Consider the following 56,228-nt stretch of genomic DNA (forward strand, 5'->3'; position numbering starts at 1 on the left):
CAGGGCAGCAGCAGGCAAGCAACGATGAAACGAAGCAGGGAGAAGGTCATGCGCGCGCGCTCGTTATGTCGGGCGCGCGCAAGCTATAGCATTTTGCGGCCAAGAGGAAACACCTGGCGTTGCCTCACTATGTTGGTTTGGCTTGGCTCGCCAGGGTCTGCTGGAAAACCGCCACCAGCTGATCCATGGCGGCTGCGAGCCACGTGCCGAGTTCGTCGGGCAGAGTATCGTGAATCCAGACCAGGCGGCTCCGGCCCTCGCCCTCGGCAAAGACCTGCATGGAGGTGTTATCGTGAGTGACCTCGTCGCCGAGCCATCCCCACACGATCCGCCGGCCCTGCTCGTCGCGGGCGATGAGCCGCTCTCGCACGATCTTGCCGTCGGCGAAAGTAAGGACCCGTACGTCGCCCTCATCCACCCGGCAGTCGACGAAAACGCCTGGGGCTATCCGTTGGGCGCCGCCGGCGAAGTCGCCCACCGTCGCCTATACGCTTTCCGGTGAAGCATCTACGATGATTTCCCTGACTATCGAAGCCATGTTTCGCCTTCCCTTCGTTAACAGGTAGACCTGTCTGTCTACATGTGGATGTATACAGACCTGTCTGCTATACGGTCAAGGCATGTCCGCAGCCCGAATCAACGATCGTCCCGAAAGTCTTGCGCGCCGCCGCATCCTCGATACGGCGACCGCGCTGTTTTCTCTGGAGGGGGTGCGCACAGTCGGCATCGACCGCATCATCGCCGAGGCCGGCGTTGCCAAGGCGACGTTCTATCATCACTTCGCGGCCAAGGACGATCTCGTCCGCGCCTACATCGAGGAGCTCAGCAAGGAAAGACGGGCGGCAATAGCGAGCCTTGGCCGGCGGCCACCTCGCCAGATGATCCTTGCCATATTCGATCTCATTGCCGACGCGGCGGATCAGCCGGGCTACCGCGGCTGCCCGTTCCAGAACGCCGCTGCCGAATACCCCGACGCGAGGAGCCCGGTTCGCCAGGCAATCGATAAGCATCGTCACTGGAAGTGGGGCATCCTCAGGGATCTGCTGATCGCTGACGCAAATCCCGATCCGGACCGCACCGCAGACGCGCTAACAGTGGCGGCCGACGGCCTGCTTGTCGTCAGTCATCTCGACAGGCCGGCCAATCTGCGCAGTCTGATACGCGACACGGTCGACCGACTACTTGGGGCGCCGCGCCCGGTCTGAGATCGGGCGCGCATGCAGCTTGCGCAAAGGCGATCAGTGGATTGGCACCAGCCCGGCCAGTTTACGCATGTCGTCGAACAGGATGCCGCCGGCTTCGATCAGCCCGTCGCGGTCGGAAAGCGGGTCGCCGTGGTAGGAATAGACGCGCATGCCAGCGGCGATGCCGGCTGCCGTGCCGGCGACGCTGTCCTCAATGACGATGCAGTCGGCGGGCGCGAAGCCCATCGTCGCTGCCGCATGCAGGAAGAGGTCGGGGAACGGCTTGCCGTGCGCGACCATGGTCGAGCTGAACAGCGCATGCTCGAACAGCGGCAGCAGTCCGGTCTGGCCGAGCGTGATGTGCATTTTGGACACCCGTGCCGACGAGGCGACACAGGTGGCGATGCCGGCGGCGTGCACGGTTTCGATGAACTCGCGAACGTAGGGGATGGCCTCGACGCCATGCGCGAACAGGTCCGGCAGGCCGGCGTTCCAACGCTCGACGAAATCGGCGCCGAGGCTGACGCCGGTCGCCTCGACTTCCTTCTGCACCGAGACCATGCTGCGGCCGGAGAAATTCTTGCGGCAATATTCGAAGCTGGCCGGAAAGCCGGCCGCGGTCAGCCACTCGGCGAGGCGCCGATTGGCCAAGTTCTCGGTGTCGACCAGAACCCCGTCGCAATCGAAGATGACGAGCTTGGGTATTTTCATCAGGCCGTGCCGGTCGATCCGAAGCCGCCCGAGCCGCGCGTTGTGCCGCCAGCCAATGTGCGCTCCTCGACGGTCGCCTGCGTCACCGGGGCGAAGACGATCTGGGCGATCCGCATGCCGCGCGTCACCGCGAAATCCTCGTCGCCGAGATTGATCAGCAGCACCTTGACCTCGCCGCGATAGTCGCTGTCGATGGTGCCCGGCGTGTTGAGGCAGGTGAGCCCGTGCTTGAAGGCGAGGCCGGAACGCGGCCGGACCTGGCCCTCGACGCCCTCCGGAATTTCCAGGATCAGCCCGGTCGGCACCAGCGCGCGCTTTCCCGGCAGAATCAAGAGCGGCCTGTCGTCCGGGACGGCGGCGCGCAGGTCCATGCCGGCGGCGCCCGAGCTCTCATAGGCAGGAAGCGGCAATCCCTCGCCATGCGGCAGCCTGACGAAGCCGACAGCCGGACCGATGACGGAGGTGGGATAAAGTGCTGCGCGCATGAGGCTGATCCTATCGTCGCGAACGCCGGTTCAGTCAACTCGGCGGCAATGCTATCAACGGCTTTCTTTCAGCACAGTTCCGCTTCAGCGCAGTTCCATCGGAACGACCGTGGTCTCCTTGATCTCCTCCATGACGAAGGAGGCCGAAACGTCCGATAGTGCCACCTTGGCGATCAGCCGTTGATAGAGCCGGTCATAGGCCTTCACATCGGCGACGCGGGCGCGCAGGACATAGTCGAGATCGCCGGACATGCGGTAAGCGCCGGTGATCTCGGCAAAGCCGGTCACCGCCGCTCGGAATCTTTGCAGCCAGTCCGGATCGTGGTTGGAGGTGCGGATCAGGATGAACACCGAAAGGCCGAGCCCAAGCTTGTCGGCGTCGACCAGCGCCACCCGGCCGGTGATGACGCCGTCTTCCTCCAGCCGCTTGACCCGGCGCCAGCAAGCATTGCGCGACAGCGATATTCTTGCCGAGAGCTGGTCGACGGACAGCGTGCCGTCGCGTTGCAGCTCGGCCAGCAATCTCCGGTCTATTTCGTCGATTTCCGGCGCCATGTGGGATGTTTGTCCCAAAATTCAGCCTTTCACAAGGACAATTTGAGACCGATGAACCGAACACCCATGCCAGTATACTCATCGCCGGCTCTTCATGCCGGCAGGAGGGATCGACATGACGGCACGGCTCGCAAGACTTTTCACCTCTCATCCGGCCACGGTCGGCGAGAGCTATTTCGGCCATATGGCTTTCGCCGCATGGTTCTCGTCGAGATTGTTCATGGCGGCCTTTGCCGCGCTCATTCATGCTTTCTTGCCGTTTCTGTTCGAGACCACGGCAAGCGGCATCATCCGTGAGCTCTATGAGCGGACGCATAACAGAGGACGGTAGGCCGTAGAGGTACCGAGCGCGGCGAGGCCGCTGGACGGCGCCAACGCTCAACGGATCCCGGCAGCGCAATCCCGATCAAGCGCCGCCATCGTCGAAATGTCGAGCCAGGCTTGAAGCCGCGCCGCAATCCGCCATTTTGAGGAGCGCGGCGCGATAGCCCGGAGCATCCACGATGGATATCGTCTTTTCCCCGACGACAGAACTGGCTGCCGCCATTCGCGACCGCAAGATTTCCGCTGTGGAAGCGCTGGACGCGCATCTGACGCAAATTGACAGGCACAATGAGGCGGTCAACGCAGTCGTAACCCTCGATCGGGACGGTGCGCGGCAACGCGCTGGCAAGGCCGACGAAGCCCAGGCGCGCGGCGAGGCCCTTGGGCCGCTACACGGCGTGCCGTTCACATTGAAGGACACGCATGAAACCGCGGGCATGAGAACCACTGTCGGCTTCCCGGCTTTCGCCGACTATGCCCCGAGGGCAGACAGTCCGGTCGTTGCCTGGCTGAAGGCGGCAGGCGGCATACTGGTGGGCAAGACGAACGTGGCGACAATGCTCGGTGACTGGCAGTCGAGCAATCCGCTGTTTGGCCGCACCGGCAATCCCTGGAATCTCCAGCGCACCGCCGGCGGCTCCAGTGGCGGTGCGGCGGCGGCGCTCGGCACCGGAATGACGCCGTTCGAGGTCGGCACCGACATGCAGGATTCGATCCGGCTGCCCGCATTCTTTTGCGGCGTCTACGGCCTCAAGCCGACCGAGCACCGCGTCTCGCTCGCCGGCGCCTTCCCCGATCCAGGCGGGGCGCCGCGCAGCGTGAGGCTGATCTCCTGCCTCGGACCGATGGCGCGCAGCGTCGAGGACCTGGCACTGATCTACGGCCTCATTGCCGGGCCGGATGGAAGCGATACCGACCTTGCGCCGGTACCGGTCGAAACCATGCCGGAGCTGGATCTCAGAAATTTGCGGATTGCCGTCGCGCCGTCCTTTCCGGGCTTTCCGGTGGCCGGCGAGATCAGCGCGGCGGTCGAAAGTCTGGCAAAAGAGCTTCAGGCTGCGGGCGCCATCGTCGAGGCCGAATTGCCGAAGCTCGACCTGCACGACGACCTGGAGCAAGGCGGTGCGCTGATCGGCATGATGCTGGAGGCGGCGCAGCCCGAACCACCGGAGAAGCCGACGCCGGTCTCGCGCTGGTTCGAGGTGCTCGCCCGCCGCGACCGCTCCATCCTGGCATGGGAACGGTTCTTCGACGGCTGCGACGCCTTGCTGTGCCCGGTCGCCATGGTCACCGCCTTCCCGCATTGCGAGCCGGGAACGCCGATCGAGGTCGACGGCGAGAAGCAAAGCTACTGGATGCTGCCGGCCTATGGCGCGGTGTTCAACTACAGCGGCCATCCGGCACTGTCGCTGCCCTGCGGACAGGACAGCAATGGCCTGCCCATCGGACTACAGCTTGTTGGCAAACGCTGGTCGGAGTCGCGCCTGCTCGGGATCGCCAGGGCAATCGACCCGCTGGCCGGCGGCTTTCGCCGCCCGCCCGGTTATTGAGTAAACCGCGCCAGCCCGTAGGGATCAAGCAGCGGATCGCGCTCGCCGTCGAGGATTTCGCGGGCGGCGAACAGGCCGACGGCCGGCGCCAGCGTGATGCCGGAATGCATGACCGCGACGTAGACGTCGCTCGTGCCTTCGGCGCGGCCTATGATCGGAAAGCCATCGACCGGGGTCGGCCGGTAGCCAATGGTGTGGAAATCGAGTTCCAGCCCATCCGCGCCGCGCAGCATCGCCTTCATCGCCGCAAACAGGTCGCGGGCGGTGGCCGCGGCATCCACGCCGGGATCGGCGCCGCCGAAATCCGAGCCGGCGACGACGCGGCCTTCCGCCGTCTGGCGCATATGCAGTCGGTCGCCGATCACCAGGCCGTTGAGCAGCTTTTCGTAGGGGCGCGAATGCACGATCAGGCCGGGCGGCGTCTCGATCGGCAGTTCTATCCCGGCTGTTGCCGCTAGTGCCGGAGAGCCGGCTCCGGCCACGATCACCACCTCGTCGGCAGCAATCCGCCCGCCGGATGTATCGACGCCGGCAATCCTGCCGTTGGCTTGCACCAGAGCGGTGACGGTCGTCCCGGCTACAATTCGCGCGCCGCGCCGTTCGGCGTCGGCCAGCAGTGCTTGCGTGGCGGCGACCGGCTCGGCAACGCCTTCCTCGGCGACATAAAGGGCGAAATCGGGAAGCTCGGTCAGATTTGGCTCGATGCGCGCCGCTCCGGCACGGTCGACACGCTCGATGCCGTAGCCCCATGCGGAGTGCTCGGCCGCATAGGCCTCAAGTTCGGGACGTGGCAGGTCCCAGCATAAGCCACCGCACCATTGCAACGGGATGCCGGGCACCTCGTTCGCCAATCGCGTCCATTCGGCCATCGATCGAGTCCGTAGTCGGAAGTAAGGCTGCGGATTACCCCAGCTGGCATTGATCCAGGCAAAGGAATTCGGTGTCGCGACGCCGCCGACGCCGCAGCCGGCAATGACCGTCACCTTTGCTCCGGCCCTGGTCAGGTGCCAGGCGATGGAGGCGCCGATGATGCCGGCGCCGATGACGATGACTTGTTTCGCCGCTGTCATGCTTCACTCCTCGTTCCAACGCCACCACTGCGATGCCATTGCCCGTGGGTTCTGCCAAGAGCGCGCCGTATCAAATGTGCCTCTTGACTTTAATACGTACGTACGTATTGTACCGGCATGCCTAGACATTCACTTCGCGAAAAACTTCTCGACGCCGGTTTCAAAACCATCTGGAGTTCCGGCTATTCGGCCGCTGGCGTACGCGACATCGTCGCCGCGGCCGATGCCCGTCCGGGGTCCTTCACCAATCATTTTGCATCCAAGGAGGCGTTCACCGGCGAGGTGCTGGACCGCTATTTCGCCTATGTGAGCGGTTTGGCGGAGCAGGCCCTTGCTCGGGACGGCACGCCGGTCGGGCGCTTGCGCCGCTATCTCGAAATCATCACGTCGAAGCTGGAGGCGCATGATTGGGCACGGGGCTGCATGATCGGCAATCTCAGCCTCGAGACGGCGGCTCACAGCGAGGCGCTGAGGCTGCAACTCGTCGCCATTTTCGAACGCTGGCGTAAGCCCTTTGCCGAATGCATCGCCGAGGGCCAGGCGGCTGGCGACATCACCGACGCGTTCGATGCCGAGGACCTCGCCGATTTCCTGTTGAGTTCCTGGCAAGGCGCGATGCTGCGCATGAAGGTGGAGCGCAGTCCCGAACCGCTCGAGCGTTTCAAGAATATCGTCTTCAAAACAGTCTTCGCAAAAAGGAGCTGATCCGATGAACCCGAAACTCGAAAAGCAGCAATCCCGCACAATGTTGCCACGCTCGCAAGTCGCGGTGCTCGATTCCACCATCTCCTATGTCGAGGCAGGCACGGCTGGCCCGACGGTACTCTTCCTGCACGGCAACCCGACGTCGTCCTACATCTGGCGCGACATCATCCCGCATGTGGCGCCGTTCGGCCGCTGCATTGCGCCCGACCTGATCGGCTATGGCCAATCCGGCAAGCCGGACATCGACTATCGCTTCTTCGACCACGTCCGCTATCTCGACGCCTTCATCGAGACGCTTGGCATCACCGACGTGGTGGTCGTCGCGCAGGACTGGGGCACCGCACTCGCCTTCCATCTCGCCGCACGGCGGCCGCAGCGGATCCTCGGCCTCGCCTTCATGGAATTCATCCGCCCCTTCGAGAGTTGGGACGATTTTCACCAGCGTCCGCAGGCGCGCGAATTGTTCAAGGCAATGCGCACGCCTGGCGTCGGTGAGAAGCTTGTCCTGGAAGACAACGTCTTCGTCGAAAAGGTACTGCCGGCTGCGGTGCTGCGCACGATGAGCGATGAGGAAATGGCCTCCTACCGGGCACCATTCCCGACGCCGCAATCGCGCAAGCCGATCCTGCGGCTGCCGCGCGACCTGCCGATTGAAGGCCAGCCCGCCGATGTCGCTGCCATCAGCGAGCACGACCATCGGGCGCTCCGGGCTTCCTCCTACCCGAAGCTGCTTTTCTGCGGTGACCCGGGCGCCCTCGTCTCGCCGCAGGCGGCACGGGAATTCGCGGCCGGCCTGAAGAACTGCCGGTTGATCGATCTCGGACCCGGCTCGCATTATCTGCAGGAGGACCATGCCGACAGGATCGGCGCCGCAATTGCCGAGTGGATTCCGGAGGTGGCCTTCGAGAGCCGAGCGACCGAATCGGCCTGACGTCGGGACGTGAACCGGCGGCTGCGGCAGCCGGAGAGGTCGACAGCTTAGCTCTGCCGGTGCCAAGCGATGGAGGCGCCAATGATGCCGTATCCAATGACGATGATGTTCTTGCTCGCGGCCGTGTACCTTCAAACGCCCAGGACTTTTTGCCCTCATTGCCACCATGCTACAGACTTGCCAAGAGCGTTGCCGGGACCGCTCTCGAAGCGGGTCGATGACGATCGCCTCACTGGAAACGTTCAGCTCAATCACATGAGGGTCATTTGCGCCGCTGGATAAAAGGGCTGGTTTTTGCTGCAGCCGGAGCCGCCATTGTCTATGCCGTCTTCTTCGGCCCGCTGCCGATCGTTCGATCTTGGTGGCAGGACGACAACTGGCTGGATCCTTTGCATAAGCGCCATCGCATTGCTGACGGTTTGGTGCTGACCGGGGCGTTGGTTGGGAAATCGCGGGCAGAAGTTGTTGCCATGCTCGGCGAGCCGCCGAAGACGGACTATTTCGAAGACTGGAGTCTGGTTTATATTCTTGGTTCGGAAAGAGGATTTTTTTCGATCGACTCTGAATGGCTGGTTATACGCCTGGATGACGCTGGCTCGGTCACGCAGGCGGCTATCGTCAGAGACTGAACCTGCTGCCGGGGTATCAGCGGTGTTTCCGTTCGACAGGCCGGAAAAGCGCTGCTAGAAGCCCGCGCCACAGACAGGATTCCATGAAATTGGCTGAAGACATCGAACAAGCGGTATCGCGCCGCCGCACTTTCGCGATCATTGCCCACCCCGACGCCGGCAAGACGACGCTCACCGAAAAACTGCTTTTGTTCGGCGGCGCCATCCAGCTTGCCGGCGAGGTCAAGGCCAAGAAGGACCGCATCCAGACCCGCTCGGACTGGATGAAGATCGAACGCGAGCGCGGCATTTCGGTGGTCACCTCGGTGATGACCTTTGAATACGAGGACACCGTCTTCAACCTGCTCGACACGCCCGGCCACGAGGATTTCGCCGACGACACCTATCGCACGCTGTCGGCGGTCGACAGCGCGGTCATGGTGATCGACGCCGCCAAGGGCATCGAGCCGCGCACGCTGAAACTGTTCGAGGTCTGCCGGCTGCGCGACATCCCGATCATCACCTTCGTCAACAAAATGGACCGCGAAAGCCGAGACCCATTCGACATCCTCGACGAGATCGAGCAGAAGCTGGCACTGGATACAGCGCCGATCACCTGGCCGATCGGCCGCGGCAAGACCTTTTCCGGGACCTACCATCTGGCGCTGAACGCGGTGCGCAAGGGCGACGCCGAAAAGGAGCGCACGCCGGTCAATGGACCCGATTCCAACCGCGTTGCCGGCCTGTTGCCGGAGAACGAGCGGGAGGCCTTCATCGAGGAGCTGGAGCTGGCGCGCGCGGCCTGTCGCCCGCTCGACCTCGATGCCTTCCGCGAGGGCCATTTGACGCCGGTCTATTTCGGTTCGGCGCTGCGCAATTACGGCGTGCGCGACCTGATCGAGGCGCTCGGCGCCTACGGGCCGCCGCCGCGCGCGCAGGAGGCCGACAGCCGCAAGGTCGAGGCGACCGAGGACAAGATGACCTCCTTCGTCTTCAAGATCCAGGCCAATATGGACCCCAACCATCGCGACCGCATCGCTTTCGTCCGCGTCTGCTCCGGCAAGCTCGAGCGCGGCATGAAGGCCAAGCTGGTGCGCACGGGAAAACCGATGAGCCTGTCGGCACCGCAATTCTTCTTCGCCCGCACCCGCGTCACGGCCGACGAGGCGTTCGCCGGCGATGTCGTCGGCATCCCCAACCACGGCACGCTGCGCATCGGCGACACGCTGACCGAAGGCGAGGAGATCCTGTTTCGCGGCGTGCCGAATTTCGCGCCTGAAATCCTGCGCCGCGTTCGCCTCGGCGATGCCATGAAAGCCAAGAAGCTCAAGGAAGCGCTGCACCAGATGGCCGAGGAAGGCGTCGTGCAATTGTTCTCGCCGGAGGACGGCTCGCCAGCCATCGTCGGCGTCGTCGGCGCCCTGCAGCTCGACGTCTTGAAGGAGCGGCTAAACTTCGAATACACACTGCCGGTCGATTTCGAGATGTCGCGCTTTTCCGTCTGCCGCTGGATATCGGCCGACGACAGGGCCGAACTCCAGCGCTTCATCGAGGCGCATCGCGGCGACATCGCGCGCGATCTCGACAACGATCCGGTGTTCCTCGCCCAGCACGCCTTCTCGCTCAACTACGAGGCCGAGCGCTGGAAGGCGATCCGCTTCACGGCGGTCAAGGATTATCAGGTCCGCGACAGAGCGGCTTGACGCGCCCCTTCCCTTCTCCCTTTGTGGGAGAAGGTGTCGCCGAAGGCGACGGATGAGGGGTGTTCCAGGAAACACCAACGTCTCATTCCGTCCAGCACCCCTCAACCGTCTCGGCGCTTCGCGCCGATCCACCTTCTCCCACAGGGGGAGAAGGGAAGATCGCGTTCGTTCACCCTTTCGCTGCCTCTTCGATCTTGGCGATGTCGATCTTGCTCATCTGCATCATCGCCTGCATCACGCGGCCGGCCTTTTCCGTATCGGGGTCCAGCAGCAGCCTGGGCAGCTGCTCGGGAACGACCTGCCAGGAGAGGCCGAATTTGTCCTTCAGCCAGCTGCACTGGCTGGGCTGGCCACCGCCCGCGATGAGCCTGTCCCAGAAATAGTCGACCTCTTCCTGCGTCTTGCAGTCGATGGAGAGCGAGACTGCCTGGGTGAACTTGAATTGCGGGCCGCCGTTGAGTGCCTGGAACTGAACGCCGTCGAGCTCGAATGAGACCATCAGCACCTTGCCCTCATTATCGCCGCTGCCCTTGGGCCAGCGCATCACGCTCAGCACCTTCGAATTCTTGAAGATGGAGATGTAATGGTTCATGGCCTCCTCGGCCTGGTCGTCGAACCACAGGCAGGGGGTGATCTTTTGCATTCTCTTGCTCCTCGGGCTGGTTTTGGCTTGTTTCACTCGCAAAACGGCCGGCTGGCAATTGATGCCCGGTCCCGCCGTCTGCTCAAGGACGCTCGAGCAAAACACGATCCGACAGCACTTCTGACTTTTTTACGGCCTGGGCCGGCTGCGTCTTTGGCTGGCCGCTCGTTCCGCACCCTGGCGCAGCGCAAAATTGTGGCCAGACCAGAGTGTGCCGTCTATAAGGCCTGCGGCTCAATTCCGGTTTTCCGCACCTTTGGGCGCGACGCAGACAGCAAGGACAGTTCAATGCCCGCCTACCGTTCCCGCACCACCACCCATGGCCGCAACATGGCCGGCGCCCGCGGCCTGTGGCGCGCTACCGGCATGAAGGATTCGGATTTCGGCAAGCCGATCATTGCCGTGGTCAATTCCTTCACCCAATTCGTGCCGGGCCATGTCCATTTGAAGGATCTCGGCCAGCTGGTTGCCCGCGAGATCGAAAAAGCCGGCGGCGTCGCCAAGGAGTTCAACACCATTGCCGTCGATGACGGCATCGCCATGGGCCATGACGGCATGCTCTATTCGCTGCCGTCGCGCGAATTGATCGCCGACTCGGTCGAATACATGGTCAACGCGCACTGCGCCGACGCGATGGTCTGCATCTCGAATTGCGACAAGATCACGCCCGGCATGCTGATGGCGTCGCTGCGCCTCAACATCCCGACCGTCTTCGTCTCCGGCGGGCCGATGGAGGCCGGCAAGGTGGTGCTCGCCGACAAGAGCCAGGCGCTTGATCTGGTCGACGCTATGGTCGCGGCCGCCGACGACAAGGTGTCCGACGAGGACGTCAGGACCATCGAACGCTCGGCCTGTCCGACCTGCGGTTCCTGCTCCGGCATGTTCACCGCCAATTCGATGAACTGCCTGACCGAGGCGCTCGGCCTGTCCTTGCCCGGCAATGGTTCGACGCTGGCGACGCATGCCGACCGCAAGCGCCTGTTCGTCGAGGCCGGCCACCTGATCGTCGATCTTGCCCAGCGCTATTACGAGCAGGACGACGACACCGCGCTGCCGCGCAGCATCGCCTCGAAGGGCGCCTTCGAGAACTCCATGACACTCGACATCGCCATGGGCGGTTCGACCAACACCGTGCTGCACATCCTTGCCGCGGCACATGAGGGCGAGGTCGACTTCACCATGGAGGACATCGACCGGCTGTCGCGGCGGGTGCCAGTGCTGTGCAAGGTGGCCCCGGCCAAGGCAGACGTCCATATGGAGGATGTCCACCGCGCCGGCGGCATCATGGCCATCCTCGGCCAGTTGGATAGCGCCGGGCTGATCAACCGCGACCTGCCGACGGTGCACACCGCAAGCCTCGGCGAAGCGCTCGATTATTGGGATATTTCGCGCACCACCAGCCAGAATGTCCGCGATTTCTTCCTGGCGGCACCCGGCGGCGTGCCGACGCAAGTCGCGTTCAGCCAGGACCGCCGCTGGGACGATCTCGATCTCGACCGCGAGAAGGGCGTCATCCGCTCGGCCGAACATCCTTTCTCCAGGGATGGCGGCCTTGCCGTGCTGAAAGGCAATCTGGCACTCGATGGCTGCATCGTGAAGACGGCGGGCGTCGATGAATCGATCCTGAAATTCACCGGTCCGGCAAGAGTGTTCGAAAGCCAGGACGCCAGCGTCAAGGCGATCCTGTCGAACGAGATCAAGGCCGGCGATGTCGTCGTCATCCGCTATGAAGGGCCACGCGGCGGACCCGGCATGCAGGAAATGCTCTACCCGACCAGCTATTTGAAATCGAAAGGCCTCGGCAAAGCCTGCGCACTGATCACCGACGGTCGTTTTTCCGGCGGCACCTCCGGCATGTCGATCGGCCATGTCTCGCCGGAAGCCGCGGAAGGCGGTCTGATCGGGCTGGTCAGGGAAGGCGACACGATCGAGATCGATATCCCCAACCGCACCATCAGGCTTGCTGTCGACGACGCCGAACTCATCGCCCGTCGCGCCGCGATGGAGGCCAGGGGAACGGCTGCCTGGAAGCCCGAAGAAAAGCGCAAGCGCAAGGTGACGACGGCCTTGCGCGCCTATGCGGCGATGGCGACAAGTGCCGCCAAGGGGGCGGTGCGGTACGTGCCGGAATAGAGGCTTTTCCTTCTCCCCTTGTGGGAGAAGGTGGATTGGCGCAGCGCCAGGACGGTTGAGGGGTGCTGGACGGAGTGTCGTCGGCGCCAAGCTGGAACACCCCTCATCCGGCCGCTTCGCGGCTACCTTCTCCCACAAGGGAGAAGGGAAGGGGCGCGCCTGAAGGTTCCGCCTTGCGGCAGCACGCTGCATGGAAAGAAACGGCTTTTTTGAACGAGGTGGCGCTAGATGGATTTTGACCTTGTGGTGCGCGGCGGGACGCTGCCCGACGGCAGGATCGCGGATATCGGCATCGTCGGCGAAACGATCGCAGCGATAGAGCCCGAGCTGAACGTCAGCGCCGGCACGGCGATCGATGCCCATGGCAATCTGGTCTCGCCGCCCTTCGTCGATCCGCATTTCCATATGGACGCCACGCTTTCGCTCGGCATTCCGCGCAACAATGTCTCGGGCACGCTGCTCGAAGGCATCTCGCTTTGGGGCGAGTTGAAGCCGCTTCTGACCCACGAAGCGGTGCGCGACCGTGCGCTCGCCTATTGCGACTGGGCGGTGTCGATGGGCCTGCTCGCCATCCGCACCCATGTCGATGTTTGCGACGACCGCCTGCTGGCGGTCGAGGCGCTGCTCGACGTGAAGAAGACGGTTGGCCCCTATATCGACCTGCAGCTGGTCGCCTTCCCGCAGGACGGGTTTTACCGCTCGCCGACGGCGCGCGACAACACCATCCGGGCGCTCGACACAGGCGTCGATGTCGTCGGCGGCATTCCGCATTTCGAGCGCACAATGGCCGACGGCACCCGCTCCGTCACCGAGCTCTGCGAAATCGCGGCGAAGCGCGGCCTGATGGTCGACTTGCATTGCGACGAGACCGACGATCCGCTGTCGCGCCACATCGAGCAGCTTGCCTATGAGACGCAGCGGCTCGGGTTGCAGGGCAGAGTGGCCGGCTCGCACCTGACATCGATGCATTCGATGGATAATTACTACGTTTCGAAGCTATTGCCGCTGATTGCCGAGGCCGGCGTTTCGGCGATCCCCAATCCGCTGATCAACATCATGCTGCAGGGCCGCCACGACACCTTTCCCAAGCGCCGCGGACTGACGCGGGTCAAGGAGATGCTGGCGCAAGGCATCCGCGTCGGCTGGGGCCAGGATTGCGTGCTCGACCCCTGGTATTCGCTGGGCACCGCAGACATGCTCGACGTCGCCTTCATGGGCCTGCATGTCGCGCAGATGTCGAGCCCGGCCGAGATGGCGCGCTGCTTCGACATGGTCACCAACGTCAATGCCGCCATCATGGGCCTCGACCACCTTGGCCTGGCGGTCGGCAAGCGCGCCAGCCTGGTCGTTCTCGATGCCGGCAACCCAGTCGAGGCGCTGCGGCTGCGCCCAGAGCGTCTCTGCGTCATCGCCAGGGGCAAGGTGGTGGCCGAGCGCAGCCGGCAGGACACGCGGCTTTCGATCGCCGGAAGGCCGGGCACGGTGAACCGGCGCCACGCTTAAAGCGCGTCGCGTTTGAACGGACCCACGCGACGCGCTTTAAGGTCTTGTTTTTAAGCGTGTCGTTATCGCAAAACCGCTGCACACTTTTGCGCGACATGCATCAGTCCAGCCGATTTCCGGCGCTGGTCTTACCGAATTCTCGATTTTCGCCTCGTCATGGCCGCAGCTTGCGACTACGACGCGGGTCACCGTACCCCACGGCGAGGAACCGGTAACGGAATGGCGCGGCCCGCAGCCCAGTACTCAACGATCATGAACGTGCTGCTGGCCGGCATCCTGCTGATGCTCGCCGGCGACTTCCTGTTTGCGCTGAACGACGCGATGGGCAAGTGGCTGGTCGCCAGTTTTTCCGTCGGCCAGGTCGTGCTGATCCGCTCGATCGGCGCGTTTTTCATACTCGGGCCGATGATTGCACATCAGGGTGCGGCCAAGCTGTTTCGCATGGAGCGGCCGGAGCTGCAGCTGCTGCGCGTGGTGATGACGACGCTCGACACGGCGCTGTTCTACGCGGCGGTCGTCTATCTGCCGCTCGCCGATGTGATGAGTTTTTACATGGCCGGGCCGATCTATGTCGCGGCGCTGTCGCACTTCCTGCTCGGCGAAAGGGTCGGCTGGCGCCGCTGGGCGGCTATCCTGGTCGGTTTCTGCGGCGTGCTGATCATGCTGAAGCCGTCGTCGGCCGCGTTCTCCCTGTCGTCGATGTTCGCGCTCGCCGGCAGCATTTCCTTTGCCTTCGCCATCATCCTCAATCGGCGGCTGCGCGGCACCAGCGACACTTCGCTGGTCACCTGGCAGACCATCGGCACGCTGCTGGTCGGCGCTGCGTTGACCATAGGCAGTTGGAAGACGCCGTCATCGCTCGATTTCGGCGCCATGCTGCTTCTCGGCGTCGTCTCCTGCGGCGCGCACCTGATGATCACCCGGGCGTTGAAGCTTGCCCCTGCCTCGACCTTGGCGCCGCTGCATTACAGCCTGCTATTGTGGGCAGTGGTCTTCGGCCTGGCCTTCTTCGGCGATGTGCCTGGGCCGCGCATCCTGGTCGGCTCGGCCATCGTCGTGCTGGCCGGCCTGTTCATCTTCCACCGCCAGAAGGTGGTCGACACGGTACCGCCCGAAAACGTGCCAAAGGGCGTGAACTAAAGCAATTCCAGGACGGTGTGAAAAGGCTTTCCGTCCACGACTGCATCAAAACAAAGCATAGAACGCGTCACATGGTGCCGTTTCGAAGCGGCGCGTTTTAGCGGCGCCTGATTATCGCTCTGAATAGCAGGAGAGTTCGGTCAAAAAATCCGATGTTTACATCGATATTTTGAGGTGTAAGTTGCCTGTCGGGCGTAATCCGAAATTGATTCTTGGTAGGGTAAGCAAGATCAATATTTCCGCGAAACTGCGGTAGAGGGGGGAAAGATGGGGAGTTTTTCTATATGGCATTGGCTGATAGTTTTGGTCCTTATCGGCTTGCCATTGGTGCTCGTTTTAAGAGCACCGCCAGCTGGTAGCAATCGTTTTGGGGACATACCGCATCAGATGAATTTTACTGAAGCTATTTCAAGCTTTTTCGGAAATTATGTGACTTTTTCGGGCAGAGCCGGCCGCTCCGAGTTCTGGTATTCCTATCTCTTCATTTTCATTATCTCTGTCGTTGCGATAATAGCTGATGCTGTTTTAAATAATGAAATTATCTCGTCCCTTTGGAATCTTGCCGTCCTTCTGCCGACACTTGCCATGACCACTCGCCGGCTGCATGACATCAACAGAAGCGGTTGGCATCAGCTCCTTGCGGGATTATTTCCCATCGGCACCATCGCGCTGATCGTCTGGTATTGCAAAAGGTCTGACGATACAGTGACAATGAGTGAATTAGAGAGGGTTTTCAAATAGAGGCCGACGTCCAGCGCTTTGCTCCAAGTCATGTCGCCTGACCCGCTCAATCGCAAAGCGCTTTTAGAGCATTCAAGCTTTTTGCTGGATCGCTGGAACTCTGGCACCGCTCTGATGTGGAATTGCTCTAACCCGTTCGCATCGCCGCAAGATGCCGCGAAAATTCCGGCGTCTCCATCAGTGCCTTGCAGCGCGCAAACCGGCCGTCGGCATAGGCGCGAAAGTCGTCGGCCGGATTTTTGTTGGCAAGCTGGATCAGTCCCCACAGCGTCCACAGCAGGTCGCACATCGCCTTGTAGATGACGATGCGGGCGCGCTCCGCCGGTCTCGGCTCGCCGCCGAAATAGGCCAGCGTCATCTCCTCGTCCTGCGCGGCGTCGAATTGCCCTTCGACGCTGAGGTCGCCGAGATCCCAGAGCGGATCGTTCATGCCGGAATATTCCCAGTCGACGATCCACATCCTGTCGCCCGTATCGAGAAAGTTTTCGCAGAGCGGGTCGCAGTGGCAGGCGACGATCGGCAGAGGTTGAGCCGCAAGTGCTGAGCGCACTGCCTCCGCCTCGCGGACCACATCGTGGTAGCCGGCAGGCAGGGCGACGTCCTTGGTTGACAGCACTTTCAGATAATCGTCGATCATCGCAAACAGCTCGAAGCGGAAGGGGAACACCGCGCCGGATGTGTGCAGTTTGCGAAAGGCCTTGCCGGCGCGTGCCGGGCTGCCCGGCCGAGTCTTGAACTTTTCCGGTGACATCGTCTCGGCACCGGCAACGAAGCGGGTCACCAACACGCCGGTCTCGGCATCGACATGCAGCACTTCGGGACTGACGCCGGCCTTCGCCGCTTCCCGCGCCGCCACTGCCTCGTTGGCGCGGTTGATGTATTCCTCGGTGCCCTTGCCGGGGATACGCAGGCAGAAATCCTTACCCCTGAAGACGAGGTTGGTGAGACCGCCGAGCCGTTCCAGAGGGCCGTCATAGCCGGCCAGCATCGGAATGGCCGCAAGTGCGGCGCGCGCCCGGTCGTCCGCCATGGATTTCGCTCCTTTCCCCGTGTTATTGGGACGACGACGGTTCCACAGTTTTCGCCGTTTGGCTATGATCGCGTTGCGGATCGATACCAGGCGACGGAAAGCGATGACGGACAGCAATCAGCAGAGCGCACTCGCCGCAGCCTATGCGGCGAAGCGGCCGGAAGACGTCGCGGCGCTCTACGACAGTTGGGCAGGCACCTATGACGCCGACATGTCGGCGGCTGGCTATCGCCATCCCACCATCTGCCTTGCCTTGCTGGCCCGCCATCTGCCGCGCGGCGCCGCTCCTCTGCTCGATGCCGGCGCGGGCACCGGGCTCATCGGCGAATGGCTTGCCATTACCGGTTATCCGCAGGTCGAGGCGCTCGACATCTCGGAAGGCATGCTGGCGCAAGCCGCGCGCAAGGGCGTCTATTCGGCGCTTCACTGCCTGGCGCTTGGCGGACCGCTGCCCTTCGTGGACGACGCCTATGCCGGGATCATCTCAGCCGGCGTCTTCACGTCCGGCCATGTCGGGGCCGAGGGTCTGGACGAGCTGATCCGCATCTGCCGGCCGGGCGGGGTGATCGTGCTGACAGTGAAGAACACGCTGTGGGATGCCGGGTTTGCCGCGCGGATCGCCGAGCTCGAGGCGCAAGGCACCGTCACGCGCGCCGAAGAGACGCCGCCCTATGTTTCGATGCCAGGCGAGGCCGATACCGTGCCGAGCCGGGGGCTGGTGCTCATCGTGAACTGAGGCTGAAACCGGAAGGCTCTACGCCTTCACCTTTGCTCCTGCCGGATCGTAAAGCGGCTCGAGGTGTATCTTAGCCGGCGTCCGTTCCATTGCCACCACCAGCTCGTAGTTGCCGGAAGTGAGGAAATCATCGTTGACGCCATCGGCATTGCGCACATAGCCGTAGCCGATGTTCTTGCCGATGGTGTAGCCATAGCCGCCGCTGGTGAGATAACCGACCGCCTCGCCGTTGCGCAGGATGGTCTCGCGCCCGAGCAGCACGACGTCCGGATCATCGACAGTGAAGCCGGCAAAGCGTTTCCCGAGCGCCGCGCCGTTGAGCTTTTCCAGAGCCCGCCGGCCGAGGAAATCGGTGTTCTTCCTGAGCTTCACCGCCCAGCCGAGGCCGGCCTCCTGCGGCGTGTCGTTGGGCGTGATGTCGGCGCCCCAGGCGCGGTAGCCTTTTTCCAGCCGCAGCGATTCCAGCGCCCGGTAGCCGACCGGCCGAATGTCGAATATTTCGCCCGCCGCCATCAGCGCATCGAAGACCTCGCCGGTCGCCGCGATCGGCACATGCAGTTCCCAGCCGAGTTCGCCGACATAGGTGACGCGCAGTGCCCGGATGGCGTGGCCGGCAATGGCGATCTCGCGAACATGGCCGAATGGAAAGGCGGCATTCGAGACGTCGGCATCGGTCACCGCTGACAGCACGTCACGGGCGCGCGGCCCCATCAGCGACAATGTGCCGAAATCCTCCGTGACGTCGGTCAGCATCACGTCGAACTCCCTGCCGATATGATCGGCAATCCAGGAGAAATCATGCGTGCGGAAACCGGTGCCGGTGACCACGTAGAATTTTTCCTCACCGAGCCTCGCCACGGTCAAATCGGCCTCGATGCCGCCGCGCGTATTGAGGAGCTGCGTGTAGGTCAGCCGGCCGACCGGCTTGGCGACGTCGTTGGCGCAGATCCAGTCCAGCGCCTTCAGCGCGTCGGCTCCGGTCATTTCGTATTTGGCGAAAGACGACTGGTCGAAAATACCGATCTTTTCGCGCACGTGGCGGTGCTCGTCGCCAACCGCCGGGAACCAGTTCTGCCGGCCCATCGAATAGACGTCCTTCGGCTCGATGCCTTCCGGCGCGAACCAGTTCGGCCGCTCCCAGCCAAGTTTCGAGCCGAACACGGCGCGATGTTTTTGCAGCCGCTCGTACAAAGGCGAGACGATGCGCGGCCGGCCGCTGACATATTCCTCATGCGGGAAGCCGATCGTGTAGTGCTTGCCATAGGCTTCCAGCGTGCGGTCGCGGACCCATTGCCGGTCGCGGTGGAGATCGGAGAAGCGGCGGATGTCGACCACCCACAGATCGAGCGGCGCCTCGCCGTCGACGACCCATTGCGCCAGCACCCAGCCGGCGCCGCCGCCGGACGCGATGCCGAAGGCATTGAAGCCGACGCCGACGAACATATTGGCGCATTCCGGCGCCACACCGAGGATGAAATTGCCATCCGGCGTAAAGCTCTCCGGCCCGTTGATCATCTGCTTGACGCCGGCATTGGCGAGCGCCGGGACACGCTCGATCGCCTGGCTCATATGCTGCTCGAAATGATCGTAATCATCGTCGAACAGCCGGAACTCCCAATCGTCCGGCACATCGCCGCCCGGCAGACCGGTCGTCCACGCCTGCGGGTTCGGCTCGTAGCCGCCCATCACCAACCCGCCGACCTCCTCCTTGAAATAGGTGCGGCGATCGGGGTCGCGAATTGTCGGCGCGTCGGTCGGCAGGCCATCGATCTTTTCGGTGATGATGTACTGGTGCTTCACCGGCTGCAGCGGCACGTTTATGCCGGCGAGCGCACCCACCTGCCGCGCCCATTGCCCGGCGCAGTTCACCACCTTGTCGCAGGCGATATCGCCCCTGTTCGTCCTAACCTTGACGATCCGGCCGTTGGTCATTTCAAAGCCGGTGACCCGCACCTCCTCGAACAATTTTGCGCCATGCATGCGCGCGCCCTTGGCCAGCGACTGGGTGATGTCGGAAGGGCTTGCCTGACCGTCGGTCGGCAGCCAGGACGCGCCGACGAGGTCGCCGGTTTCCAGCAGCGGCCACATTTCCTTGACCTCGGCCGGCGACAGCAGATGCATGTCCATGCCGAAGCTCTTAGCCGTCGTTGCCAGCCGCTTATACTCGGTCCAGCGGTCGGCATTGGTGGCGAGGCGCAGGCAGCCAGTCATCTTCCAGCCGGTGGCGAGGCCGGTTTCGGCTTCCAGCCCCTTGTAGAGATCGACCGAATATTTGAGCACGCGCGTGATCGACGCCGACGAGCGTAGCTGGCCGACCAGCCCGGCAGCATGCCAGGTCGAACCCGAGGTCAGTTTGCCCTGTTCGAGCAGCACGATTTCGGCCTTGTGGTCGCGCGCCAGATGATAGGCCGTCGAACAGCCGATGATGCCACCGCCGATGACGACGATCCCGGCCTGGGCGGGCAAGGTCATGTCCGCGTCCCGTATTTTGTCCTGTAGTTTTCCAGGGCGGCTTCGAGCCGCGCCAGGTTTTCGTCGGCGTAGGCGGCGTAGTCGACACCAGGCGCGTCGAGGTAAAGCTCGGAAACCATGCCCCACATCGCCTCACGCAGCAGCGACGCGCATTGCATGGCGGCGTGCGAGCGCCGTATCGCCGGGTCCGGCTCCTTCATGAAATAGGCGGTCAGGAAGGCGAAGGACTCCTCGTCGCTCATGCCTGCATTCGACGCCGCGCCGGCAAGGTCGAACATCGCGGTGTTGAAGCCTGCATATTCGAAATCGATGAGCCACAGCCTGTGACCGTCGTCGATTATGTTAGCCGGCAAGAGGTCATTATGGCCGAAGACGATCGGCAGCAGCTTTTGCGCGCGCTCGAGCTCGTCCGCCAGCGTCAGCAGGCGCGGCAGTTCGCCCAGCTTGCGGCTACGGCCTTCCTCCAGCGTGCGCGCATAGTCGCGAATGACATGGAATACCCAGAACATGAAGCCGGCGCCGGAGACATGACCGGGCATCTCCCGGTGGAAACCGCGCAGCAACGCGGCAACGCGGCCGAGATCGGCGCGCACGTCCTGCGCGACATAGGCCTTGGCGCCGAGATACTCCGTCACCATGACGCCGGGTCCAGTGTAGTGGACGGCCGGAGCGAAGCCTGCCGCGTGCGCTGCCCGTGCCGTCATCATCTCGCGCTCGCGAAAGACATGGTGGAACGGATAGTCCTGGCCGAGCCGCACGACGTGCCGCCCGGCCGCGTCCTTGACCAGATAATTGGCATTGCTCAGCCCGCCCGGCAGCGGCGCGATGTCGATGCTGCCGGTCCAGCAAGGCAGCGCACGGATGCGGTCTTCGACAGTCACGATCTCGTCCAACATTGGGTCAATTTTCCACGCATGTCACGGCTGGCCAGCGATGACAATCGGACGGAGGAATGGAGGCAACGCGAAGATCTCGTCGGTGCAGATCTCGGGATCGGTATCCCGCACCGCACCGACGAGCCCCTTTGTGCCGGGTTCTTCGACGCCGGCATCCGCCCCCGCGGATCCTGAATTTCGGTACCCTTGCACCCGACGATCTCCCGGGCGTTCGGGCAAGCGATTTTTCGTGCGGCTCAGCCGTCGTCCTCCGTTCCGAGCCTGTCACAGCGATAATGTCGCGCCACGCTGGAGGCGTTGTCAACGCGAAATTGTGGTATTTTCTGGTTTTTTGCCCGAATTTTGCTAAATTCCTTGGAGTTAGTGGCATTTATGCCGTAGAAGCGGTCAGCGGTGCAACAATCCGACCGGATGGAACCGATGGTCCACTCGAAGCGGCATGGCGAAATCCTGCGCCTCCTCAAGGAGGAAGGCACCGTGACCATTGCGAGCCTGGCCGACCGGCTGGGCGTCTCGCTGGAGACAGTACGCCGCGACGTCAAGCCACTGACCAGCGACGGTTCCATCCTCAAGATGCACGGCGCCGTCGGCCTGCCGTCGATTGCCGGCGAAGCGCCGTTCGAGCGGCGCATGCGCGAGAACGCCGATGCCAAGCGGGCAATAGCGCGCATGGTCGCCGCCACCATCCGCGACGGCGAATCGATCATGCTCGACACCGGCACCACCACGTCTTTCCTGGCCCGGGAACTGCTCGGCCACCGGCGGCTGACGGTCGTCACCAACTCCTCCGACATCGCCCGCACATTGGCCACCGTCAACGGCAATAAGGTCTACATGGCCGGCGGCGAGCTGCGCAGCGATTCCGGTGCTGCCTTTGGCGTCTCGGCCATCGAATTCGTCAGCCGCTTTTCCGTCAGCCATGCAGTGATATCGACCGGTGCGGTCGATGCCGTCACCGGCGTCATGGACTATGATCTGGAAGAGGCCGAATTCGCCCGCATGGTGCTGTCGCGCGGCCAGCGTTCGCTTGTCGTCACCGACCATAGCAAATTCGGCCGCCAGGGCCTTGTTCAGGTCTGCGGCTTCGGCGGCTTTTCCGAACTCGCGACCGACCGTCCGCCGCCGCACGACATCGCCGCCGCCCTTGCCCAGGCCGGCGTACGGCTCAGCATTGCCGATGGCGGAAGCGAGGGCTGAGCTCTATCGTGAGCTCTATCGGGAGATCTGCGCCAGCACCCACTTCCCAGCGCCGCCTCTGCCGTGTTTAGTCCGGCCATGGCTTTCACCATCCGCCAATTGCAGTTCTTCATCGCCGTCGCCGAGCAGGGCACAGTGTCGGGCGCCGCCCAGAACCTGTCGATCTCGCAATCCTCGGTCACCGAGGCGATCAAGGAGCTGGAGCACGATCTCGGCGTCGAGCTGTTCGAGCGCCACCCGCGCGGCTTGAACATCACCCACAAAGGCCACCAGTTCCTGCGCCATGCGAGAAAGATCCTGGCCGACGTTTCCGATGCGCGCCGCGCCTTCTTCGGCGAACAGGCCGCGGCAAGCGGGCGGCTGCAACTTGGCGTCACCTCGCTGGTCGCCGGCTATGTGCTTTCCGATCTTCTTGCCCGCTACCGCCGCGCCTATCCGGGTGTCGAGGTCTCGGCGATCGAGGACAATGGCGACTATCTCGAGCACCTGTTAATTGGCGGCAAGCTCGACATTGCCGTCATGGTCACCTCGAACCTGCGCGACCGCACGGCACTGCAGTCCGAAATCCTCGAAGTCTCGGCCTACCGGCTATGGCTGCCGCTCGGCCATCCCTTGGCCGGTGCCGACATCATCGGCATCGGCGACATCGCCTCGGAACCGCTGATCATGCTGACCGTCGACGAGATCGAGGAGAATACCGGAAAGCTGCTGACGGCAATCGGCGCCAAGCCGCATGTCGCCTTCCGCACCCGCTCGGTCGAAGCGGTGCGCAGCCTCGTCGCTACCGGCGCCGGCGTGGCGCTGCTGCCCGACCTCGTCTACCGGCCATGGTCGCTGGAAGGCGACCGCATCGAATCTCGCGATATTTCGGGGTCGTTACCAGTCGTCCAGGTCGGCATGGTCTGGCGGCGCGGCTCCGGCCTGCCGCAGGCGGCTCGTGACTTCATCGGACTTGCCCAGTCGCAGCGCATGGTGCGCCAACGGCCTGAGAAGATCGGCCGCTGATATATCGGAAAAACCGATATCGGCTTTCTGATAAATGAATTTGCGAAACCGGAAATTTCGCAGCACTTTTCGGTCAGGGAACAAAGCTGCCGTTAGAGCGACGTGCGTCCAATTGGACGCACATAGTACGCTCTAAGACTTTTAGTTTTCGCATCGGACTTTCCGAAAATCGATTCCGATTTTCGGGCCGATGCGAGGAGCACGGCCCTTCAGAGCCGCGCATCCAACGTTTTGGAACGGGCGCATGATCTTCTTCCGAAACCCGAAACCGGTTTCGAGGTCATGCAAAAATGGGAGATCGACGATGAATTCATTGCTGAAATCATGCACTGCCTTGACGGTCGCGCTGAGCTTCTCCGGCCAGGCCATCGCCCAGGTCAAGGAGCTCGGCAAAGGCGAAGGCGAGGTCACTATCGTCGCCTGGCCGGGCTATATCGAGCGCGGCGAAACCGACAAGGGCTATGATTGGGTCACGTCCTTCGAGAAGGAAACCGGCTGCAAGGTCAACGTCAAGACCGCCAACACCTCCGACGAGATGGTCTCGCTGATGAACGAGGGCGGTTTCGACCTGGTCACCGCCTCGGGCGATGCCTCGCTGCGTCTGGTCGCCGGCAAGCGCGTCCAGCCGATCAACACCGACCTCATCCCGAGCTGGAAGACGGTCGACGACCGGCTGAAGGATGCGCCCTGGTTCACCGTCGGCGGAGTCCATTACGGCGTCCCCTATCAGTGGGGGCCGAACGTGCTGATGTACAACACCGAAGTGTTCAAGGAGGCGCCGAAGAGCTGGAACGTGGTCTTCGAGGAATTGAAGCTTCCCGACGGCAAGTCGAACAAGGGCCGCGTCCAGGCCTATGACGGGCCGATCCACATCGCCGACGCCGCCAATTACCTGATGGCTCACAAGCCGGAGCTCGGCATCAAGGATCCGTACGAACTGACCGAGGATCAGTACAAGGCGGCGCTCGACCTGTTGCGGGTCCAGCGTACGCTGGTCGGACGCTATTGGCACGACGCCGCCATCCAGGTCGACGATTTCCAGAACGAAGGCGTCGTCGCCTCCGGTTCTTGGCCCTACCAGGTCAACACGCTGATCGCGGCCAAGAAGCCGGTCGCCTCGACTATCCCCGAGGAGGGCGTCACCGGCTGGGCCGATACCACGATGATGGAGGCCGATGCTGCCCACCCGAACTGCGCCTACATGTGGATGGAGCATTCGCTGTCGCCAAAAGTGCAGGGCGACGTCTCCGCCTGGTTCGGCTCGCTGCCGGTGGTGCCCGCCGCCTGCAAGGGCAACGAACTGCTCGGCGAAGAAGGCTGCAAGACCAACGGGTACGACAATTTCGACAAGATCAAGTTCTGGAAGACGCCGGTCTCGAAATGCGCCACCCAGAACGACCAGTGCGTGCCCTATTACCGCTGGGTGTCGGACTATATCGGCGTCATCGGCGGGCGGTGAGTTCGCCTCACCTACGAAGCTCGGCGCTGCCCCTCACCCTTACCCTCTCCCCGTGAAGAACGGGGGTCGCCAGCGTTGGAGCGCCTCCCTTCTCCCCGTCCACTATACGAGGAGAAGGTGCCGGCAGGCGGATGAGAGGCAGCGCTACCGCCTGAAATTTGATGAGCCTGACAGATCAGGACAGCCCCATGACCTCCGCCGTTTCCTTCCAAAACGTCTCTCGCCATTTCGGCAGCGTGCGTGCCGTCGACGCGGTCGATCTCGACATCGTGCCGGGCGAGTTCTTCGCTATGCTCGGGCCTTCCGGCTCGGGCAAGACGACGTGCCTGCGCCTCATCGCCGGTTTCGAGCAGCCGACGGCGGGCTCGATCGCGATCTTCGGCGAACGCGCCGAGGGCGTGCCGCCCTATCGCCGCAACGTCAACACCGTGTTCCAGGATTATGCGCTGTTCCCGCATCTCAACGTGCTCGACAACGTCGCCTATGGGCTGATGGTCAAGGGCGTCGGCAGACCGGAGCGGCAAAAGGCGGCGGAAGAAGCGCTGGCGCTGGTGCGGCTTCCCGGCTACGGCGCCCGTCGCCCTGGCCAGCTTTCCGGCGGCCAGCGCCAGCGCGTCGCGCTCGCCCGTGCGCTGGTCAACCAGCCCAAGGTGCTGTTGCTCGACGAGCCGCTCGGCGCCCTCGACCTCAAGCTTCGCGAAAACATGCAGGAGGAGTTGAAATCGCTGCAGAAGGCGCTCGGCATCACCTTCGTGTTCGTCACCCACGACCAGGGCGAAGCGCTGTCGATGGCCGACCGCGTGGCCGTCTTCAATGACGGCAAGATTATGCAGATCGGCACGCCGGAAGACATCTACCAGCGTCCCAAGACCCGCTTCGTCGCCGATTTCGTCGGCTCGTCCAACGTGCTGCCGCCGGATTTCGTCCAGCGCTATGCCGGCCAGCATCGCTGGGGCAGCCTGCGGCCCGAATCCATCCGTATTGGCCGGGCCAACGGCCAAGGGGTTGCCGCCCGCCTGGTCTCGACCAACTATCTCGGCGCCACGACAAGACTGGCGCTCGATGCAGAGGGCTTGCGGCTGCATGCCATCGTGCCGGCGGGTGCTGCCTTGCCCCGGGAAGGCGAGGCGGTGGTGCTCACCTTCAACCGCGAGCATTTGCATCTGATGGACGAGCTAGGATGAGCCTGGACGCTGCCATGCCGCGGGCCACGGCCCCCGCCATCCTGCCGGGTAGTGGCGGCGTACGCGGCGGGCTCTCCGATCTCTTCTGGCGCCGGCCGCAATTCTTGCTGCTCCTGATGCTGCTACCCCCGGTTCTTTGGCTCGGCATCGTCTATATCGGCTCGCTGTTTGCGCTGCTTTTGCAGAGCTTCTTTTCGATCGATGAGTTCTCCGGCCTCATTAACCGCGAGTTCACGCTGAAGACTTATGGCGACCTGCTGCAGGCCGCCAATCTCGACATCATCCTGCGCACGGTGACGATGGCGGCGCTGGTGACGCTGGCTGCGGCGATCATCGCCTTTCCCATCGCCTATTACGCGGCGCGCTATGCGCGCGGCCGTTGGAAGGCGCTGTTTTATCTCGGCGTCATGCTGCCGCTGTGGTCGAGCTACCTGGTCAAGATCTATGCCTGGAAGCTGATCCTGGCCAAGGAAGGCATCCTGACATGGCTGCTGGCCAAATTGCATCTTCTCTGGCTGCTTGATGCCTGGCTATCGCTGCCGATCGTCGGCGGCAACTCATTGTCGGTCTCCTCAACCGGCACCTTCATCGTCTTCGTCTATGTCTGGCTGCCATTCATGATCCTGCCGGTGCAGGCCGCACTCGAGCGCGTGCCGGGCAATTTGGTCGAGGCTTCGTCCGATCTCGGCGCCTCGCCCGGCCAGACCTTCGGCAACGTGCTGTTCCCACTGGCGCTGCCCGGCATCGTTGCCGGCTCGATCTTCACCTTCTCGCTGACGCTCGGCGACTACATCATTCCTCAGATCATCGGCACCTCGCGGCTGTTCATCGGCCAGGCCGTCTATTCGCAGCAAGGCACCGCCGGCAACATCCCGCTCGCCGCCGCCTTTACCGTGGTGCCCATCGTTATCATGGGCTTCTATCTCTGGGGCGCCAAGCGCATGGGGGCTTTCGATGCGCTCTGACCGTGGCCCATCCGCGCCGATCGGCCTGAAGCTCGCTGCCACCGGCGGCCTGCTCTTTCTGCACCTGCCGATCCTGCTGATCTTCGTCTATGCCTTCACCACCGAGGAGAAGAGCTTCGTCTGGCCGCCGCCGGGCTTGACCACGCAATGGTTCGCCGTCACCTGGAACCGCCCCGACGTCTGGCAGGCGCTGTCATTGTCTGTGCGGGTCGCGGCGATCTCGACTGCCATCGCTCTGATCCTCGGCACGCTATGCGCAGCCGCCGTGTCCCGCACAAAATTCTTCGGCCGCGAAACCATCTCGCTGCTGGTCATCCTGCCGATCGCGCTGCCCGGCATCATCACCGGCATCGCGCTGCGCTCGGCCTTCGCGCTGGCCGAAATCCCGTTCTCGTTCTGGACGATCGTGCTCGGCCACGCCACTTTCTGCGTGGTCGTCGTCTACAACAATGCGGTCGCCCGTTTCCGCCGCACGTCCGGCTCGATGATCGAGGCGTCGATGGATCTCGGCGCCGATGGTTTCCAGACCTTTCGGCATGTCGTGCTGCCCAACATCGCAACCGCGCTGCTGGCCGGCGGCATGCTTGCCTTTGCGCTGTCCTTCGACGAGGTCATCGTCACCACCTTCACCGCCGGCCAGCAGCAGACGGTGCCGATCTGGATGCTCGAAGAATTGATCCGTCCGCGCCAGCGTCCGGTCACCAATGTCGTGGCGATGGTGGTAGTGCTGGTGACGCTGCTCCCCATCCTCGCTGCCTATTACCTGACCCGCGACGGCGACCAGATCGCCGGTTCGGGCAAATGATCTCGTTCATAAGGGAGAGACTTCCATGGACACGCAGATGCTGATCGGCTCGAAATTCGAAAAAGGCACCGAGACCGAGGAACCGATCCTCAACCCGAAGACCGGGGCGACCATCCTCAATCTGTCCGAGGCCAGCCCAGCGCAGATCGAGGCGGCCGTGCTTGCTGCCGAAAAAGCCTTCGTCACCTGGTCCCGCACAACACCGGCGCAGCGCGCCGGCTATCTCCTGAAGATCGCCGATCGCATCGAGGCTGCTGCACAGGATTTCGCGGCGCTCGAGGCGCTGAACTGTGGCAAGCCGATCAATGCCGTGCTCAATGACGAGATCCCGGCGATCGTCGACTGCTACCGCTTCTTTGCCGGCGCGGTCCGCTCGATGCCCGGCCAGGTCGCAGGCGAATACATTCCCGGCCACACCTCGATGGTCCGCCGCGACGCCATCGGCGTTGTCGCGTCGATCGCGCCGTGGAACTATCCGCTGATGATGATGGCCTGGAAGCTGGCGCCGGCGATTGCCGGCGGCAACACCGTCGTCTTCAAGCCGTCGGAACAGACGCCGCTGACCGCGCTGAAGCTGGCGAAAATCCTTGCCGAGATCCTGCCGGAAGGCGTCGTCAACGTCGTGCTCGGTCGCGGCGACAGCGTCGGCAACACGCTGATCAACCACCCGAAGGTCAACATGATCTCGATCACCGGCGACGTCGCCACCGGCAAGAAGGTGCTGCAGGCTGCCGCCAAATCGGTCAAGCGCACGCATCTCGAGCTCGGCGGCAAGGCGCTGGTCATCGTCTTCGACGACGCCGATCTCGGCGCGGTGGTCAACGGCCTGCGCGCCTTCGGCTATTACAATGCCGGCCAGGACTGCACCGCCGCCTGCCGCATCTACGCTGGCAAGAAGATCTACGACAAGCTCGTCGCCGACCTCTCCGCTGCCGTCTCGACCATCAAGTATGATCGTCCTGACGATACCGAAAACGAGATCGGCCCGCTGATCTCGCGTCGCCAGCGCGACCGCGTCTCGAGCTTCGTCGAGCGCGCCTCTGAGCTCAAGCACATCGAGATCACCACGGGCGGCAAGCCGGGCGAGGGCTCCGGCTTCTTCTACCAGCCGACCGTCGTCGCCGGCGCGCTGCAGGAGGACGAGATCGTGCGCCGCGAAGTGTTCGGTCCGGTGGTCTCGGTCACCCGCTTTTCCGAAGTCGACGAAGCGGTGGACTGGGCCAATGACTCTGACTATGGCCTGGCGTCGTCGGTGTGGACCAAGGATGTTTCGCGCGCCATGGCGACGGCGGCCCGGCTGCAATATGGCTGCACCTGGATCAATACCCATTTCATGCTGACCAACGAGATGCCGCATGGCGGGTTGAAACAATCCGGCTACGGCAAGGACATGTCGCTCTACGCGCTGGAGGACTATACGGCCGTCCGCCACGTCATGGTCGCTCACGGGTAGCGCCCGCGAGGAGACGCCTATTCTTCCGCCTCCTCCGCCTCGCCTCCGGCCGGCGCCACCAGCAGCACAGCGGCGCCTAGGAGCGCGGCGATAAAGGAGCCAGCGAGGATGCCGACCTTGACCGCGTCCTGCAGGGCGGCGTCGCTGGCGAAGGCGAGCAGGCCGATGAACAGGCTCATGGTAAAACCGATGCCACAGAGCAGCGAAATGCCGACCATGTGCAGCCAGCCGGCATTGACCGGCAGATCGGCGAAGCCAAGCCGGATGGCAAGCGCGGAAGACCCGAACACGCCGACCAGCTTGCCGGCGACGAGGCCTGCGGCGACGCCGAGCGTCAGCGGCTCGATCAAGGCGGCAGCGCTGAGACCGCCGAGCGAGACGCCGGCGTTGGCAAAGCCGAAAATCGGGATGACGAAAAAGGCGACGATCTTGTGCAGGCCGTGTTCGAGCCGGTGCAGCGGCGAATGGTCGAGATCATGGCCGCTGCCCGGTGAGATCTTCAGCGGTATGGTGAGAGCCAGCGCGACCCCGGCGAGCGTCGCATGGACGCCCGATTTGAGCACCAAAACCCACAGAACGATGCCGAGCAAGATGTACGGCAGCAGCGTCAGCACCCGCATGCGGTTGAGCACCACCAGCAGCGCGATCACGGCGAAGGCGGCGCCGAGATAGGCGAGCGAGAGGCCGCTGGTATAGAACACCGCGATGATGAGCACCGCGCCGAGATCGTCGATGATGGCGAGCGCGGTGAGGAATATCTTCAGCGAGCCCGGGACGCGCCTGCCGAGCAGCGACAGCACGCCGAGCGCAAAGGCGATATCGGTGGCGGTCGGGATCGCCCAGCCAGACAGAGCGGCTGGATTGTTGTGGTTGATGGCGACGTAGACCAGTGCCGGCGCTGCCATGCCGCCGGCGGCGGCGATGCCGGGCAGCACGCGGCGCGGCCAGGTCGACAGCTGGCCGTCAAGCATTTCGCGCTTGATCTCGAGGCCGACCAGCAGGAAGAACACCGCCATCAGGCCGTCATTGATCCAGTGCGAGACGCTGAGCGGTCCGAGATAGGCATGGAGGGCGGAGAAATAAGCCTCGCCCAGCGGCGAATTGGCGACGATCAGGGCCAAGGCCGCCGCAGCCATCAGGACGAGGCCGCCGGCCGCCTCGCTGTCGAGGAATTCGCGCAGCATGGAGACCCGCCGCTTTTCGTCCTGCATGTCGCCTCCGTCGTATCAGTAGCAAGGTCCGACACCGCCAAGCGATGATGCGCAAACAGCGCTGGCCGGGCAAGCCTGTAATGAGAGCCCTTTAGCGCGGCGCGCGCTTGGCGAGGATGCGTTGCAGCGTGCGGCGATGCATGTTCAGGCGGCGTGCGGTTTCCGAGACGTTGCGGTCGCACATTTCGTAGACGCGCTGGATGTGTTCCCAGCGCACGCGATCGGCCGACATCGGATTTTCTGGCGGCGCTGCGCGTTCGCCCGCGGTGCGGGTCAGGGCGGCAAAAATATCGTCGGCATCGGCCGGCTTCGACAGATAGTCGATGGCGCCGAGCTTTACCGCCGTCACCGCAGTGGCGATGTTGCCGTAGCCGGTGAGGATGATGGCGCGGGCATCGTCGCGCTTCTCGCGAATCGCGGCGACGACGTCGAGGCCGTTGCCGTCGGCCAGCCGCATGTCGACCACCGCATAGGCCGGCGGATTGGCGCGCGCTTTGGCAACCGCCTCCTCGACGCTCTCCGCCGTCTCGACCACGAAACCCCTGGTTTCCATGGCGCGGGCAAGCCGCGTCAGGAACGGCTTGTCGTCGTCTACGATCAGCAGCGAGGTATCCTCGCCTTCGACCATTGCGCCAATCGTTTCGTCAGTACTCATCGTGCTGAAAATCCTGCTGCCTGATTTTTACGCAAATATAGTTTCGCAACGCTATTGTCCAATTTAGGCCGTGTCGAACATGGTGGCCGAAGCCTGCTCGGGATTGAGGAAGACGCTGCGCGGCCACGATATCTGCACGATAGCGCCCTCGCCGGGCTCGCTTGAATTGCGGAAATCGAGCGTCGCGCCGGAGCGTTCGAGCAAGGTCTTGGCGATGAATAGGCCGAGGCCGAGGCCGCCGCCGGCTTCGGTGCCTTGTCGTGTCGACATATAGGGTTCGCCGATACGGTCGATGATCTCCGGTGGAAAGCCCGGCCCGTCGTCGATGATCGAGAAGCTGACGGCGGCTTCATTCCAGTTCCAGCGCACTGTCACGCTGTTGCGGGCGAAGTCGACCGCGTTCTCGACCAGATTGCCGAGGCCGTAAATGACGCCGGGATTGCGCCGGCCCACCGGTTCCGGGCCGATGCGCTCGCCCGGCCGAAGCTTGATCGAAATGCCGAAATCGCGGTGCGGCGCCGTCACCTCCTCGACCAGCGAGGTCAGCGGCAGGCGCGAGAGGTGCACCTCGCTCTCGGAGGACAGGCTGGTCAGGCGCTTCAGGATTTCGCGGCAGCGCTCGCTCTGCGAACGCAGCAGCCTCACGTCCTCGCCGTATTTCGGATCTTCGCCAAGCGCCTTCTCCATTTCCTTGGCGACAAGCGTGATGGTGGCGAGCGGTGTGCCGAGCTCGTGCGCGGCGGCCGCGGCGAGGCCGTCGAGGGCAGAGAGATGCTGCTCTCGCTGCAACACCAATTCCGTGGCGGCAAGCGCGTTGGCAAGCAGCCGCGCCTCCTCGGCCACCCGGAAGGCATAGATCGCGGTAAAGGCGATGGAGCAGAACACCGCCATCCACATGCCTGCGACATAGATGACCGGCATCGCCAATGGCGCGCCCTCATGCCATGGCAGCGGCAGGTGGTAAAAGACCAGCAGCGTCGCCGCCACGATCACCAGCGCGCCGAGCATGGCGGTCAGCCGCAGCGGCAGCGACGTCGCCGAGACGACGACGGGCACGGTCATCAACAGCGAAAACGGATTGGTGAGTCCGCCGGTCATGTAGAGCAGGCCGGCAAGCTGCAGGCTGTCGAAGGTCAGGATGGCGAAGGCCGAGAACGGGGTAAGCCGATGCGCCGCCGGATAGCGGAAGGTCAGCAAAAGGTTCATCCAGGCCGAACAGGCGATCAGCGCAAAACACATGCTGACCGGCAGCGGAAATTTCAGCCCGTAAGCGACGACAAGCACGGTCAGGCTCTGGCCGACGATGGCAAGCCAGCGCAACCTGATCAGCGTGTTGAGGCGCAGCCGCTGACTTTGCTGGAAGTCGGGTGCGTGCAGGATGTTTATCATGGCCAGTGATTATAGAGGGGAAACAGCCGGAGGTCTTTTCCGAAAAACCGCCGAAGCCGGCCCTCGGTTCGGGATGACAATCTGGAAGCATCAGGTACCGCGCGGCTTGGCGCGGCTGGTGGCGGCGGCGAGAAGCGGGTTCTCCGGCCAGACATGCCTGGGATAGCGGCCGCGCATCTCTGCCCGCACATCGGCCCAGGAGCCGCGCCAGAAGCCGGGTAGGTCGCGCGTCGTCTGGATCGGCCGGTGAGCCGGCGACAGCAATTCGAGCGTCAGCGGCACAGTGCCGTTGGCGATCGCCGGATGCCGGTCGAAGCCGAACAGTTCCTGCACGCGGATCGCCAGCACCGGCCATTCGCCGCCATAGCGGATCGGCAGCCGGCTGCCCGACGGCGCGTCGAAATGGGTCGGCGCCAATGTGTCGATCTTGCGCTGCAATTCGTGCGGCACCAGCGTCATCAGGCCTTGCGAAAGCACGCTGGGATCGATTGCCGCAAAGGATGCCGCGCCGGAAAGGAACGGCAGCAGCCAGTCGTCGAGGCGCTCGACGAGCGCGGCATCGGAGACATCGGGCCATGGCGCGCCGAGGCCGCGATGCAGCCAGCCGAGCCGCTGCCGCAACGTCTCCGCCTCCCTGTTCCACGGCAACAGGGACAGGCCGTGTTCGCGCAAGGCGTCGAGGATGGCGCGATCCGCGTCGGCACCGGTCGGCGCCGGCAGCATGCGTTCGGACAGCGTGATGGCGCCGAGGCGAACCGTTTCGCGCACCCGCACCGCGCGCCTGTCGCGGTCGAAGCTCACCTCGCGGCGGGTCTCGGTCTTTTCCGCCAGCGCAGTGCGGATGTCGGCCTCATCGATGGCTGCTGCTGCGGTGATGCGGGCGTTCTGCGCCTTGCCCTGCAGGTCGGCGACGACGAGCCAGGTCTCGCCGGCCAGCGGATCGGAGGCGTCGAGCATGGCGCCCGAGCCGTTGGCAAGCACGAAGCGGCCACGCTCGCCGCGCGCTTTGGCGACCCGATCCGGCCAGGCATGGATGAGGAGAGCGCCGGCTGTGCTGCCCTCCCTCTTGAGGGGGTCGGAAGGACGAGCGAGCCCCGTGGCTCGCCCCGGCGCGTCGATCCGCGTAGCGGATCGGGGTGGGGTCGGTTCGGGCACGCCATCGACGACCCCGCCCCGTCTCCCTCGTCTCGCTGCGCTCGGCTCGCTCGCCGACCCTCCCCTCGAGGGGGAGGGTGAAGCCTGCTTTGCCAGCCTCTCAGCCAGCTGCCGGGCGGCGGTGGCGCGCGGCGATCTTTCGGCGCGAAAGCGCAGCAGCCGCCGTTCGAGATCGGCACCATCGCCGCCAAGGCCACGCTCGGTCAACAATACGGCGAGCATCGCCGCCTCGAGCGCCTCTCCGGTTCTTGCCGCCTCGGCGACCATGTGGGCGAGCCGCACCGGTAGCGCCAGCCTGCGCATCGCGGCACCGGCATCCGTCAGGCGTCCTGCCGCATCGACAGCATCGAGCGCACGTAGCAGTACCCTCGCCTCGGTGAGCGCCGGAGCCGGCGGGGGGTCGAGGAAGGACAGGCTGGTCGGATCGGCGACGCCGAACGCCGCGCTATCGAGCAACAGGCCGGAAAGATCGGCCTCGAGGATTTCCGGCGGCGTGAAGGCCGGCAGGGCCGCTGTCTGCTCGGCCCGCCACAACCGGATGGCGACGCCCGGCTGCGTGCGCCCGGCACGGCCGGCGCGCTGGTCGGCGGAAGCGCGGGAAGCACGTACCGTCTCCAGCCGCGTCAGGCCGCTCGCCGGCTCATAGCGCGGCAGCCGCGACAGGCCGGAATCGATGACGACGCGCACACCGTCGATGGTGATGGAGGTTTCGGCGATCGACGTCGCCAGCACGACCTTGCGGCGGCCGAGCGGCGCCGGCTTAATCGCCGCGTCCTGCGCCTTGTTGTCGAGCATACCATAGAGCGGCACGATGTCGGTATCGGCGCCGACCTTGCCCGCCAGCCGCTCGGCGGTGCGCTCGATCTCGCGCTGGCCGGGCAGGAAAGCGAGCACGCTGCCCTCCTCCCCGGCAAGCGCCGAGCGGATCGCCTTGGCCATGGCGTCCTCGATGGTGACGCCGGCCGGCCGCTCGTCATAGCGGATGTCAACCGGGAAGGCGCGGCCTGCGCTCTCGATCACTGGCGCGCCGGACAGCAATTTTGCGACACGCGCGCCGTCGAGCGTTGCCGACATCACCAGCAATCTGAGTTCGGGCCTCAGCGCACCCTGCACGTCGAGCGCCAGCGCCAACCCGAAATCGCCGTCGAGCGAGCGTTCGTGGAACTCGTCGAATAGCACCGCCGCGACACCAGGCAGTTCCGGGTCGTCGAGGATCATGCGGGACAGCACGCCTTCGGTGACGACGAGAATCCTGGTCTTTGCGGAACTGCGGTTTTCCATGCGCATGGCATAGCCGACGGTTTCGCCGGGCTCTTGGCCGAGCAATTCGGCCATGCGGCGGGCGGCAGCGCGGGCGGCGAGGCGGCGCGGCTCGAGCAGGATGATCTTTCCGGCGCCGAGCCATTCAGCGTCGAGCAGCGCCAGTGGAACCAGCGTCGTCTTGCCGGCACCGGGCGGCGCCACCAGCACGGCGCTGTTACCATGGCTCAGCGTTTCATTGAGCGCCGGCAAGACAACGGAGACCGGCAGGTCCGGCAAGGGTTTTGTCGTCATTGTGCTATGCTGTGCAGCCAGTTGGCAGCGACCGCATATCAGCGGTGGCGGTCGCGACGCAACCTCGGCGCCGACTCAAAGCCTGGTCCGCGAAAACGGGTTCCAGCGCACCGTGCCGAGCCGCACCTCCTCGCGCACCATCGTCAGCAGGCCGGAACCGCCGACCACGGCCAAGCCGACCAGCGACAGAAAATCCGGATATTCCCTGAAGAACAGCGCACCTAGAACCACCGCCCAGACGATCTGCGAGTAATGCGTCGGCGCGATGCGGTTGGCCGGCGCGTATTTGACCGCCAGCAGATGCAGCAGCTGGCCGCCGGCGGTAAAGGCGCCGGCCAGCACCAGCCAGGCCCATTGCCTGCCATCCGGCAGCGAGAACGAGGTAGCCGCCGCACCGACGCCGTTGAAGAGCAGGCCGTAGCCGATCAGCACGCCGAGCATCGTCGTGCGCTTTTCCTGCGCGGCGAGTGAACGCATCAGGATGACATTGGTGGCGGCCAGGAAGGCGATGATGAACGCCGCCAGATGGCCGAGCTGCAACTCGCGAAAACCAGGCCTGACGACCAGCATGACCCCGGCAAAGCCGGCGGCGACCGCCAGCCATCGCCATGGGCCGACCTTTTCCTTGAGGACCAGCGTGGCCAGGATAGTGACGAACAGCGGCGCCAGAAAGATGAGCGCATAGACTTCCGCCAGCGGGATGGTGGTGAAGGCATAGACGCTGAGCACGCCCGAGGCGATGCCGGCCCAGGCCCGGGCCTGTACCGCCCAGGGCCGGTTGGTGCGCCAGAAATCGAGCCAGCGCTCGCCTGCCGGCCTGGCAAAGAGCAGAAAGCAGCCGGCAAACAATGTCGAGAAGAAGCCGATCTCGAAGACGTTGAACTGCCCGCCCAGGCTTTTGACAACCGCGTCGCTGCACGAATAGCTTGCATAGGCGATGAGCGCGAGCAGAATTCCGTTGGGCACGTTTTTCCATTTCCGGGAGAGATGAGAGTGAAGATATTGGCGCTTGGCGCGCATTCGGACGACATCGAGATCTTCATGTTCGGTACGATGGCGGCCTATGCCGCGCAAGGCGCAGAACTCTTTTTTGCCATAGCCACGGATGGCACCAGGGGCGGCTACGGCGATCCGTCAGCGCTGGCCCGCAGGCGCCGCAAGGAGGCGACGGCGGCGGCCGGCCTGCTTGGCTTGACGCCGCGCTTCCTCGACTTTCCCGATGGCGGGCTGGTCGCGGATGCCGCGCTGATCGGGGCGCTCAAAGCACTGATCGGCGAGATAGGGCCGGATCTGGTGATAACGCATGCGCCGAACGACTATCATGGCGACCACCGCGCGCTGTCGGATGGCGTGCGCATCGCAGCGTCATTCTCGGTGCCGGTGCTACATGCCGACACGTTCGGCGGCACCGGGTTTTCGCCAACGCACTACGTCGATACCTCCAGGCATTTCGATCTCAAGGCGGAGGCGATCCGGGCGCACCAGTCGCAGGATCCCGAGCGTTTCGTCGACGCGGCGCGCACCCAGAACGCCTTTCGCGCCGGCCAGTGCAACGGCCCAGCCGGATCGTTCGCCGAGGCCTTCCGCTTCGAGCCAGTCTTCCCCTTCGCCGATATCCGCGCGCTGCTGCCGCCGGCCCCAGTGATCCGTCCGGTGGCCGTCAGCAACAAGACGGTGACCTAGGCAGGTCGCCGCAACTTCTCACGTTGCTTTCGTATCCAGCATGCTGCGATGCAGCAACGAATTCGCTTGCCTTGTTTAGTAAAAATTGCATCACTAAACAAATTACTAAACATCCGGTGCGCCGCCGCGTCGTTGTGTTTGGGCCCCCGAGGAGGGGTTTAGCGGGCTCTTGAAACCGTCATCCGGACGCGTTTCGCAAATGGGAGGAAGGCATGAAATCGACCTTGAAATTGGCGTTGGGACTGGCATCGACACTCTTTGCGTCGACAGCCGTTTCGAATGTCGCGCAGGCAGAAGATCTGACGCTTTGCTGGGCAGCCTGGGACCCGGCCAACGCGCTTGTGGAATTGTCCAAGGACTTCACCAAGGAAACCGGCATCGGCATGAAATTCGAATTCGTGCCGTGGACCAACTATGCCGATCGCTTTCTCAACGAGCTGAATTCGCACGGCAAGCTGTGCGACCTCATCATCGGCGACAGCCAGTGGATCGGCGGTGCCGCCGAGAACGGCCATTACGTCAAGCTGAACGACTTCTTCGACAAGGAGAAGATCAGCATGGACGATTTCGTGCCGGCGACCGTCGTCGGCTATTCGGAATGGCCGAAGAACTCGCCGAATTACTGGGCGCTGCCGGCCATGGGTGACGTCGTCGGTTGGACTTACCGCAAGGACTGGTTCTCCAAGCCGGAGCTGCAGAAGGAATTCAAGGAAAAGTACGGCTGGGATCTCGGCCCGCCGACGACCTTCGACCAATTGAAGCAGATCGCCGAATTCTTCCAGAAGCGCGACATCGACGGCAAGACCGTCTATGGCGCGTCGATCTACACCGAGCGCGGCTCGGAAGGCATCACCATGGGCGCCATGGACGTGCTCTACAGCTTCGGCTTCCAGTACGAAAACCCGAAAAAGCCCTACGAGATGGAAGGCTTCGTCAACTCCGATAAATCGGTGAAGGGCCTGGAGTTCTACAAAGCCCTTTACGATTGCTGCACCCCTCCCGGCGCCTCGAACAGCTACATGGGCGAAGGCGTCGATGCCTTCAAATCCGGCCAGGTGGCGATGCACATGAACTTCGCCTTCACCTGGCCAGGCCTGCAGAAGGACGAGAATGTCGGCGGCGACAAGATCGGCTATTTCGTCAATCCCAAAGGTTCGGACGGGGACCAGTTCGCCCAGCTCGGCGGCCAGGGCATCTCGGTGGTCTCCTATTCCGACAAGCAGGAAGCCGCGCTCAAATACATCAAATGGTTCGCCAACAAGGACGTTCAGTCCAAATGGTGGTCGCTCGGCGGCTATTCCTGCCTCAACGCGGTCGTCAAGGACCCGGCCTTCCCGGCCAGCCAGCCCTACGCGCAGACCTTCCTCGACTCGATGGCCATCGTGAAGGACTTCTGGGCCGAGCCGAGCTATGCCCCGCTGTTGCAGGCATCGCAGAAGCGCTTCCACGACTACGTCGTTGCCGGGCAAGGCTCGGCCAAGGATGCGCTCGACGGCCTCGTCAAGGACTGGACCGAGGTCTTCCAGGACGATGGAAAGATGTAGCCGGGGCAAGATGTAACCGGCTCCTCCCGAGCCCGTGACCGAACCGTCCCGTGCCACTTGGCACGGGACACAGTTCAGATAAATTCCATTGTCGAGACGAGCCAAGTGACCGAAGCAGGACTGACCATGCTCAATCGGACGGCGGACAGCGTTGCCCGGGCTACGCCCGAGCCGTTGGCCCGCAAGGTCCGGGGCATCAGCGACAAGGGCCTCGCCTGGCTGTTCATCTCGCCGACGATCCTGTTGCTTTTAGCTATCAACATCTTTCCGCTGTTCTGGGCAATCTATCTGTCCTTCACCAATTTTCGCGCCAATCGGCCCAACGAGGTTGTGAAGAACCTTGGGCTGGCAAACTACAAGCGCATCCTCGCCGACCAGGACATCTGGATCGCCATGCAGACGACGGCGCATTTCGTGTTCTGGACCATCCTGCTGCAGACGCTGATCGGCTTCACGCTGGCTTGGCTGATCGACCGCAAGTTTCGCGGCCACGCCTTCTGGACGACAATCATCCTGGTGCCGATGATGCTGTCGCCGGCGGTCGTCGGTAATTTCTGGCGCTTCCTCTACGAGCCGCAGATCGGGCTGTTCGCCTACGCCGTTTCGTTCGTCACCGGCATTCCGGCAACCGAAATCAGCATGCTCTCCAACGTGTCACTGGCGCCATGGTCGATCATCATCGTCGACACCTGGATGTGGACGCCTTACGTGATGCTGATCTGCCTCGCCGGCCTGCGCTCGATCCCCGAATACATCTACGAAGCGGCCGAGGTCGACCGCGCCTCCAACTGGCGGCAGTTCTGGTCGATCACGCTGCCGATGGCGCTGCCCTTCATCATGCTGGCGGTGCTGTTTCGCGGCATCGAGAACTTCAAGATGTTCGACATGGTCAATTTGCTCACCGGCGGCGGGCCGGGATCGACCACCGAAGTGGCCTCGATCACACTGAAGCGGCAGGCCTTCGAAAGCTGGCGGACGGGCTATTCCTCGGCCTTCGCCATCATCCTGTTCGTCGCAGTGTTTGGCCTCGCAAACATCTACGTCAAGGCGCTCAACAAGGTGAAGCAGAGATGAGCCTGACGTCAGCCCATTCCGTTGTCGCGCCGTCGGCCACGTCGAAGCGCGTCGCCGGCACCATCATCGTCGCCTACGCGCTGATCTCGATCGTGCCGCTGCTGTGGATCTTCGCCACCAGCTTCAAGACGCCGCCGGATTCGATCGCCTATCCGCCGAAGATCCTGTTCCAGCCCAGCCTCGAGGGCTACTGCAACCTGTTCTCGACCCGGACTCGGCAAACACCGGAATACATCAACTCGCTGGGACCGGCGACGGGCCTGTGCGACGAGACGGTGCGCAAGCGCAACATGGTGATCGCCGGCCCGTCCAACTTCATGCCGCGCTTCGTCAATTCGCTGATCATCGCGTTCGGCTCGACGTTTTGCGCGGTGTTCCTCGGCACGCTGTCGGCCTATGGTTTTTCGCGCTTCAAGGTGCCGCTCGCCGACGACCTTCTGTTCTTCATCCTGTCGACGCGGATGATGCCACCGATCGCCGTCGCCATCCCGATCTACCTGATGTACCGGGAGCTTGGCCTGTCGGACACGGCTCTCGGCATGATCCTGCTTTATACGGCGGTCAACGTGTCCTTGGCGGTGTGGCTGCTGAAAGGCTTCATCGACGAGATCCCGCGCGAATATGAAGAAGCGGCGATGATCGACGGCTACACCAGGCTGCAGGCGTTCTGGCGCACGGTACTGCCGCAGGCGACCACCGGTATTGCCGCAACCGCCATCTTCTGCCTGATCTTTGCCTGGAACGAATATGCCTTCGCTGCGCTACTGACCTCGGGCACGGCGCAGACCGCGCCGCCCTTCATCCCGACCATCATCGGCGAAGGCGGTCAGGACTGGCCGGCGGTCGCGGCCGGCACGACGATCTTCCTGGTGCCGATCCTGGTCTTCACCATCCTGCTTCGCAAGCAATTGCTGCGCGGCATCACCTTTGGCGCGGTGCGTAAATGAGCATGACCGCAAAACGCAAATCGCGCTGGCCCGTCTGGGCCAGGCGCGGGCTGATGGAAAACGTCGCCACCGCGATCATCGCTATCGGCTTCCTGATGCTGTTCCAGCCCTTCGCACTGGTGCTCTACACCTATTCCTTCATCACCATGCTTGCGGGCACGGCGATGTTCATCATCGTCTCGAAATTTCCGGAGTAGACGATGGCCGAGATCAGGGTCGAACATCTGAGAAAGGCATTCGGCGATTTCGTCGCCGTGCAGGATTCCAACTTCGTCGTCGAGGACGGCGAATTCTTCGTCATGCTGGGGCCGTCCGGCTGCGGCAAGACGACGACGTTGCGCATGATCGCCGGGCTCGAACTGCCGACCGGCGGCAAGATCCTGCTTGGCGGCGAGGACGTCACCATGCGGCGTGCCCGCGAGCGCGACATCGCCTTCGTCTTCCAGCTGTTCGCGCTCTATCCGCACATGAATGTGCGGAAGAACATCGGCTTTCCACTGCTGGCGCAAGGCATGCCAGGCGCTGAAATCCGGAGCCGAGTGGAGGAGACGGCGAAGCTTTTGCGGATCGACCATCTGCTCAACAAATCGGTCTCCGGGCTTGCCGGCGGCGATCGCCAGCGCGTGGCGCTCGGCCGCGCCATCGTACGGCGGCCAAAATGTTTCCTGATGGATGAGCCGCTCGGCACGCTCGACACCGAATTCCGCGACCTGATGGTCCATGAATTGCGAGAACTGCACAACCGCATCCACGCCACCACCGTCTATGTCACGCATGACCAGATGGAAGCGATGTCGATGGCCGACAAGATCGCGGTGATGAACCACGGCGTCATCGAGCAGTTCGGCACGCCGCGCGAGATCTACGACCGGCCGGCGACGATGTTCGTCGCCGACTTCATCGGCTCGCCGCCGATGAATTTCCTCGGCTTCGGCGGCGGGCTTTCAAAGGGCGCCAGGGAAATTGTTGTGCAAGGCGCGAAGGTGGCCGTGCCGGAGATCCGCGAGGACGTCGCGCCGGCCGAGATGGCGCTTGGCATCCGACCGGAGCACATCCGCTTCGACGACGCTTCGAAGCTGCGCGGTGCTATTTACGGCACGGAATATCTCGGCACCACTCAGATCGTGGCGGTGGAGACAGCAGACGGCATCATCAAGGCCAGGGTGCCGGCCGAAATCCGGCTCAATCCGGGCGATCATGTGGGCCTGGCGCTGAGCAGCGCGCGGCTGTCGCTGTTCGCAAAAGGATCCGGCCGTGCGGTGCGCACCGAAATCCATGACTCGGCCTCCCAGGGGAGAGCACATCATGGCTGACGTTCACATCAAAAGCGTGACCAAGGCTTTTGGCGAGCATGTCGCCGTCGACAATCTCGACCTGCATATCGCCGACGGGGAATTCGTCGTGCTGCTCGGGCCGACCGGCGCCGGCAAGACGACGACGCTCAGGCTGATCGCCGGGCTGGAGCGTCCGGAAGCGGGCTCGATCCATATTGCCGGCCACGACACGACGACGCTGTCGCCGGCCGAGCGCGACACCGCTTTCGTGTTCCAGCAATATTCGCTCTATCCGCATCTGTCGGTTTACGACAACCTCGCCTTTCCGCTGCGCTCGCCAGCACGGAAAATGCCGGAGGATCAGATCCGCCGCCGCGTCGAGGACGTGGCCAAGATGGTGCGCATCCACCACAAGCTGAATAATCGCTCGACCAAACTCTCTGGCGGCGAGATGCAGCGCGTCGCCATCGGCCGCGCTTTGGTGCGCAAGCCGTCGATCTACCTGATGGACGAGCCGCTGTCGTCGCTCGACGCCAAGCTGCGCGCCGATCTCAGGCTCGAGCTGAAGCGCATCCAGGCGGAACTCGGCGCCACAATGCTCTACGTCACGCACGACCAGATCGAAGCGATGACCATGGCCGACCGCATCGGCATTCTCGCCGACGGCGTGCTGGTGCAGATCGGTTCCCCGCGCACGATCTATTCTGAGCCGGCAAACCTTCACGTCGCCGCAAGGCTCGGCCAACCGGCAATCAATTTGTTGCCGGTCGGACTGCTGCCGGATGGCGGCGCGCCGGCGGGAACAAAGACGATCGGTGCTCGTACCGAACATCTTTCGATCGAGAAGGCGGCGAACGGCCATGCCGACGGCGTCGTCGATTGGGTCGAGCATCTCGGCGACCAGAACCATCTGCATGTGACGGTGGGGACCAGGAAGCTGGTGACGCTAACCGACCCCGACACCGACCTGGCGCAGGGCGACAAGATCATGATCCGCTATCGCTCGCCGCTGTATTTCGGCCCCGATGGGCGACGGCTGATGTGAGCGCTGCGCGAGTGTTTTCCTGGCACCTTTCAACCGGCAATTTCGGGCACCGGACTGGACCAATTCGATGAAGCATTTTTTCAATCGCAGGGATACGATCGTAACTGAGGCCCTGGACGGCTTCCTCGGTACGACCGGCGCCGGCGATCTCGCTCGCCTCGACGGCTATCCCGAGATCAAGGTCATTCTCCGCGCGAACTGGGATAAGACCAAGGTCGCGGTCATTTCCGGCGGCGGGGCCGGGCACGAACCTGCCCATGCCGGCTTTGTCGGCATTGGCATGCTGACGGCGGCGGTTTCGGGCGAGATCTTTGCTTCGCCGAGCGTGGAAGCGGTATTGGCCGCCATCCGTGCGGTGACCGGTCCCGCCGGGTGCCTGCTGATCGTCAAGAACTATACCGGCGATCGCCTCAACTTCGGCTTGGCCGTCGAGAAGGCGCGCGCCGAAGGCTTCCGCGTCGAGATGGTGATCGTCGCGGACGACATTGCCCTGCCTGATATTGCCCAGCCGCGTGGCGTGGCCGGCACCTTGTTCGTGCACAAGATCGCCGGCCACCTGTCGGAAGCCGGCATTGACCTGGCGGCGGTTGCCGCGGCGGCGCGGGCAGCGGCGGCGGATATCGTTTCGCTCGGCATATCGCTGTCATCCTGCTCGATCCCCGGTCAGAGCCATGAAGAAAGATTCGGGGCGGACGATGCCGAACTCGGCCTCGGCATCCATGGCGAACCGGGCGTTGAGCGGATTGCGGTGCAAAGTGCCGAAAGGCTGGTTGCGATCATGTCGGAGCGCCTTGCCGCGCGGCTCGATCCGGTCAGCGACTACGCCTTGCTGATCAATAATCTCGGTTCGGTGCCACCGCTGGAAATGTTGCTTGTCGCCAATGCGGTACTGGCTTCACCGCTGGCACAAAAGGTGACGCTGACAATCGGGCCCGGGCAGCTTATGACCGCGCTCAACATGAACGGCTTTTCCCTGTCGCTGATCCGGCTCGATGCATCGCGCGAAGCGGCGTTGCGGGCGCCGGTAGGCCCTCACGCCTGGCTGCCGGCAAGAGCCGTTCGCCAAGCCAGCGTCGTGCCGATGGCCAAAGCCGCCGGCCCGAACAACGCGTCGAAAGCCAGCCAGGACGCACGCACCGACCGGTTGGTTGTCGCGGTCTGCGACCGGCTGATCTCGCTTGAAGGCGCGTTGAACGGACTGGATGCCAAGGCGGGAGACGGTGACACCGGATCGACTGTGGCGGCCGGTGCGCGCAGCGTGCTTGGCCGCATTGCGACACTGCCGCTCGCTGACCCTGCCGCAACGCTCGCCGCCGTCGGCGATATCCTGAGCGCCAGCATGGGCGGCTCTAGCGGCGTGCTGTTGTCGATCTTCTTCACCGCCGCCGCGCTGGCGCTGGAGTCTGGCGAAACGCTTCCCAAGGCGCTTCTCGCCGGCCTCGATCGGATGTCCTTCTATGGTGGAGCGAGGGTCGGCGATCGCACGATGATCGATGCCCTGGAACCCGCCTTGAGGGCGCTGGATAGGGGGAGTCTGGAAGATGCGGCGGTCGCGGCGCAACGCGGAGCCGAGGCCACCGCTGCCATGCGCAGGGCCAAGGCCGGGCGGTCCGCCTATATTGGCAGCCAGCTCGACGGCGTGGTCGACCCCGGCGCCTTTGCCGTCGCCGAGGTCTTCACTGCCCTCGCTGCGTTGCTCGAACCCGCTTGACTGGGGAAAAGAATGCTTCAATTGCCGGATATGCAATTTTCTCGTACTGCCGGCAGCGCAGGGGCCAGGAGCATGGGTGATATGGCGGCAGCGGATATTTCCAGGCTGATCGAGGCGGCGGCAAACACGATCGCCGCACATGCCGAAGAGCTGACCAGTCTCGACCAGGCCATCGGCGACGGCGACCATGGGCTCAACATGAAACGCGGCTTCGAGGCAGTGCGGGCCGAGGCCGGCGCGTTTGCGGCAAAGCCGTTGCCCGAGGCGCTGAAGGCGATCGGCACCAAACTGGTGATGACCGTCGGCGGAGCTTCCGGTCCCTTGTTCGGCACGCTGTTCATGGCGCTCGGCAAGGAGATTTCCGCCGCGCCGGGTCGCGCCGACCTGGCGGCGGCCTTCGGCAAGGCGATCGAAGCGGTTGCCGCCAGAGGCAAGTCGCAGGCCGGGCAAAAAACCATGCTCGACGTGCTGCAGCCGGTGCATGAGGCCCTGCTGCAGGGAAAGACGGCAGCGGACATCGTCGAGATCGCCGACAACGCGGCCGACGCGACCGTGCCGATGAAGGCGCTGCGTGGGCGCGCCTCATTCCTTGGCGACCGTTCGATCGGTCATATGGATGCCGGCGCACGCTCGACTGCGCTTCTGGTGCGAGCCGTAGCCGAGGCAATCGAGAGGCGCGCATGAGCAATGTCGGCATCGTCATCGTATCGCATTCGCCGCTGGTCGCCGAAGGCACCGCCGACATGGTGCGGCAGATGGTCGGCAACGAAGTGCCGCTTGCATGGTGCGGCGGAAACGGCCATGGCGGGCTGGGAACCAATGTCGAGGCGATCATGGGCGCCATCGACAAGGCCTGGTCGGAGGCGGGGGTCGCGATCCTCGTCGATCTCGGCGGTGCCGAGACCAATAGCGAGATGGCGGTCGAGATGATCGGCGAACCACGCGCCCAGAAGATCATCGTCTGCAATGCGCCGATCGTCGAAGGCGCGGTGATGGCGGCGACCGAGGCTTCCGGCGGCGCCTCGCTCAGGGAAGTGGTGGCGACGGCGCACGAATTGTCGCCGTCGTGAACGAACGGGAATTTTGACAAGCATGTCCGCAGCAGCCGAAGCCAGCGTCCTGATCACCCATGAGGTGGGACTGCATGCGCGTCCTTCGGTGAAGTTCACCAAGCTTGCCAAGACGTTTTCGGCCGACGTCGAGATTGCGCTCGCCGCCAACGGGCCATGGTTCGACGCCAAGAGCATCGTCAAGGTGATGGCGGCGAAAGCGCCGAAAGGCACTGTCCTGCATATCAGAGCCAAAGGGGACGGCGCCGGCGAGGCGGTCGGCGCACTGGTCGAGCTGGTGCGGCGCGATTTCGACGAAGGCAAGGACCATGCCCGAACCGCTTAGGCTGCAGGGCATTTCGGCATCGGCCGGCTATGCCGAGGGGCCGCTGTTCGATCTGGGCCAGGCTGCTGTGCGTTATGTCCGCAAGGCGACTGCCGCGGACGAGAAGGCGGCGCTTGAGGCCGCCATCTCCATTGCCGCAGGCCGGCTCGCGACATTGATCGAAACCAGCGACAGCGAGGCGGCCGGGATCCTCGAATTCCAGCTCGCCATGCTGGAGGACGACGCGCTGACCGGCCCGGCCTTTGCGCGAATTGCCGAGGGCATGGCTGCTGATGTGGCTTGGCGAAAAGCGCTCGACGCCGAGATAGCCGGCTATGAAACATCCGAGCAGGACTATTTCCGGGCGCGCGCGGCCGACATGCGCGACATACGCGACCAGGTGCTACGCGCGCTTGCCGGGGGCGGCGACATTGCCGCGCCGGCAGGTGCGATCTTCTACGGCGAGGATATCGCACCGACGCGCTTCCTCGAAACCGACTGGAGTGCCGGCGGCGGCATAGCACTTACGGCCGGAAGTGCCGCAAGTCATGTCGCAATGCTGGCACGCTCACGCGGCGTGCCAATGGTGGTGGGGTTGGGGCTCGTAGCGCGTGGGGTAGCCGGGCCCGGTGCTTCGCCGGCTCAGCTTGTCGGAATCGCACTGCTCGATGCCGAACATGGCGGCATCGTGTTGGCGCCTTCGAAAGCGGAGATCGAGGCATTCCGGCGATCGTCGTCGTCTTTCGCGGCGCATCGCGACAATGCGGTAGCCTATTTGACAAGGCCGGCAGCAACGAAGACCGGCATAGCGGTCCACGTGCAGGTGAATATTGCCGATCCGTCCGATGTCGACCGCATCGATGCTGCGGCGTGCGACGGTGTCGGGCTGATGCGGACCGAATTCCTGTTCGGCAAGACGCTGCCGGACGAGGAGACGCAATATCGCGCCTACCGTAGAGTGCTGGAATGGGCAGGCGACAGGCCGGTGACGATCCGTACTGTCGATGCGGGCGGCGATAAACCTGTGCCGGGCCTGACCGTCGAGGAAGGTAATCCATTCCTTGGCCTGCGCGGGATCAGGCTGTCACTGATGCGTCCGGCGGTCTTTCGTGTGCAGATCCGCGCTTTGCTACGTGCTGCCATGCACGGCAATCTGAAGGTGATGTTCCCGATGATCGCCGTTCCGGAAGAGTATGAACACGCCACCGCGCTGTTCGCTGAGGAGCAGGCTGACCTTTTGGCGCGCGGCATCGCGCACAAAATGCCGCCGCTTGGCATCATGGTCGAGGTGCCGTCGGTGGCCATCGCACCGGAGGCATTCGCCAAGGCCGCCTTCTTCTCGATCGGCTCGAATGATTTGACCCAATACGTGATGGCCGCCGCGCGCGACAATGCGTCGGTCGCACATCTGAATTCCGTCAGGCACCCAGCCGTGCTCCGGCTGATCGCCTCGGTTGCCGCCTTCGGCCGCGAGCATAATATCCCGGTCAGCCTGTGTGGCGATGCCGGCGGCGACCCCGCCTCGATCCCGGCGCTGCTCGAAACCGGCCTGCGTGACCTCTCCGTCGCTCCCGCCCAACTCGCGATGGCCAAGGCGGCCATCGCGGACGTTTCGATCTAGGCCCCGGTATGGCAGACAAGGCGTCGCAATCCGGCCCCGAAGAGGCGATCCGCGCCTACAAGACGATCCTGTCGCAGGTGATCGACCAGCGCCCGTCCGGCATGCGCCAGCGCCTCGCTGATGCGCTGGGCAAGCATCGCAGCTTCGTCACGCAGATTTCCAGCCCGGCCTATTCGACGCCGATCCCGTCGAAGCATTTGCCGGCTATCTTCTCCGTCTGCCATTTCAGCCCGGCCGAACGCGATCATTTCCTTGAGGCCTACCATCGGGCGCATCCGGGAAAGATGTCGCTGGCCGCAGGCTTGCGCAAGACACGCCATGTCTCGCTGATCGTTCCCGATTTCGGCGACGACAAGCAGAACGCGGCGCTCGACCGGGCGGTCAACGATTTCATCCAGAAGATCACCAGCATCGCCGGCAAGGGCAGCTGACGCTGGGCTATTTCGGGAGGACGGCCATGAAGAAATTTTTGAATTCGGTCGATACGGTGCTGACCGAGAGCCTCGACGGCTTCGTTGCCGCGCAGGCCGATATCCTGGCGCTTGGCGAGGAACACAAATTTGTCCGCCGCAAGCTGCTCACACCGGGCAAGGTGGCGCTGATCTCCGGCGGCGGCTCGGGTCACGAGCCGCTACATGGCGGGTTCGTCGGGCACGGCATGCTGGATGCGGCCTGCCCCGGCCAGGTATTCACCTCGCCAACGCCTGACCAGATGATGGCGGCGGCCGAAGTCGTCAATACGGGCGCCGGCTGCCTGTTCATCGTCAAGAACTACGAGGGCGACGTGATGAATTTCGACATGGCCGCTGAAATGTCGGAAGGCGTGATGCAAATCGTGACCAATGACGACGTTGCGGTCGAAAACTCGTCCTACACCACCGGCCGGCGCGGCGTCGCCGGCACGCTGGTGGTCGAGAAAATCGTCGGCGCGGCGGCCGAACAAGGCATGGCACTGGAGCCGTTGAAGGCGCTCGGCGAGCGCGTCAACGGCGCGACGCGCTCGATGGGCGTGGCGCTGACCAGTTGCACCGTGCCGGCGGCGGGCAAGCCGACCTTCAATATCGGCGATGGCGAGATGGAGTTCGGGGTCGGCATCCACGGCGAGCCTGGGAGGCGGCGCGACACATTGAAAAGCGCCGATGCTATCGCCGAGGAGATCTGTACCGCAATCCTGGGTGACCTGGGCGACGGTGCCAGAGGCCAGGCGCTACTCTTCGTCAACGGCTTTGGCGGCACACCGTTGATGGAGCTTTATCTGATGTACAACAGCGCCCGCAAAATCTTCGAGAAGCACGGCGTGACGGTGACCCGGTCGCTGGTCGGGTCCTATGTGACCTCGCTCGACATGGCCGGCTGTTCGATCACGCTGAGCATGCTCGACGACGAGGCGGCTGTTTGGTGGGATGCACCGGTACATACGGCCGCGCTGCGCTGGGGCATGTAGCGGCGGAGAATGCCCCAGAAATAGTCGGTGACAAGACCGGTATCGGCAACGCCGCGCATCGCCAGACAGTTGCCCTCCTCACCCTGCGTAAGATAAAGAATCTGCGGGTTTGGGGAGTTCGAGCATGCGTTACAATTGGGATCGGGCGCCGACGGGTTTCGAGCGCCATGGAAAGGTGCTGGCAGCCGCCTTGCTGATCGTCGGCGGGGTCGGACTTATGCTCGCTGCCCTCCCGCTTTAGGGACAACAAACTCGGGTAGCGGACTACGTCTCAGCGCGTTGCCTCAGTGCGCCTGGCCAGTCACGGCGATGAAACGGCGGTCGCGCCCTTCAAATCCCTGGCTGAAGCGCTGCACGAGCACCGCAAGCACGCCCGGTTTTCCATCCGGGGTGAATGCGTAAGATTCCGACAGGCTGTAGGAAGTCGGGCAATTCCTCGAACCGGGCACCGCCTTGTCCTCATGCAGCAGCTTGATCGGCTTGCCGTCCTGACCCTGCAGCGTCAGGCGAAAGCCGAGCGCCTTGCCGGTCGTTTCGCCTTGCTGCGTCGCGTCGAAACTCGCTGAACAATCCGCCGTGCTGTCGGCACGGATCTGCTCGAGCTGGATGGTGCCAAGCTCGTCATAGGCCGGCGAAAGCCATTTTTGCGAAACCTGCTCGAGGCGCGCAATGTCATTGTAGGCGACCATGTCGTCGGGAAAGGTGAACCTGTCCAAGGCAGTCCGCTCGCCGCGCGGCGCGATGGCATATTTGGCCAGCAAGGGCGCCGCCAGTTCGGCGGCCTGTGCCCTCGCCTGCGCAAGCGTCAATGTCGAATCCTCCGTCTCGTCGGCGATGACGATCGGCTTGCCGCCGACGAACTCATCGGTCCGCGTGTCGATGATCTCGATCTCCGACCAGCCCGAATCCGAAGCACCGGCATCGAGCGTGCCGTACTGTTCGAAGGCGAAGTAGTTGCCGTCTGGCGAAAAGCCGATGACGCGCCGGGCCGCCGCGTCGCCTGCCTGAGCAGCTGAAGCGAGCACCACCGCCAGCGTCGCAACCGCGGCAAACCCAAGCTCATATCGCAATTTCATCGCGCCCTGCCCCTAATGCCGAAAATTCGAACGATACCGGCCCCCAGACCACCATGACCCGCACTTGCGGCCAAGTTAGAACGACAGCAAACGAAACGCACAAATACATGGTTACACAAACCAGCATACGCTATTTCAAGGACAGCAAACATTCCTGGGGAGGAAGCTGGATGGCGTCACGCTACCACGAGGTCTATGACGGCTGGAAACGCGACCCGGAAAAATTCTGGGCCGATGCCGCCGGCGCAATCGACTGGTTCTCGCCCTTCGAGACGGTGTTCGACGCCAATGCCGGCGTCTATGGCAGGTGGTTCGTTGGCGCCTCGTGCAACACCTGCTTCAATGCCGTCGATCGTCATGTGGCGGGCGGCCGTGCCGACCAGATCGCGTTGATCCATGACAGCGCGATTTCGGGCACAATCAGGAAATTCACGTATGCCGAGTTGAAGCGCGAGGTGGTCGCGCTGACCTCGGTGCTCAAGAATCGTGGCATCCAAAAAGGCGATCGCGTCATCATCTACATGCCGATGGTACCGGAAGCAGCCTTCGCAATGCTTGCCTGTGCGCGGATCGGCGCCGTGCATTCGGTGGTCTTCGGCGGCTTTGCCTCGCATGAGCTCGCCACCCGCATCGACGACGCCAAGCCGAAGCTGATCATCTCCGCTTCCTGCGGCCTGGAGCCAGGGCGCGTCGTTGCCTATAAGCCGCTGCTCGACAAGGCGATCGAGATGTCGCGGCACAAGCCGGAAAGCTGCCTTATCCTGCAGCGCGACCAACTGCGCTGCGAACTCAGGGAAAACCACGATATCGACTATGCCGACGCCGTGGCGCGGGAGCGGGCCGCGGGTGCCAATGTCGACTGTGTTCCGGTGCTTGCCACCGATCCGCTCTACATCATCTACACGTCGGGCACGACCGGCCAGCCGAAGGGAATCGTGCGCGACAATGGCGGCCATATGGTCGCGCTGAAATGGTCGATGGAAAACGAGTTCGGCGTCAAGCCGGGCGAAGTGTTCTGGGCGGCTTCCGATGTCGGCTGGGTGGTCGGCCATTCCTATATCGTCTACGGCCCGCTGCTGCATGGCTGCACAACGATCCTGTTCGAGGGCAAGCCGGTCGGCACGCCCGATGCCGGCACCTATTGGCGTGTGATCGCCGAGCATGGCGTCGTCGCGCTGTTCACCGCGCCAACCGCCTTTCGCGCCATCAAAGGACAGGACCCGAAGGGCGAATTCGTCCCGAAATACGACCTGTCCAAATTCCGGACGCTGTTCCTCGCCGGCGAGCGCGCCGATCCGGAAACCATCAAATGGGCGGAGCAGAAATTGACCGTGCCGGTGATCGACCATTGGTGGCAGACCGAGACCGGCTCGCCGATGACCATCAACCCCGCCGGACTGGGCCTGCTGCCGGTCAAATACGGCTCGCCCGGCGTGCCGATGCCCGGTTATGACATCCGCGTGCTCGACGATGCCGGGCATGAGGTCAAGCGTGGTACGCTTGGAAATGTCGTGGTGAGATTGCCGTTGCCCCCCGGCTGCCTGCCGACGCTGTGGAATGCCGACGAGCGGTTTCGCCAAGCCTATCTCGACGAGTTCCCCGGCTTCTACAAAACCGCGGATGCCGGCATGATGGACGAGGACGGCTATCTCTATGTCATGGCTCGCACCGACGACATCATCAATGTCGCCGGCCACCGGCTATCGACCGGCGCCATGGAGGAGGTTCTGGCCGCGCATCCCGACGTCGCCGAATGCGCCGTCGTCGGTATTGCCGATGCTATGAAAGGCCAGGTTCCACTCGGCTTCGTCGTGCTGAATGCCGGCGTCGACCGCGACGCCGGCATCATCGAAAACGAGGTTGTCACCCTGGTGCGCGAACGGATCGGCCCGGTCGCTGCCTTCAAGACGGTGGTGACGATCAAGCGCCTGCCGAAGACGCGCTCCGGCAAGATCCTGCGCGGCACCATGCAGAAGATCGCCGACAAGGAGGAATGGGCCATGCCGGCAACGATCGACGACCCGGCCATCCTCGACGAGATCACCGCCGCGCTGAACCGCCGCGGCATCGGCCTGTAAGGGGCGCCGAAGCCGAGTTGCGTCCGAAGCTCCGGTATGGAACGACCGGCGCCGGACGTGGTATCCACGCGCGGTGTCGTCATGTTGTTTCGGAATCGAGACGCACCCACAGCCATGCGAGATGCCATACGTGACCCTGTTCCAGCGATCGAGAAAGCCCCAGGCCGCGGCACGCCAGCGGCTGGAGATCGATATGCGGGGCGCAGTCGTCTATGCGATCGGCGACGTGCATGGCTGCTACAAGGAACTCCGCGCCCTGGAGCAGAAGATCCTGCTCGATTCGGCGCCCTTCGAAGGGCGCAAGCTCATCATCATGCTTGGCGACTACGTCGATCGTGGACCCCAGTCGGCGCGTGTGCTCGATCATCTGCTGGCGCCACCGCTCCATGATTTCCAGCGCATCTGCCTTGCCGGCAACCACGAAGTTGTGATGCTGAACTACGTCGACGGGATCATTTCGAGAGAGTCGTGGCTGGCGATAGGCGGCCTGCAAACGCTGTTTTCCTACGGCGTCGACCCGTCGCGCATGGCCGATCTCTATGGGTCAAGCGAGGAGGTCGACAAGCGCATTCGGGACGTCATTCCAGCCGACCACATTAGCTTCATGCGCGCGCTGCCGGTCATGGTCTGTTCGGCGAAATTCGTGTTCGTCCATGCCGGCATCAGGCCCGGCATCGACCTCGCCGCGCAGGACGAGGACGACCTGCTGAATATCCGTTCGGACTTTTTCGACGCTGCGCATCTTCTCGACCGCTATGTCGTGCACGGACATACGCCGGTCGACACTCCGAAGCTCGAGGGACGCCGGCTTGGCATAGACACCGGCGCCTTCCAAACCGGCCAGCTGACCGCCCTCAGGATCATCGACAACCGCGCCAGGTTGATATTTTCCTGAGCGCGATGTCGTCGCTCAGGCGGCTGCCTTGGTGCGCGCTTCCGATTTTTCCAGATAGTAGCTCGAATATTTGTCGAAGAATTTTTCCGAGCCGCCGATCGCGCCATATTTGGCCAGCTTCTTCAGTTCGACCTTGTTCAGCACCGCGCCAATGATTTTCTTGGCGATGTAGGGCTCCGAGCTGAGCATGGATTGCACCATCGCACGCGGCGTGCGTCCCCACTCGGTGACCAGCACGAAGCCGTCGACAAGCGGAGCGAAGGCCTTGGCGTCGACGACAGGCCCGAGCGGCGGCAGATCGACGATGATGTATTCGAAGGTTTCCTTGGCGTTATCGATGAAACGCCGCATGCCGGCTGAAGACAGAAGCTCGCTGGTATGCGAAAACTGGCCACGCAGGACAGCCGGGATGATAGCCAGCTTGGTCTGCCGGTCGATCTTGCCGACCGACTGCCATGTCTGCCCGCTCACCACAGCTTCCATCAGGCCCTGCTCGGCCTCCATACCGAGGCTGCGGCTGAGGCCGGGATTGCGCAGGTCGCCGTCGATCAGCAGCGTTTTCGATCCGTTGACGGCAAGCAACCCGGCAAGATTGGCCGCCACCGTCGACTTGCCTTCGCCGGGAAGCACCGAGACCACGCCGATGACCCGGCTGCCCTGGCCCTCCATGACGACGTCGAAGGCGATCTTTGCGTTGCGCAGCGTCTCGGAGAACATCGATGCCGGTGCATCGACGGTTACCCGCATCCGCGCACGTTTTTCGGCTGCCGACAATGTTTTGGAGGGCTGGGATTTAGAGGACTTGGCGGTCTTGGATTCAACGACCTTGACGTCAGGCTGACCGCCATTGCGCTGGTCATCCTTGCCAGCCTTGCCGATGACCGGCAGATAGCCGAGGAATTTGAGGCCGACCCGGTCGCGCACATCCTCGCCGGTCCTGAAGAAGCGTTCTCTGAATTCATTCAGGCCACCAACCCCTGCCCCCATCATTATGCCAAGCGCCAGCGAAAGCCCCAGCACGATGGCCGTGCGCGGGGTTGCGGCCGACTGCGGCATCGTCGCGTCCGAGATGACCCGGATCTTGCCGACCGGGAAGGATTGCTGCTGGGCGGCCTCCTCATAGCGGTTCAGGAACGTCTGGTAGAGCGTCGACAGCGCCGTCGCCTTTTGGTCCAGCTCACGCAGCTTGACCTGCGACTGGTTGTCGATGGAGCTCTTGCCAGCCGCCAAGGCGACATTTGCGCGGAGCGCGGTTTCGCGCGCCAGAGCGACCTCGTATTCGTTGCGGTAGCTTTCGGTCAGTTGCTTCAGCTCGCCGAAAATCTGCGCCGATATGTCGGCCTTCTCCTTGGCGAGCGCGACGGCCTGCGGATGTTGCGGGCCGAAATTGGCTTCGACGTCCTGCTGCCGCTTGGCGACGGTGAGATAGCGGTTCTTCAGCGTCGTGATGACGGAGCTGCTCGGCTGGTCGTTCGATATCGCGGCGTCCTTGAATGCATTGTCCGAGCCGCTTTCGACGATCGACTTGTACTGCTGATAGCGGGCGCCGGCACGTGCGGTATCGGCCTGCGCGACGATCAGCTGGGTGTTGAGATCGGACAATTGCTTGTCGCTGATCAGCTGGCCGTCATTGACGGCCAATCCGTGTTCGGCCCTGAACTTTTCGACCGCTAGTGCAGCCGCCTGGGAGCTCTCACGAAGCTCGGTCAGCCGGCCTTGCAGCCAGACCGCCGCCCGCTCGGTCGCGTCGAAGCTGGCATCGAGCTGATCGGCGAGATAGGCGTCGGCATAGGCCTTGGTGATGGCGGTCGCAAGCGCCGGATCCGTCGCCTGGAAGGAGATGCTGATGACAAAGCTTCGGCCGATCCGCTCGGCATCGAGTTGGGTCTGCAGTTTGAAGATTGCATAGTCGCGGGGCGACGACGATGCGGTGATCGCGTCACGCGTCGCAGCATCAAGCTGAGCGACATCGGTTGTGCTCGCGGCGCGCTTGGGGCGGACAGACTGGATGATACCGCGAACAAAGCCAGCAACCTTCGACAGGGCCGATGTCGGAGGGTTCATGAAAGCGTCGTTCTGATCGAGCTTCAGCTTGTCGACGACCACCCCAGCCAGCCTGGCCGACTGTAGTATTTCGATCTGGCTCAGAACGGCGGAGTCGGTCTGCATGCTGACCGACGCCGCCGAAATGTCGTCGACGACCTTGTTCAATCCTTCGTCGATCAGCACGCTGCTCGTCGCCACATAGGTAGGAGGCGTTGTCTGCAAGTAGAGCACGCCGAGAAAGAGACCGATGACGGCGCAGGCGGCAACCACTTTCGCCTGCCGCGCGGCCATGCCAAGCAGGCGCTCGATGTCGATGAAGTCTTCGGCGTTTGCCGCATTTGAAGCCGGCAATGGCGTCCTCTTGTCGACAGGAAAATTGGCATAGTTCATCTTCGGTCCAATTCTAGTTTGCAGGCGCTACCGCCTCGAAGGTCGGGACATAGGGTGCAAACCTTGCGCCGGACAGTGCGCGTTACGCGCGGCGCAACGGCCTGTCCTGCGTCATCAGCCGCACCCACAATGCCTCGAAAAAATGGACATTATGCGGCTTCTTCCCGACGCTGATGCGACCGGACGAATTCCTGCAGCATCTCGAAGATCGGGCCCTTCATGTCCTCCCGCGCCAGCGCGAAAGCGACATTGGCCTGGATGAAACCCTCCTTCGAACCGCAGTCGAACATGCGGCCGTCGAAAGGCTGGGCGAAGAAGGCCTGGGTCTGTGCGAGACGCACCATTGCGTCGGTCAGTTGTATCTCGTTGCCGGCGCCGCGCTGCTGGCTGGCCAGCAACGAGAATATCTCGGGCTGCAGGATGTAGCGGCCGTTGATGTAGAAGTTCGATGGCGCGTTGGCAGGAGCCGGCTTTTCGACCATGGCCGTCACCTCGAAGCCCGTGCCGACATCAGCGCCGCGCCCGACAATGCCGTATTTGCTGGTCTCGGTCGGATCGCAACGCTCGACGGCGATAACGTTTGCGCCAGTCTGCGCATAAAGATCGGCGACCTCGGCGAGACACCCGCGCCCGCCGAAGGACACCATGTCCGGCAAAAGCAATGCGAAGGGCTCGTCACCGATGACTTCGCGCGCGCACCAGACGGCATGGCCGAGGCCTTGCGGCGACTGCTGGCGGATGAAGCTCGTCGCGCCGGCGACGGGAAGCAGGCTTTCAAGGGATTCGAGTTGCGCCTTCTTGCCGCTCTGCTCCAGGGTTCCGATCAGTTCAGGATGCAGGTCGAAATAGTCCTCGATCACCGCCTTGTTGCGGC

Annotated in this window: 53 protein-coding genes (2 of these 53 only partly in view); 35 read left to right on the forward strand and 18 right to left on the reverse strand. The window is 63.5% G+C overall.

The genetic code is table 11. The annotated features are described in order from the left end of the window. Nucleotides 1–50: the start of a hypothetical protein gene (locus NKI67_RS11870; RefSeq protein WP_023676372.1), read on the reverse strand. Its footprint begins 808 nt before the window's first position; 50 of the gene's 858 nt are visible here — the first part of the coding sequence; its start codon is at nt 48–50; its stop codon lies beyond the left edge, outside the window. 77 nt (nt 51–127) lie between these two features. Continuing rightward, on the reverse strand, nt 128–478 hold the full coding sequence (locus tag NKI67_RS11875) for an SRPBCC family protein (RefSeq protein WP_198023552.1): 351 nt from the start codon (nt 476–478) through the stop codon (nt 128–130). Between the two features lie 142 nt (nt 479–620). On the opposite strand from NKI67_RS11875, the gene NKI67_RS11880 reads away from it, so the two are divergent. After that, complete coding sequence (locus NKI67_RS11880; RefSeq protein WP_023676371.1) at nt 621–1,205, forward strand: TetR/AcrR family transcriptional regulator; 585 nt, start codon at nt 621–623, stop codon at nt 1,203–1,205. Nucleotides 1,206–1,238: 33 nt separating this feature from the next. Here NKI67_RS11880 and NKI67_RS11885 read toward each other — a convergent pair whose 3' ends face one another. The 3 genes from NKI67_RS11885 to NKI67_RS11895 form a co-directional block, all read right to left on the reverse strand. Beyond that, complete coding sequence (locus NKI67_RS11885) at nt 1,239–1,895, reverse strand: HAD family hydrolase (RefSeq protein WP_023676370.1); 657 nt, start codon at nt 1,893–1,895, stop codon at nt 1,239–1,241. Beyond that, nucleotides 1,895–2,380 carry a dUTP diphosphatase gene (gene dut, locus NKI67_RS11890; protein WP_023676369.1) on the reverse strand — a complete coding sequence of 162 codons (486 nt, stop codon included), beginning with the start codon at nt 2,378–2,380 and terminating at the stop codon, nt 1,895–1,897. Before dut ends, NKI67_RS11885 begins: the two co-directional genes overlap by 1 nt. An 84-nt stretch (nt 2,381–2,464) precedes the next feature. After that, the gene (locus NKI67_RS11895) at nt 2,465–2,935 is read right to left on the reverse strand and encodes an Lrp/AsnC family transcriptional regulator (protein WP_023676368.1); all 471 of its coding nucleotides are present in this window, start codon (nt 2,933–2,935) and stop codon (nt 2,465–2,467) included. Nucleotides 2,936–3,050: 115 nt separating this feature from the next. Here NKI67_RS11895 and NKI67_RS11900 point away from each other — a divergent pair, with 115 nt between their 5' ends. Next, complete coding sequence (locus NKI67_RS11900; protein ID WP_023676367.1) at nt 3,051–3,266, forward strand: DUF6356 family protein; 216 nt, start codon at nt 3,051–3,053, stop codon at nt 3,264–3,266. Nucleotides 3,267–3,438: 172 nt separating this feature from the next. Next, the gene (locus tag NKI67_RS11905; protein WP_023676366.1) at nt 3,439–4,809 is read left to right on the forward strand and encodes an amidase; all 1,371 of its coding nucleotides are present in this window, start codon (nt 3,439–3,441) and stop codon (nt 4,807–4,809) included. Here NKI67_RS11905 and NKI67_RS11910 read toward each other — a convergent pair. Further along, nucleotides 4,803–5,879, reverse strand: a complete 1,077-nt coding sequence (locus NKI67_RS11910; RefSeq protein WP_023676365.1) for an NAD(P)/FAD-dependent oxidoreductase — start codon at nt 5,877–5,879, stop codon at nt 4,803–4,805. The two genes, NKI67_RS11905 and NKI67_RS11910, sit on opposite strands and share 7 nt — an antisense overlap. 117 nt (nt 5,880–5,996) lie before the next feature. Between NKI67_RS11910 and NKI67_RS11915 the strand changes: the two genes are divergently transcribed. The 4 genes from NKI67_RS11915 to NKI67_RS11930 all read left to right on the forward strand — a co-directional run bounded on the left by NKI67_RS11915 (nt 5,997) and on the right by NKI67_RS11930 (nt 9,826). Continuing rightward, complete coding sequence (locus tag NKI67_RS11915; protein ID WP_023676364.1) at nt 5,997–6,584, forward strand: TetR/AcrR family transcriptional regulator; 588 nt, start codon at nt 5,997–5,999, stop codon at nt 6,582–6,584. A 4-nt stretch (nt 6,585–6,588) separates the two neighbouring features. Then, nucleotides 6,589–7,515, forward strand: a complete 927-nt coding sequence (locus tag NKI67_RS11920) for a haloalkane dehalogenase (RefSeq protein WP_023676363.1) — start codon at nt 6,589–6,591, stop codon at nt 7,513–7,515. Nucleotides 7,516–7,781: 266 nt separating this feature from the next. After that, nucleotides 7,782–8,144, forward strand: coding sequence for a hypothetical protein (locus NKI67_RS11925; protein WP_023676362.1), 363 nt, complete (start codon nt 7,782–7,784; stop codon nt 8,142–8,144). 83 nt (nt 8,145–8,227) lie between these two features. After that, nucleotides 8,228–9,826 (forward strand): peptide chain release factor 3, encoded by a 1,599-nt coding sequence (locus NKI67_RS11930; protein WP_502893745.1) that lies wholly within the window; start codon nt 8,228–8,230, stop codon nt 9,824–9,826. Between the two features lie 169 nt (nt 9,827–9,995). On the opposite strand, the gene NKI67_RS11935 is transcribed toward NKI67_RS11930, so the two are convergent. Beyond that, nucleotides 9,996–10,469: a VOC family protein gene (locus tag NKI67_RS11935; RefSeq protein ID WP_023676360.1), complete on the reverse strand. Its 474-nt coding sequence runs from the start codon at nt 10,467–10,469 to the stop codon at nt 9,996–9,998. 288 nt (nt 10,470–10,757) lie between these two features. On the opposite strand from NKI67_RS11935, the gene ilvD reads away from it, so the two are divergent. From ilvD to NKI67_RS11955, 4 genes are all read left to right on the forward strand, one after another. Then, complete coding sequence (gene ilvD, locus NKI67_RS11940) at nt 10,758–12,602, forward strand: dihydroxy-acid dehydratase (protein WP_023676359.1); 1,845 nt, start codon at nt 10,758–10,760, stop codon at nt 12,600–12,602. 228 nt (nt 12,603–12,830) lie between these two features. Then, complete coding sequence (locus NKI67_RS11945) at nt 12,831–14,105, forward strand: amidohydrolase family protein (RefSeq protein WP_031211684.1); 1,275 nt, start codon at nt 12,831–12,833, stop codon at nt 14,103–14,105. 219 nt (nt 14,106–14,324) lie between these two features. Continuing rightward, complete coding sequence (locus tag NKI67_RS11950) at nt 14,325–15,245, forward strand: DMT family transporter (protein WP_023676358.1); 921 nt, start codon at nt 14,325–14,327, stop codon at nt 15,243–15,245. Between the two features lie 267 nt (nt 15,246–15,512). Continuing rightward, the gene (locus NKI67_RS11955; RefSeq protein ID WP_023676357.1) at nt 15,513–15,986 is read left to right on the forward strand and encodes a DUF805 domain-containing protein; all 474 of its coding nucleotides are present in this window, start codon (nt 15,513–15,515) and stop codon (nt 15,984–15,986) included. Nucleotides 15,987–16,113: 127 nt separating this feature from the next. On the opposite strand, the gene NKI67_RS11960 is transcribed toward NKI67_RS11955, so the two are convergent. Continuing rightward, the gene (locus NKI67_RS11960) at nt 16,114–17,016 is read right to left on the reverse strand and encodes a phosphotransferase family protein (RefSeq protein WP_023676356.1); all 903 of its coding nucleotides are present in this window, start codon (nt 17,014–17,016) and stop codon (nt 16,114–16,116) included. 103 nt (nt 17,017–17,119) lie between these two features. Between NKI67_RS11960 and NKI67_RS11965 the strand changes: the two genes are divergently transcribed. Beyond that, on the forward strand, nt 17,120–17,752 hold the full coding sequence (locus tag NKI67_RS11965) for a class I SAM-dependent DNA methyltransferase (RefSeq protein WP_023676355.1): 633 nt from the start codon (nt 17,120–17,122) through the stop codon (nt 17,750–17,752). A gap of 18 nt (nt 17,753–17,770) precedes the next feature. Here the strand turns inward: NKI67_RS11965 and NKI67_RS11970 are convergent, their stop codons facing one another. Then, the gene (locus NKI67_RS11970; protein ID WP_023676354.1) at nt 17,771–20,224 is read right to left on the reverse strand and encodes a GcvT family protein; all 2,454 of its coding nucleotides are present in this window, start codon (nt 20,222–20,224) and stop codon (nt 17,771–17,773) included. Continuing rightward, a complete protein-coding gene (locus tag NKI67_RS11975; RefSeq protein ID WP_023676353.1) occupies nt 20,221–21,105 on the reverse strand; it encodes a phosphotransferase family protein in 885 nt (294 codons plus the stop codon). Before NKI67_RS11975 ends, NKI67_RS11970 begins: the two co-directional genes overlap by 4 nt. 435 nt (nt 21,106–21,540) lie before the next feature. Between NKI67_RS11975 and NKI67_RS11980 the strand changes: the two genes are divergently transcribed. The 7 genes from NKI67_RS11980 to NKI67_RS12010 all read left to right on the forward strand — a co-directional run bounded on the left by NKI67_RS11980 (nt 21,541) and on the right by NKI67_RS12010 (nt 29,188). Then, nucleotides 21,541–22,317: a DeoR/GlpR family DNA-binding transcription regulator gene (locus NKI67_RS11980; RefSeq protein ID WP_023676351.1), complete on the forward strand. Its 777-nt coding sequence runs from the start codon at nt 21,541–21,543 to the stop codon at nt 22,315–22,317. A 78-nt stretch (nt 22,318–22,395) separates the two neighbouring features. After that, nucleotides 22,396–23,322 (forward strand): LysR family transcriptional regulator, encoded by a 927-nt coding sequence (locus NKI67_RS11985; RefSeq protein ID WP_023676350.1) that lies wholly within the window; start codon nt 22,396–22,398, stop codon nt 23,320–23,322. Nucleotides 23,323–23,626: 304 nt separating this feature from the next. Then, on the forward strand, nt 23,627–24,781 hold the full coding sequence (locus NKI67_RS11990) for an ABC transporter substrate-binding protein (protein ID WP_023676348.1): 1,155 nt from the start codon (nt 23,627–23,629) through the stop codon (nt 24,779–24,781). Between the two features lie 188 nt (nt 24,782–24,969). Continuing rightward, on the forward strand, nt 24,970–25,965 hold the full coding sequence (locus NKI67_RS11995; RefSeq protein ID WP_023676347.1) for an ABC transporter ATP-binding protein: 996 nt from the start codon (nt 24,970–24,972) through the stop codon (nt 25,963–25,965). A gap of 14 nt (nt 25,966–25,979) precedes the next feature. Continuing rightward, the gene (locus NKI67_RS12000) at nt 25,980–26,930 is read left to right on the forward strand and encodes an ABC transporter permease (protein WP_023676346.1); all 951 of its coding nucleotides are present in this window, start codon (nt 25,980–25,982) and stop codon (nt 26,928–26,930) included. Then, nucleotides 26,920–27,735 (forward strand): ABC transporter permease, encoded by an 816-nt coding sequence (locus NKI67_RS12005; RefSeq protein ID WP_023676345.1) that lies wholly within the window; start codon nt 26,920–26,922, stop codon nt 27,733–27,735. Before NKI67_RS12000 ends, NKI67_RS12005 begins: the two co-directional genes overlap by 11 nt. A 25-nt stretch (nt 27,736–27,760) precedes the next feature. Beyond that, nucleotides 27,761–29,188 (forward strand): gamma-aminobutyraldehyde dehydrogenase, encoded by a 1,428-nt coding sequence (locus tag NKI67_RS12010; RefSeq protein WP_352645369.1) that lies wholly within the window; start codon nt 27,761–27,763, stop codon nt 29,186–29,188. Between the two features lie 17 nt (nt 29,189–29,205). Here NKI67_RS12010 and nhaA read toward each other — a convergent pair whose 3' ends face one another. The 5 genes from nhaA to NKI67_RS12035 all read right to left on the reverse strand — a co-directional run bounded on the left by nhaA (nt 29,206) and on the right by NKI67_RS12035 (nt 36,118). Further along, nucleotides 29,206–30,399 (reverse strand): Na+/H+ antiporter NhaA, encoded by a 1,194-nt coding sequence (gene nhaA / locus NKI67_RS12015; protein WP_352645371.1) that lies wholly within the window; start codon nt 30,397–30,399, stop codon nt 29,206–29,208. A gap of 91 nt (nt 30,400–30,490) precedes the next feature. Further along, complete coding sequence (locus NKI67_RS12020; RefSeq protein WP_023676342.1) at nt 30,491–31,054, reverse strand: ActR/PrrA/RegA family redox response regulator transcription factor; 564 nt, start codon at nt 31,052–31,054, stop codon at nt 30,491–30,493. A 63-nt stretch (nt 31,055–31,117) separates the two neighbouring features. After that, nucleotides 31,118–32,443, reverse strand: coding sequence for an ActS/PrrB/RegB family redox-sensitive histidine kinase (locus NKI67_RS12025; RefSeq protein WP_023676341.1), 1,326 nt, complete (start codon nt 32,441–32,443; stop codon nt 31,118–31,120). Nucleotides 32,444–32,533: 90 nt separating this feature from the next. After that, nucleotides 32,534–35,152, reverse strand: coding sequence for an ATP-dependent helicase HrpB (gene hrpB / locus NKI67_RS12030; RefSeq protein WP_023676340.1), 2,619 nt, complete (start codon nt 35,150–35,152; stop codon nt 32,534–32,536). Nucleotides 35,153–35,227: 75 nt separating this feature from the next. Beyond that, the gene (locus tag NKI67_RS12035) at nt 35,228–36,118 is read right to left on the reverse strand and encodes a DMT family transporter (RefSeq protein ID WP_023676339.1); all 891 of its coding nucleotides are present in this window, start codon (nt 36,116–36,118) and stop codon (nt 35,228–35,230) included. A 27-nt stretch (nt 36,119–36,145) separates the two neighbouring features. Between NKI67_RS12035 and NKI67_RS12040 the strand changes: the two genes are divergently transcribed. The 14 genes from NKI67_RS12040 (at nt 36,146) to dhaK (ending at nt 48,869) form a co-directional block, all read left to right on the forward strand. Further along, nucleotides 36,146–36,835, forward strand: coding sequence for a PIG-L deacetylase family protein (locus NKI67_RS12040; protein WP_023676338.1), 690 nt, complete (start codon nt 36,146–36,148; stop codon nt 36,833–36,835). 212 nt (nt 36,836–37,047) lie between these two features. Beyond that, complete coding sequence (locus tag NKI67_RS12045) at nt 37,048–38,379, forward strand: ABC transporter substrate-binding protein (protein WP_023676337.1); 1,332 nt, start codon at nt 37,048–37,050, stop codon at nt 38,377–38,379. 126 nt (nt 38,380–38,505) lie between these two features. Beyond that, nucleotides 38,506–39,453, forward strand: a complete 948-nt coding sequence (locus NKI67_RS12050) for a carbohydrate ABC transporter permease (protein WP_031211681.1) — start codon at nt 38,506–38,508, stop codon at nt 39,451–39,453. Then, nucleotides 39,450–40,400 carry a carbohydrate ABC transporter permease gene (locus NKI67_RS12055; RefSeq protein WP_023676335.1) on the forward strand — a complete coding sequence of 317 codons (951 nt, stop codon included), beginning with the start codon at nt 39,450–39,452 and terminating at the stop codon, nt 40,398–40,400. The genes NKI67_RS12050 and NKI67_RS12055 overlap by 4 nt, the downstream gene beginning before the upstream one ends. Then, complete coding sequence (locus tag NKI67_RS12060) at nt 40,397–40,597, forward strand: hypothetical protein (RefSeq protein ID WP_023676334.1); 201 nt, start codon at nt 40,397–40,399, stop codon at nt 40,595–40,597. The genes NKI67_RS12055 and NKI67_RS12060 overlap by 4 nt, the downstream gene beginning before the upstream one ends. 3 nt (nt 40,598–40,600) lie before the next feature. Then, entirely contained in the window at nt 40,601–41,713 is a 1,113-nt protein-coding gene (locus tag NKI67_RS12065) for an ABC transporter ATP-binding protein (RefSeq protein WP_023676333.1), read from the forward strand. After that, the gene (locus NKI67_RS12070; protein WP_023676332.1) at nt 41,706–42,719 is read left to right on the forward strand and encodes an ABC transporter ATP-binding protein; all 1,014 of its coding nucleotides are present in this window, start codon (nt 41,706–41,708) and stop codon (nt 42,717–42,719) included. Before NKI67_RS12065 ends, NKI67_RS12070 begins: the two co-directional genes overlap by 8 nt. A gap of 67 nt (nt 42,720–42,786) precedes the next feature. Further along, nucleotides 42,787–44,430 (forward strand): dihydroxyacetone kinase subunit DhaK, encoded by a 1,644-nt coding sequence (locus NKI67_RS12075; protein WP_023676331.1) that lies wholly within the window; start codon nt 42,787–42,789, stop codon nt 44,428–44,430. A gap of 81 nt (nt 44,431–44,511) precedes the next feature. After that, a complete protein-coding gene (gene dhaL, locus NKI67_RS12080) occupies nt 44,512–45,114 on the forward strand; it encodes a dihydroxyacetone kinase subunit DhaL (protein WP_023676330.1) in 603 nt (200 codons plus the stop codon). Continuing rightward, nucleotides 45,111–45,500, forward strand: a complete 390-nt coding sequence (dhaM, locus tag NKI67_RS12085) for a dihydroxyacetone kinase phosphoryl donor subunit DhaM (RefSeq protein ID WP_352448466.1) — start codon at nt 45,111–45,113, stop codon at nt 45,498–45,500. Before dhaL ends, dhaM begins: the two co-directional genes overlap by 4 nt. A gap of 22 nt (nt 45,501–45,522) precedes the next feature. Beyond that, on the forward strand, nt 45,523–45,825 hold the full coding sequence (locus NKI67_RS12090) for an HPr family phosphocarrier protein (RefSeq protein WP_023676329.1): 303 nt from the start codon (nt 45,523–45,525) through the stop codon (nt 45,823–45,825). Beyond that, nucleotides 45,809–47,425: a phosphoenolpyruvate--protein phosphotransferase gene (gene ptsP / locus NKI67_RS12095; protein WP_023676328.1), complete on the forward strand. Its 1,617-nt coding sequence runs from the start codon at nt 45,809–45,811 to the stop codon at nt 47,423–47,425. The genes NKI67_RS12090 and ptsP overlap by 17 nt, the downstream gene beginning before the upstream one ends. Nucleotides 47,426–47,433: 8 nt before the next feature. Further along, nucleotides 47,434–47,856, forward strand: coding sequence for a hypothetical protein (locus tag NKI67_RS12100; protein ID WP_023676327.1), 423 nt, complete (start codon nt 47,434–47,436; stop codon nt 47,854–47,856). A gap of 26 nt (nt 47,857–47,882) precedes the next feature. Further along, nucleotides 47,883–48,869, forward strand: coding sequence for a dihydroxyacetone kinase subunit DhaK (gene dhaK, locus NKI67_RS12105; protein ID WP_352645375.1), 987 nt, complete (start codon nt 47,883–47,885; stop codon nt 48,867–48,869). Nucleotides 48,870–49,153: 284 nt separating this feature from the next. Here the strand turns inward: dhaK and NKI67_RS12110 are convergent, their stop codons facing one another. Further along, on the reverse strand, nt 49,154–49,945 hold the full coding sequence (locus NKI67_RS12110) for a DUF2259 domain-containing protein (RefSeq protein ID WP_023676324.1): 792 nt from the start codon (nt 49,943–49,945) through the stop codon (nt 49,154–49,156). A gap of 170 nt (nt 49,946–50,115) precedes the next feature. Between NKI67_RS12110 and NKI67_RS12115 the strand changes: the two genes are divergently transcribed. Together NKI67_RS12115 and NKI67_RS12120 are read left to right on the forward strand one after the other, a co-directional pair. Beyond that, the gene (locus tag NKI67_RS12115) at nt 50,116–52,023 is read left to right on the forward strand and encodes a propionyl-CoA synthetase (RefSeq protein WP_023676323.1); all 1,908 of its coding nucleotides are present in this window, start codon (nt 50,116–50,118) and stop codon (nt 52,021–52,023) included. Nucleotides 52,024–52,216: 193 nt separating this feature from the next. Beyond that, nucleotides 52,217–52,918: a metallophosphoesterase family protein gene (locus NKI67_RS12120; protein ID WP_352645377.1), complete on the forward strand. Its 702-nt coding sequence runs from the start codon at nt 52,217–52,219 to the stop codon at nt 52,916–52,918. A 15-nt stretch (nt 52,919–52,933) separates the two neighbouring features. On the opposite strand, the gene NKI67_RS12125 is transcribed toward NKI67_RS12120, so the two are convergent. Next, complete coding sequence (locus NKI67_RS12125) at nt 52,934–55,354, reverse strand: polysaccharide biosynthesis tyrosine autokinase (protein ID WP_023676321.1); 2,421 nt, start codon at nt 55,352–55,354, stop codon at nt 52,934–52,936. A 149-nt stretch (nt 55,355–55,503) separates the two neighbouring features. After that, nucleotides 55,504–56,228: the 3' portion of a UTP--glucose-1-phosphate uridylyltransferase gene (locus tag NKI67_RS12130; protein ID WP_023676320.1), read on the reverse strand. Its footprint extends 172 nt past the window's final position; only the last 725 of its 897 coding nucleotides appear in the window; its start codon lies off the right edge, out of view — the gene reads right to left on this strand; the stop codon is at nt 55,504–55,506.

Origin of the sequence: Mesorhizobium sp. M0408 (assembly GCF_040321495.1) — a bacterium.
Taxonomy (GTDB): domain Bacteria; phylum Pseudomonadota; class Alphaproteobacteria; order Rhizobiales; family Rhizobiaceae; genus Mesorhizobium.

What these genes read in the sequence shown, in the direction of transcription:
- NKI67_RS11880 (WP_023676371.1), top strand. Translation starts at nt 621, where the DNA reads ATGTCCGCAGCCCGAATCAACGATCGTCCCGAAAGTCTTGCGCGCCGC.
- NKI67_RS11885 (WP_023676370.1), bottom strand. Translation starts at nt 1,895, where the DNA reads ATGAAAATACCCAAGCTCGTCATCTTCGATTGCGACGGGGTTCTGGTC.
- dut (WP_023676369.1), bottom strand. Translation starts at nt 2,380, where the DNA reads ATGCGCGCAGCACTTTATCCCACCTCCGTCATCGGTCCGGCTGTCGGC.
- NKI67_RS11895 (WP_023676368.1), bottom strand. Translation starts at nt 2,935, where the DNA reads ATGGCGCCGGAAATCGACGAAATAGACCGGAGATTGCTGGCCGAGCTG.
- NKI67_RS11900 (WP_023676367.1), top strand. Translation starts at nt 3,051, where the DNA reads ATGACGGCACGGCTCGCAAGACTTTTCACCTCTCATCCGGCCACGGTC.
- NKI67_RS11905 (WP_023676366.1), top strand. Translation starts at nt 3,439, where the DNA reads ATGGATATCGTCTTTTCCCCGACGACAGAACTGGCTGCCGCCATTCGC.
- NKI67_RS11910 (WP_023676365.1), bottom strand. Translation starts at nt 5,879, where the DNA reads ATGACAGCGGCGAAACAAGTCATCGTCATCGGCGCCGGCATCATCGGC.
- NKI67_RS11915 (WP_023676364.1), top strand. Translation starts at nt 5,997, where the DNA reads ATGCCTAGACATTCACTTCGCGAAAAACTTCTCGACGCCGGTTTCAAA.
- NKI67_RS11920 (WP_023676363.1), top strand. Translation starts at nt 6,589, where the DNA reads ATGAACCCGAAACTCGAAAAGCAGCAATCCCGCACAATGTTGCCACGC.
- NKI67_RS11930 (WP_502893745.1), top strand. Translation starts at nt 8,228, where the DNA reads ATGAAATTGGCTGAAGACATCGAACAAGCGGTATCGCGCCGCCGCACT.
- NKI67_RS11935 (WP_023676360.1), bottom strand. Translation starts at nt 10,469, where the DNA reads ATGCAAAAGATCACCCCCTGCCTGTGGTTCGACGACCAGGCCGAGGAG.
- ilvD (WP_023676359.1), top strand. Translation starts at nt 10,758, where the DNA reads ATGCCCGCCTACCGTTCCCGCACCACCACCCATGGCCGCAACATGGCC.
- NKI67_RS11945 (WP_031211684.1), top strand. Translation starts at nt 12,831, where the DNA reads ATGGATTTTGACCTTGTGGTGCGCGGCGGGACGCTGCCCGACGGCAGG.
- NKI67_RS11950 (WP_023676358.1), top strand. Translation starts at nt 14,325, where the DNA reads ATGGCGCGGCCCGCAGCCCAGTACTCAACGATCATGAACGTGCTGCTG.
- NKI67_RS11955 (WP_023676357.1), top strand. Translation starts at nt 15,513, where the DNA reads ATGGGGAGTTTTTCTATATGGCATTGGCTGATAGTTTTGGTCCTTATC.
- NKI67_RS11960 (WP_023676356.1), bottom strand. Translation starts at nt 17,016, where the DNA reads ATGGCGGACGACCGGGCGCGCGCCGCACTTGCGGCCATTCCGATGCTG.
- NKI67_RS11965 (WP_023676355.1), top strand. Translation starts at nt 17,120, where the DNA reads ATGACGGACAGCAATCAGCAGAGCGCACTCGCCGCAGCCTATGCGGCG.
- NKI67_RS11970 (WP_023676354.1), bottom strand. Translation starts at nt 20,224, where the DNA reads ATGACCTTGCCCGCCCAGGCCGGGATCGTCGTCATCGGCGGTGGCATC.
- NKI67_RS11980 (WP_023676351.1), top strand. Translation starts at nt 21,541, where the DNA reads ATGGTCCACTCGAAGCGGCATGGCGAAATCCTGCGCCTCCTCAAGGAG.
- NKI67_RS11985 (WP_023676350.1), top strand. Translation starts at nt 22,396, where the DNA reads ATGGCTTTCACCATCCGCCAATTGCAGTTCTTCATCGCCGTCGCCGAG.
- NKI67_RS11990 (WP_023676348.1), top strand. Translation starts at nt 23,627, where the DNA reads ATGAATTCATTGCTGAAATCATGCACTGCCTTGACGGTCGCGCTGAGC.
- NKI67_RS11995 (WP_023676347.1), top strand. Translation starts at nt 24,970, where the DNA reads ATGACCTCCGCCGTTTCCTTCCAAAACGTCTCTCGCCATTTCGGCAGC.
- NKI67_RS12000 (WP_023676346.1), top strand. Translation starts at nt 25,980, where the DNA reads ATGCCGCGGGCCACGGCCCCCGCCATCCTGCCGGGTAGTGGCGGCGTA.
- NKI67_RS12005 (WP_023676345.1), top strand. Translation starts at nt 26,920, where the DNA reads ATGCGCTCTGACCGTGGCCCATCCGCGCCGATCGGCCTGAAGCTCGCT.
- NKI67_RS12010 (WP_352645369.1), top strand. Translation starts at nt 27,761, where the DNA reads ATGGACACGCAGATGCTGATCGGCTCGAAATTCGAAAAAGGCACCGAG.
- nhaA (WP_352645371.1), bottom strand. Translation starts at nt 30,399, where the DNA reads ATGCAGGACGAAAAGCGGCGGGTCTCCATGCTGCGCGAATTCCTCGAC.
- NKI67_RS12020 (WP_023676342.1), bottom strand. Translation starts at nt 31,054, where the DNA reads ATGAGTACTGACGAAACGATTGGCGCAATGGTCGAAGGCGAGGATACC.
- NKI67_RS12025 (WP_023676341.1), bottom strand. Translation starts at nt 32,443, where the DNA reads ATGATAAACATCCTGCACGCACCCGACTTCCAGCAAAGTCAGCGGCTG.
- hrpB (WP_023676340.1), bottom strand. Translation starts at nt 35,152, where the DNA reads ATGACGACAAAACCCTTGCCGGACCTGCCGGTCTCCGTTGTCTTGCCG.
- NKI67_RS12045 (WP_023676337.1), top strand. Translation starts at nt 37,048, where the DNA reads ATGAAATCGACCTTGAAATTGGCGTTGGGACTGGCATCGACACTCTTT.
- NKI67_RS12050 (WP_031211681.1), top strand. Translation starts at nt 38,506, where the DNA reads ATGCTCAATCGGACGGCGGACAGCGTTGCCCGGGCTACGCCCGAGCCG.
- NKI67_RS12055 (WP_023676335.1), top strand. Translation starts at nt 39,450, where the DNA reads ATGAGCCTGACGTCAGCCCATTCCGTTGTCGCGCCGTCGGCCACGTCG.
- NKI67_RS12060 (WP_023676334.1), top strand. Translation starts at nt 40,397, where the DNA reads ATGAGCATGACCGCAAAACGCAAATCGCGCTGGCCCGTCTGGGCCAGG.
- NKI67_RS12065 (WP_023676333.1), top strand. Translation starts at nt 40,601, where the DNA reads ATGGCCGAGATCAGGGTCGAACATCTGAGAAAGGCATTCGGCGATTTC.
- NKI67_RS12070 (WP_023676332.1), top strand. Translation starts at nt 41,706, where the DNA reads ATGGCTGACGTTCACATCAAAAGCGTGACCAAGGCTTTTGGCGAGCAT.
- NKI67_RS12075 (WP_023676331.1), top strand. Translation starts at nt 42,787, where the DNA reads ATGAAGCATTTTTTCAATCGCAGGGATACGATCGTAACTGAGGCCCTG.
- dhaL (WP_023676330.1), top strand. Translation starts at nt 44,512, where the DNA reads ATGGCGGCAGCGGATATTTCCAGGCTGATCGAGGCGGCGGCAAACACG.
- dhaM (WP_352448466.1), top strand. Translation starts at nt 45,111, where the DNA reads ATGAGCAATGTCGGCATCGTCATCGTATCGCATTCGCCGCTGGTCGCC.
- NKI67_RS12090 (WP_023676329.1), top strand. Translation starts at nt 45,523, where the DNA reads ATGTCCGCAGCAGCCGAAGCCAGCGTCCTGATCACCCATGAGGTGGGA.
- ptsP (WP_023676328.1), top strand. Translation starts at nt 45,809, where the DNA reads ATGCCCGAACCGCTTAGGCTGCAGGGCATTTCGGCATCGGCCGGCTAT.
- NKI67_RS12100 (WP_023676327.1), top strand. Translation starts at nt 47,434, where the DNA reads ATGGCAGACAAGGCGTCGCAATCCGGCCCCGAAGAGGCGATCCGCGCC.
- dhaK (WP_352645375.1), top strand. Translation starts at nt 47,883, where the DNA reads ATGAAGAAATTTTTGAATTCGGTCGATACGGTGCTGACCGAGAGCCTC.
- NKI67_RS12110 (WP_023676324.1), bottom strand. Translation starts at nt 49,945, where the DNA reads ATGAAATTGCGATATGAGCTTGGGTTTGCCGCGGTTGCGACGCTGGCG.
- NKI67_RS12115 (WP_023676323.1), top strand. Translation starts at nt 50,116, where the DNA reads ATGGCGTCACGCTACCACGAGGTCTATGACGGCTGGAAACGCGACCCG.
- NKI67_RS12120 (WP_352645377.1), top strand. Translation starts at nt 52,217, where the DNA reads ATGCGGGGCGCAGTCGTCTATGCGATCGGCGACGTGCATGGCTGCTAC.
- NKI67_RS12125 (WP_023676321.1), bottom strand. Translation starts at nt 55,354, where the DNA reads ATGAACTATGCCAATTTTCCTGTCGACAAGAGGACGCCATTGCCGGCT.